This is a genomic window from Wolbachia endosymbiont (group B) of Erebia ligea, from assembly GCF_947179575.1.
Lineage (GTDB): Bacteria > Pseudomonadota > Alphaproteobacteria > Rickettsiales > Anaplasmataceae > Wolbachia > Wolbachia pipientis_C.
Window position 1 is genome coordinate 173,015 of sequence record NZ_CAMXBW010000004.1, and the last position, 57,671, is coordinate 230,685.

Sequence of the window (57,671 nt, forward strand, 5' to 3'; positions counted from 1 at the left end):
TAAAATGTTAGTATATTAATTTTATGTTGATATAGCTCTTTTAATTAGTGAAGGTATTTTAATGGTTGATTCTTCTTATATGTGTGCTTCTAGTGCTTTTGTTCCTAGAGTTTCTTATTCCAGGTCGATTGATTTAAAAGATTCTTTGTTGGATTTGGTTAAAGTCCAAAAGGGGTCATATAATTCCTTTACTCCTAATAATGAGAGTAATGAAAGACTTGAAGCTATCTTTCATACAATTTTTCCAATATCTGATCCTTTGCATAGGGCTACTATCGAATTTTTGAATTGTAGGGTAGATGATCTTAAGTATAGTGAATCTGAATGTATAAAACGTGGTATAACTTTTTCTGCTCAGGTTATTGCTTCTATACGTCTTGTTATTATGCAGGATGGTGTTTCTCTTGAAAAATATCAAGAGATTAAAGAATATGATGATCATTCTAAGCTTGCAACTGTTATAAAATCTGCTGAAGAGCAGGAGGTTCGCTTTTGTGAACTGCCTATGATGACTGATAAAGGTACTTTCATCATCAATGGCGTAGAGAAAGTTATCGTTTCACAAATGCATAGATCTCCTGGAGTGTTTTTTGATAGTGATAAGGGAAAAACTTACAATTCTGGCAAATTGATCTATTCTGCTAGAGTTATTCCTTATAGAGGTTCTTGGCTTGATATTGAGTTTGATGTTAAAGATCATTTGTATTTTCGTATTGATAGAAAGAGAAAGTTGCCAATATCAGTTTTATTAAAGGCTTTAGGCTTATCAAATAATGACATACTTAATAAATTTTATGAAAAAATAGAGTATATAAAACATAAAAGTGGCTGGAAAGTACCTTTTTCCCCTGATAAATTCAAGGGAGTGAGGCTTCCTTTTGATTTAAAGAATGTTGAAGGCAATGTGTTACTTAAAGCTAATGTTCGTATTACTTCAAAATTAGCTAAAAATCTATATGATAACGGGTTGAAAGAGTATCTAATTCCTTATGATTCTATATGTGGTTTATTTCTTGCAGAAGATTTAATAGATAGTGCTAGTTCTACAAAAATCTTATCTGCTGGTGAATCTATAAAATTAGAGGATATAAAAAAGCTTGAATTATTATCTATAGATAAAATATCAGTGTTGAACATAGATAATGTTTCTGTTGGACCTTACATATTAAACACACTTTTCTTAGATGAAAACATGTCTTATGAGAACGCTCTATATGAAATATATAAGGTTTTGCGTCCAGGTGAAGTTCCTGTTTTAAAGATAGTAGAGGAGTTTTTTCGTAATCTTTTCTTCAGTCCGGAATATTATGATTTGTCTAACATTGGTAGATTGAAACTTAACTTTTGCCTTGGGTTAAATTATGAGGAAAATTTAACTACTTTAACACATGAAGACATTATTGAAATTATAAGAAAAATAGTATTGTTACGTGATGGTCAAGGATCTGTAGATGATATTGATCATTTAGCAAATAGAAGAGTCCGTTCAGTTGGAGAGTTTATAGAAAATCAATTTAGAACTGGATTATTAAAATTGGGACGGGCAGTAGTTGATTCTATGTCTACTTCTAGTTTAGATAAAGTCTCTCCATCTGATTTTATAAATCCAAAAGTGTTAACCAATGTCTTAAGAGATTTTTTCAACTCTTCCCAATTATCTCAATTTATGGATCAGACTAATCCATTATCTGAAATAACACATAAAAGAAGGTTGTCAGCGTTAGGTCCTGGTGGTTTAACAAGAGAGAGGGCGGGATTTGAAGTGCGTGATGTTCATCCAACTCATTACGGAAGAATTTGCCCTATTGAAACTCCTGAGGGGCAGAATATAGGCTTAATTAACAGCTTAGCTATATACGCTCGTATTAATAAATATGGGTTCATTGAAAGTCCTTATAGGAAAGTAGTTAATAAGGTTGTTACTGATCAAATTGAGTATCTGTCTGCTATAGATGAAGGTTTATATTATATAGCCGATACCAGCGCAAAGCTTGATGAGAACAACTGCTTTGTTGATGATATGTTATACTGTAGGTATGCTGGTACCTTTGTAATGGTAAATAGTAATCAAGTAAGTTACATTGATTTATCTCCTAAGCAGGTAATATCGGTTGCTGCTTCTTTAATTCCATTTTTAGAAAATGATGATGCTAATAGAGCGTTAATGGGTTCAAATATGCAGCGTCAAGCTGTACCTTTATTGAAGCCTACTGCTCCTTTGGTTGCTACTGGCATGGAGTCTTTCGTAGCTTCTGGCTCTGGTGCTGTAGTTTTAGCAAAACGTGGTGGCATAGTTGACAGCTCAGATAGTAACTCTATAGTTATACGTGCTTTTGACAAAGGAGGAATTAACTACTTGGATGTAGATATTTATCATCTAAGAAAATTTCAGCGTTCTAACCATAATACTTGTATTAACCAGAAACCACTGGTGCATGTAGGTGATTGTGTTAAGGAAGGTGATGTGATAGCTGATGGTCCTGCTATTAATAACGGTGAATTGGCACTTGGCCAAAACTTGCTAGTCGCTTTTATGTCTTGGCAAGGTTATAATTTTGAAGACTCAATCATTATTTCTAGTGAAGTTGTTAAAAAAGATCTATTTACTTCTATTCATATAGAAGAATTTGAATGTGTTGTACATGACACTCCTTTAGGGTCGGAAAAAATAACTCGTGCCATACCCGGTGTTAATGAAGAAAATCTTTATCACTTGGATGATAGTGGTATAGTAAAGGTTGGTACAAGAGTTGGTCCAGGTTATATTTTGGTGGGGAAAGTTACACCTAAGCATTCTCTTTCATTGCCTCCTGAGACAAAATTGTTAATGACAATTTTTGGTGAAAAGTCATTCGATTGTGTGGATTCCTCTTTATATACATCTCCAGATATTGAAGGGATAGTGATTGATGTGCAGGTCTTTACACGCAGAGGGGAAGAAGAAAACGAAAGGGCGTTTCTTATTAAGCAAAAAGAGGCAAACGACTTTGAGAAAGAACGAGACCATATAATCAATGTTATTAATCAATATTTCTATGATGAATTAAGAAAAATTCTTATTAATTCTGGCTCTCAAGATCGAGAAAGTATTAATTTTATTGAACGTGAGGGATGGTGGGATATAGGATTGAAAAACCAATCTATTTCTAAGCAAGTTGAGAGCTTAAAAAAAGATTTTGATGAAAAAGTATCACATGCAATAACAAACTTTAAGCGAAAAGTAGAAAAATTGCATGAAGGTTATGATCTGCCTCAAGGTGTGTCGATGTCAGTAAAAGTTTTTATTGCTGTAAAACATAGTTTGCAGCCAGGGGATAAAATGGCTGGTAGACATGGAAATAAAGGTGTGATTTCTCGAGTTGTTCCAGTAGAAGATATGCCTTATTTAGAAGATGGTACTCCTATTGATATTATTCTTAACCCTCTTGGCGTTCCTTCGCGAATGAATGTAGGTCAAATATTGGAAACGCATGTAGGTTGGGCTTGTAAAAAATTAGGAGAAAAAGTAGGCAATATTCTTGATGAGATCAATAAAATCAAACGTGCTTTTTGTGAGGCAATTAGATCTCTCAGTGATGATGATTTTGAAAAATTTGCAGCATTATATCTTGATAATAAAAAATTTGAGGATATTAATGATGATGAAATAACGGCTTCTATTTTAGATACGCCTAATAAGGATGAATTAAATAATGAATTGACTACATTAGTAGAGAATTATTTCAACTCTTGTAAAGATGCACACAGTAGTTTACGTCACTTCCTGATTGAGGTTTATAGTTGTGGCAGTAATTTATCTATTTGTAATAACATTCGCGATATTAATGATAATCACCTCATTGAATTTGCGTATAAGTTGCGTGATGGCATTCCTGTTACTGCACCTGTATTTGAAGGTCCAAAAGATGAACAAATAGTAAAGCTATTTGAACTTGCTGGATTGGATAACTCTGGGCAAGTTGTATTGTATGATGGTTGTTCGGGTGAGAAGTTTGATCGCAAAGTTACAGTTGGTTACATGTACATGCTTAAGTTGCATCACTTAGTAGATGGTAAAATTCATGCGCGTTCAGTAGGACCTTATAGTTTGGTTACTCAACAACCTCTTGGAGGAAAGTCTCATTTTGGTGGTCAGCGTTTTGGTGAAATGGAATGTTGGGCACTGCAAGCCTACGGTGCTGCTTACACTTTGCAGGAAATGTTAACTGTGAAGTCTGATGACATTAATGGCAGGGTTAAGATTTATGAATCGGTAATAAAAGGTGACAGTAACTTTGAATGTGGAATTCCTGAATCCTTTAATGTCATGATAAAAGAGTTGCGTTCCTTGTGTTTTAATGTGGATTTGAAGCAAAATGACATAGTAATTGAAGATATATCTCACACTAATATCGCACAATCTTTTAATGAGGTTAGCATTTCCATTGCTAGCCCTGAAAGTATTAAACGTATGTCTTATGGAGAGATAACAGATGTTTCAACTGCAAACTACCGTACATTCAAAGTTGAGAAAGGTGGATTATTTTGTCCTAAAATTTTTGGTCCTGTCAATGATGATGAATGTTTATGTGGAAAGTACAAAAAAAGAAGACATAGGGGCCGTATATGCGAAAAATGTGGAGTAGAAGTTACATCTTCTAAAGTAAGAAGAGAAAGAATGGGTCATATAGAGCTTGCATCTCCTGTTGCTCATATATGGTTTTTGAAGTCACTTCCTTCAAGAATTGGAGCATTATTAGATATGTCTCTTAGAGATATCGAAAGTATTTTATATAGTGATAATTATGTTGTAATAGATCCTCTTGTTTCCTCTTTTGAAAAAGGTGAAATTATTAGTGAGAAAGCTTATAATGAAGCTAAAGATAGCTATGGGGTCGATAGCTTTATAGCTATGCAAGGTGTTGAAGTTATAAGAGAATTGCTAATACGCCTTGATTTACATGAAATTAGGAAGAATTTAAGACAGGAGTTAGAGTCTGTTACTTCTGAAATGAGAAGAAAGAAAATTATAAAGAGATTACGTATTGTTGAAAATTTTATCAAGTCTGGAAACAGACCTGAGTGGATGATACTTACAGCTATACCTATTTTACCACCTGACTTGCGTCCCTTGGTATCGCTTGAAAGTGGTCGACCTGCAGTTTCTGATTTAAATCATCATTATAGAACTATTATTAATAGAAATAATAGATTGAGAAAATTGTTAAGTTTAAATCCTCCTGAGATTATGATTCGTAATGAGAAAAGAATGTTACAAGAGGCAGTTGATTCTCTTTTTGATAATAGTCGTCGTAATGCTCTGGTAAATAAAGCTGGCGCTGCTGGATATAAAAAGTCTATTAGCGATATGCTGAAAGGAAAGCAAGGTCGTTTCCGTCAGAATCTTTTAGGAAAAAGGGTAGATTACTCTGGACGTTCTGTAATAGTTGTTGGTCCAACTTTGAAACTAAATCAGTGTGGATTACCGAAAAGAATGGCTCTTGAGTTATTCAAACCTTTTGTTTACTCAAGGCTTAAAATATATGGAATGGCTCCAACTATTAAATTTGCTAGTAAGTTAATAAGAGCAGAAAAGCCAGAAGTCTGGGATATGCTTGAAGAAGTAATAAAAGAGCATCCTGTTTTACTAAATAGAGCGCCTACGCTACACAGGCTTGGTATTCAGGCTTTTGAGCCAGTCCTTATTGAAGGTAAAGCAATACAGCTTCATCCACTTGTTTGTACAGCATTTAACGCTGACTTTGATGGTGATCAAATGGCGGTACATGTGCCAATTTCATTGGAAGCTCAACTTGAAGCTAGAGTGTTGATGATGTCAATTAATAACGTTTTAAGTCCTTCTAATGGAAGACCGATTATAGTTCCTAGTAAAGATATAGTGCTTGGTATATACTACCTAACTTTACAGCAACTTAAGGAAGATGATTTACCACTTTTCTGTGCTTTTTGTGAAGTTGAGCATTCCTTAAACAACGGTACTCTACATATTCATTCTCATATAAAGTACAAAATGGAATACATCAATAGCGATGGAAACATTCAGTATAAAACTATTTTTACAACTCCTGGACGTTTAATATTATGGCAGATTTTTCCTAAACATAAGAATCTAAGCTTCGATTTAATAAATCAGGTATTAACAGTTAAGGAAATAACTAGCATTGTTGATTTAGTATATCGTAGCTGCGGTCAAAGTGCTACAGTGGTATTTTCTGATAAATTGATGACACTTGGCTTTGAGTATGCTACATTTTCTGGTACTTCTTTTAGTCGTTGCGATATGGTCATACCTGAAACTAAAGCTACACACGTTGATTATACAAGGGGTGAAATTAAGAAATTTTCTGCACAGTATCAAGACGGACTAATCACTAAAAGTGAGAGGTATAATAAAGTTATAGATGAGTGGTCTAAGTGCACAGATATAATAGCGAATGATATGTTAAAAGCGATATCTCTGTATGATGAAAATAGTAAGTACAATTCAATATATATGATGGTTAGCTCCGGTGCAAGAGGTTCTACTTCCCAGATGAAGCAGTTAGCAGGAATGCGAGGGTTAATGACCAAACCTTCTGGTGAAATTATAGAAACACCTATAATTTCTAATTTTCGCGAAGGATTAAATGTATTTGAATACTTTAATTCTACTCACGGTGCGCGTAAAGGTTTAGCTGATACTGCACTTAAAACTGCAAACTCTGGATACTTAACTCGTCGCTTGGTTGATGTATCTCAAAATTGCATAGTTACAAAACATGACTGTAAAACGAAAAATGGCCTTATTGTAAGAGCTATAGTTGAAGGTAGTACTATAGTTGCATCTCTAGAGAGTGTTGTACTGGGTAGAACAGCTGCAAATGATATATATAACCCAGTAACCAAAGAGTTATTATTAAAAGCAGGGGAATTAATTGATGAAGATAAAGTAAAGCAAATCAACATTGCAGGTCTTGATGCTATAAAAATTAGATCGCCTTTAACTTGTGAAATAAGTCCTGGTGTGTGTTCTTTGTGTTATGGAAGAGACCTTGCAACTGGTAAAATTGTTTCAATAGGTGAAGCAGTTGGTGTTATCGCTGCTCAATCTGTTGGAGAGCCAGGTACTCAGTTAACGATGCGTACTTTCCATATAGGTGGGGTAATGACTAGAGGTGTTGAATCCTCAAATATTATAGCTTCTATTAATGCTAGAATAAAATTAAACAATAGTAATATAATTATAGATAAAAACGGAAATAAAATTGTGATAAGCCGTTCCTGTGAAGTCGTTTTAATTGATAGCCTTGGTAGTGAAAAATTGAAGCACAGTGTACCTTATGGTGCTAAACTTTATGTAAATGAGGGTGAGTTAGTAAAAATTGGTGATAAAGTTGCGGAATGGGATCCGTATACACTACCTATTATTACGGAAAAGAGTGGTACAATATCTTACCAGGATTTAAAAGATGGAATTTCAATCACTGAAGTGATGGATGAATCTACAGGAATATCAAATAGAGTAGTAAAGGATTGGAAATTGCACTCTGGTGTAGCTAATTTACGTCCTCGTATTGCACTGCTTGATGATAATGAAAAAGTAATAACACTTTCAAGTGGTGTGGAAGCATGTTACTTTATACCAGTTGGTGCAGTGCTTAATGTACAGGATGGCCAAAAGGTTCATGCAGGTGATGTTATCACAAGAACGCCGAGAGAGTCAGTTAGAACTCGTGATATTACTGGTGGCTTGCCTAAGGTTATAGAATTATTTGAAGCACGTCGTCCTAAAGAGCATGCTATCGTTAGTGAAATAGATGGCTATGTAACGTTCTCTGAAAAAGACCGTAGAGGAAAACGCAGTATGGTAATTAAACCTGTAGATGAGCAAGCTTCTCCAGTTGAGTATTTAGTATCAAGAAGTAAGCATGTAATAGTCAATGAAGGTGATTTTGTGCGTAAAGGTGATTTATTGATGGATGGCGATCCTGATCTTCATGATATTCTACGTGTGCTTGGGTTAGAAGCGTTAGCACACTATATGATTTCTGAAATACAGCAAGTTTATAGATTGCAAGGTGTGCGCATAGATAACAAGCATTTAGAAGTGATCTTAAAGCAAATGCTACAAAAAGTAGAAATTACCGATCCTGGTGATACTATGTACTTAATTGGAGAAAATATCGACAGGCTGGAAATTGATAGAGAAAATGATGCTATGAATAACTCTGGAAAACGACCTGCTCATTATCTTCCTATTCTGCAGGGAATTACTAGAGCAAGCCTTGAAACTAATTCCTTTATTTCTGCTGCCTCTTTCCAAGAAACAACAAAAGTACTTACGGAAGCAGCATTTTGTGGAAAGAGTGATCCTTTGAGTGGGTTAAAAGAAAATGTTATAGTAGGAAGATTAATTCCTGCTGGTACGGGTTTAGTTATGAATAAGGTGAAAGCACTTTCGCTTTGTGAAAATATAGATAAATATGAAAAATATTTTGATATTGAGACTTATGACGAAAAATTGCTGAGTGATAATAGTTATCAATTACATTCTGATGAAGAAGAGAGTGTGGTGGCATCGCACTATGATCAGTCAAGTTGAATATAGCTAATGAGGTAGTATGTTTAATCTGTTTTTAACTAAAAAAATCAATTATATTTTCTTTCACCTCTGTGCTGTCTATTATGTTATTTACTCTTACACGAAATTCAGATGAGTTTTGAAGCCCGCTACTGTACCATCCTATATGTTTGCGGGCCATCTTTATTCCTGTATCGCTTCCATAGTACTCAAGAATACTGTCATAATGCTTGAGTATTATGCTTAATCTCTCTGAGGCTGTTGGCTCAGAAACTTTATTTCCACTCAAAAAGTTTATTGCTTGATTAATCAGCCAAGGTTTGCCGTAAGCACCACGACCTATCATTACTCCATCTGCCCCAGATTCTTTAAGTGCACTTTGAACATCATTCAAACTCTTAATATCTCCATTTACTATAACTGGAATTTTTACCTGCTCTTTAACATTTCTAACGAATTTCCAATCTGCTTGACCATTATAAAGCTGTGCCCTTGTCCTTCCATGTACAGTAATCATCTTTGCTCCCAAATCTTCTGCAATTTTTGCCAAGCGCGGAGCATTACGATTTTCGTCATTCCATCCAGTACGCATTTTTACTGTAACTGGCACACTCACTGCCTTGACTACAGCTTCTATTATCTCAGCAGCCTTTTTTTCATCACGCATAAGTGCTGACCCTGCGTAACCGTTTACAACTTTTTTAACTGGACAACCAAAATTTATATCTATGATTTTTGCACCCATGCCCTCATTTAACTTTGCAGCTTCCGCCATAACATCAGGCTCACAACCAGCAAGTTGTACAGCGGTTAGTTCATCGACTTTTGCTTTTTGCATGCTCTGGCGAGTTTGCATGATCATAGCTCTGCTTGCAATCATTTCTGAGACTAGCAAACTTGCACCAAGTTTCTTTACAATACTCCTAAATGGATAGTCAGTCACTCCAGACATTGGCGCTAAAATAACTGGAGAATCAATAGTTAGATTTCCTACTTGGAGAGACACAGGCTTTCTAGTTGCTAAAAAATGTATTTTTGACACTGTTATAAGCCATTATTATAGCATCTTGCAGAGATGAACTTGTGGCAGGTTGTGTTTCCTCTTTCTTACTATCTTCAAGACTAAGCTGCTGTATAGTATCATGTAAAATTCCACCTTCAGCAATGGATTCTTTCCACTCTTCATCTTCCATAAGTGCTTTTGCGAACTCTCTTCTTTTTTCTTGCAATTCTTCTGGCTTAGGCTTGTACTTTGATAACTCTCTGTCAATTTCATCAAATGATTTATCCTCGTTGAGCATTTCCGTAATCCTATGAGCATTTTCTAAAGCAAATACTCCACAATTACAGCCATCTTTTTGCTGATCAACTGCAGAACTCTTTATGCTATCATTTCCTATCTCTAAGGTTTCCTGCAATATGCCCACTATATAACTAGTATCAATTGGCTTACTAACTAACTTATTTCTATCTTCTCTTGCATGACCTAATGTTTTTTCAACATCATCTTTTTTCTCTTTAAGGCTAGCATTATCTGGATTATTTTCTCTTTCCCGTATTAAACTTCCCACCTCATTACTTAAGGGTACTAGACACTTCTCAGCAATCTCATTAGCAAGACTTATATCGTCTTTTACCTTTCCTTCAATCTCATTTGGTAATTTATTACCAAATGAGTCACAATAATAAGCTCTAAATTGTCTGTTACCATTACATGTGACTATCAGTGTTACCCAGTGATTTCCTCCTAAATTAATAATCGAGGCAAAGATTTTTTTTGTGTTCCCTTGTTCTATTTTATACTCTTTCAGTTTTGAGTTTAAAGTACTCACATCACCAGGAATACAAAAAAGTACATTGCCACTTGAATTTTCTGAATAGTTATATACAGCTCTTGCAATATGAGAAATATCATGTTCTTGTAGCCAGTAATAGTAATTTTCTCTATTTGTCTGATGCATAAGAGTTTGTAAATCTTCATGAAACTCCTTGCCACCCAAACCACTATCTCCTGAAGCATTAGAATTTCTACGACTATTGTTACTTGAGGCAGGTTCATTTCCTGGTGCAATACCACTATCTGTAGATGGAGAATAGGAATTTCTACGTACCCTCTTATCCGAATCATTTGTTTGTCTTGATATAGTATCTAGTCCACTATCCAGTGATTTACTTCTTGTGAATTTTTGCTCTTTTGGACTCTTTTCTTCCTTTACAGTTCCTTTTTCATCAACATAATCTTTTACCAAGTAAAATAAAGGTTCAATAACCATCTTGTATGTTGCTGTAAGCACTATTCCCATTAAAATCCAAACTATAGGGTTGGAGATGAGCATAGCAAGTGGTAAGGTTAAGAGGAAAGATCCCATTATCAATCCCAAACAGCCAATGGTAAATGTAGTCGCCAAATATATACAAAAAGCGTAGACAGCAAATCTTCCACTAGCCTTAAGTTTAGTGAAGTGAGTACTCTCTTTAAATGTATTGTACTTTTCTCGGATGCCCAACATGTTATATTTTATGAATACTACGTTAACTAATTCTAGCAAATTATGAAGGTAAAATCAATATTAGCATTTATATGTAAAAATATTGAGCATTAAAAGCTTTTGAAGTACAGTAATGATGTTAGTAATAGCACAACATATGCATGATATAGAACATATACGCAAAAACCCTGAAGGATTTGAAAAAGCAATAAAAAGCAGAGGGGTGAAAGAATTTACTACAGAAGAAATATTAGAGATTGACCATAAAAAAAGATCACTGACTACTAAATTGCAAGCTTTAAATAAGCAACGCAATGAGATCACGGAAGAAATAAAGAGGCTTAAAATGAACAAAAGCTCCTGTGAAAATGAGGTAGAAGTGTCAAGAAACATAACAAATGAGATAGAAGCAATCAGCTTAAAAGAGCAAACGGAGAAAGATAACTTAATGAATATCTTATCTAACTTACCAAATATCTCTGCACAAAACGTGCCAATAGGTGAAGATGAGAGCTCTAACGTAGAAATCAGAAAATATGGAAAGAGAAGAAAATTTGATTTTACACCAAAATTTCATTATGAACTCGGAGAAAGGTTAGGCTTGATGGATTTTGAACAAGCAGCAAAAATTTCTGGATCAAGGTTTACAATATTAAAAGGACAGTTAGCTAAGCTTGGACGAGCATTAATAAATTTTATGCTGGAAACACATGTTAATGAATTTGCCTATACTGAGGTGTATCACCCAGCCCTGGTGAAAAACGAGGCGATGTATAACGTTGGTCAGCTACCAAAATTTTCTGATGACTCATATTTAACTACCGATAAATTAAGATTAATTCCCACAAGTGAAGTAGTTTTAACAAATTTAGTTGCTGACAAAATAATAGAAGAAAAAGAACTGCCTATTCGTTTTACTGCATATTCAGAATGTTTTCGTAAAGAAGCTGGCAGTGCAGGACGAGATACAAGAGGTATGATAAGGCAACACCAATTTGGTAAAGTGGAGTTGGTAAGCATCACAACTGAAGACCAGTCAAAAGACGAGCTTGAACGTATGACTAGTGTTGCTGAAGAGATATTAAAAAAACTAGAATTACCGTACAGAGTAATGCTACTTTGCAGTGGCGATATGGGTTTTGCTGCACAAAAGACTTATGACATAGAGGTATGGTTACCTGAGCAAAATAAATATAGAGAAATATCAAGCTGCTCAAATTGCGGTACGTTCCAGGCAAGAAGAATGAACACTAAATACTTCTTAGAAACTGACAGAAAAACAAAAAAATACGTTCACACTTTAAACGGCTCAGCTTTAGCCATAGGAAGAACAATTGTTGCCATAATGGAGAATTATCAAAATTCCGATGGGTCAGTTACAATACCAAACGTGTTGCAAAGATACATGAGTAATGATACTGTTATAAGCAAACAATAATTTTGACATATATAGAAAAGCGAGGAAATAAAGATGAAGGTTTTGGTTATAGGTTCTGGTGGGCGTGAGCATGCTTTACTTTGGGCTCTAAAGAAGTCTCCTACCTTGACTAAGTTATATGTTACTCCTGGTCGCCCGGCCATGGAGAATTTTGGAGTTCTTGTGAATATAAATATTCAAGATTCAGTGGATGTTACACAATTTTGCAAGAAAGAAAATATAGAGCTAGTAATTATTGGTCCAGAGCAACCGATAATTAATGGACTTGCTGATGATTTAACTGCAGAGGGAATAAATGTTTTTGCTCCAAGTCAAGCAGCTGCAAAACTTGAGGCATCAAAGTCTTTTACGAAGGAACTATGTAAACAATATGGTATACCGACCGCCAAGTATGAACGTTTTATTGATGAAAGGTTAGCTAAAAATTTTGTCCGTAGTAATAAAATAAAATTGCCGCTTGTAATTAAAGCAAATGGAATTGCAGCAGGGAAAGGTGTCATAATATGCCACACAGAAAATGAGGCTTTTTCATCAATAGATTCAATGCTAGTGGAGAAAAATCTTGGTGAGTCAGGTGAAGAAATAATCATAGAAGAGTTTTTAATTGGAGAGGAAGTAAGTTTTTTTGCTCTTATTGATGGGTTGAAGGTAGTAACCCTTGGGTGTGCAAAAGATTACAAGAGAGTTGGTGAAAATAACGAGGGACAAAATACTGGAGGCATGGGGTCATACTCATCACCTTCGATTATAAGTAAGGAGATGGAGCAAAAAATTATCCAAAAAATAATATATCCTACAATTCAAGCACTGACTAACATGGGAACATCCTATAAGGGAGTACTCTTTGCTGGTTTAATGATTTGCAAAGATAGTCCAAAGCTTCTTGAGTATAATGTTAGGTTTGGGGATCCGGAAATACAATCTATGTTACCTAGACTTGATCCAAATTGTGATTTGCTAAAGTTGATGTTGTCAGTTGCAGAAGGCAAGTTAAATACAAAAATGGTGGAGTTTAATCACAAAACTACAGTTTGTGTAGTTGTTGCAAGTAAAGGCTATCCTGGTGATTATCAAAAAGGAGAGGTAATTAAAGGATTGGATAAAATTGAAAACATTCCTGGTGTGCTAGTTTTTCATGCTGGTACTAAGCTAGATGAAAGTGGTAATTGGATTTCCGATGGCGGAAGGGTACTAAATATAGTAGGAGAAGGAAACACTGTGGAAGAAGCTAAAAGTAAAGTGTACTCAGCATTAAATTTTCTAGAATGGTCAGGTGGGTTCTTCAGGTATGATATTGGTAGTTAATTTAGCTCATGCAGAAACGAAAAAAGTCACTTTGCAAGCAGTAAACTAAAGAAAAACATGATATCTGTTCAGATTCATGTGAAACCAGTGCTTCTTTTCTTGTCATGAAAGTAGCTGACACTGGGATCCAGGTTGATGAAAGCACACTAGCATAGAAAGTGGTTACAATGTTTTCGATGAGATTATATGGAAAACTGGATTCCAGTGTCAAGCACTGGAATGACACCCTCTATTATGCAAATTACCTGCTAATTGCAATGTTCGTACAGATGTGGGTCACGCGCTGGAATAACACCCTTGGTGGTAACAACTAAAGAAAAATATCAACTAGGTTTATAGTCTATTACTACTGTTTTTGCAATTTTGTCGTGAAGAAATTGTTTACGCTGGTCAAGGATTGCAAATAATATGATTAAGATTGATACAACTATGAATAGACTAGAAATATTGAATAGTGTGTAGCAGATTATAAAATATAATACTCCAAAAACTGCTGTTCTGCTTATTGCTTGTATTAGAGTGATTTTTTCAAGTGTATTTTCGTCTTTTACACGCATGCGAAGTAACAATTGTCCTGGAGTACCACCAAATTCTATTATCGTAAATACATAAAATATTAATTCCAATATCAACCCTATTACTTGTATAGCTACTGCTTTATCTAAAATCATTTCAGTTACATTGAGTGATAGAGAATATGCTAAAGTAAATCCAACGATAAATCCGATAACAAACCCCATTCCCTGTACTAAAATATAATCGATTGCAAATGCAAAGATACGTCTTGTAATCCCTGCATAACTTATTTTAGTATCCATACACTTTCCATATTTTGCAATGCTATAACCAGTATAAAAGTTCATTATTAAATAACCGTAACTATACTAATTTGGGTAATATTAGCTACTTGTGTCACTCTATCATTTGAATTAACATTAAGTCATGTGTAATTAGGAAAGTTATGTCAACACCAATCACAGTTGCGTATGGTGAAGGTATCGGACCAGAAATTATGGAAGCGGTGCTGTCGATATTGCGTGAAGCGAAAGCAGAGATCTCAATAGATATTATTGAAATAGGAGAGCGTGTTTATAGTAAGGAATGGTCTCATGGAATTTCTCCGAGTGGTTGGGAATCTATCGAAAGGACAAAGATATTACTCAAATCTCCAACAACAACCCCTCAAGGTAAAGGGCACAAAAGCTTAAACGTTGCGCTCAGAAAGAACTTAGGGCTGTATGCAAATATTAGACCATGCATTTCGTATCACCCTGTTATAGAAAATAAATTCGATAAATTTGATGTTGTTGTAATACGTGAAAATGAAGAAGACGTTTATACGGGAATAGAGCATAGGCTCACTGGTGATTCTTACCAATGCACTAAAATTATTACTAGATCTGGCTCAGAGAAGATATGCAGGTATGCTTTTGAATACGCGAAAAAACACAACAGAAAAAAAGTAACTTGCCTGACTAAAGACAACATAATGAAAATGACTGACGGCGCTTTTCATGCAGCGTTTGATCGTATTGCAAAAGAATACCCAAATATAAAGATAGAACATTATATAGTTGATATTGGAATGGCAAAAGTTGCTACAGAGCCCGAGAATTTCGATGTTATAGTAACTGAAAATCTATATGGCGACATATTATCAGATATAGTGGCACAAACCTCAGGTTCTGTAGGGCTTGCAGGAAGTAGCAATATAGGTAATGAATATGCAATGTTTGAAGCAGTGCACGGTTCTGCTCCTGATATTGCAGGAAAAAACATGGCTAATCCTTCTGGTCTTTTAAATGCCGCAGTACATATGTTGGTCTATATTGGTCAAGTGAGTACTGCAAAACTAATCTATGATGCATGGCTGAAGACTTTGGAGGATGGAATACACACTGCCGATTTATATAAGAAGAAAAGGAGTAAGCAGAAAGTTGGTACCAAAGAATTTGCAAAAGCTGTTATAGATAATCTAGGGAAAAAACCCACAACGTTATCTGAGCTTATAATTAGCAGTGATTCGGATAGTAAAATAAATAAAGTACAAGACAATTACGAACAAGATTACAAAGTTAAAAAGCTAGTGGGTAGTGATATAACGCTTGCCTGGGACAAATCCAACAATTTTGATCAAATAGTTAGGTTATTTGAATCGAGTAATCTGAAAATGATAGCAATATACTCAAAAGGACTTGCAATTTGGCCAGGAGGCTCAAAGTCTTCAAGTGACCAAATAACCTGCAGGTTCATTGCAAATAATGAAATTACAAATAGTGATGTGAATAACTTGCTAGTCAAATTTGAGGAACATAATTTTGATGTGGTGAGAATGGATAAGTTGTATTTGTATGATGGGAAAGAGGGTTTCTTCTCTTAGTGGTTGCTTGATATTTTTATGCTTGTGTGAAACATTAAATATATTATACTAATAGTATCGTGTATTTATGTGAGGCGTAGTAATGAGTCAACATTTTAAGTTAACTGGTCAGGAGTTTTATGATAATAATGATCTGTTTAACGTACTAGAGATAAAAGCTGAACAAATTGTAGGTAAGGATTATCAAGCTCTTAGCAAGTTTCTGAAAAACAATATAATAAATTGATACTTGTAAACCATCCTGACAAAGGTGGAGACAAAAATAGATTTGATCAGCTTTATAAAGCTTATCAAGGGCTAAAAAAGTACATTGAACCTTTGGAGTCAGGAAATCCTTGTGTTAAAGTCAGTGTTGGTGCTGAAAGTAATGGACGTTTAACGGCAAGAGAGTTTCACTATAGGAGAAAGTTGTTTAACGAGCTAAAAATCAGTGAGGAAGAAGCTATAGGTAAAGATTTTGATGGGTTGATTGCTATACTAAAAAGAAATGATTGTTCGTTTGGAGAAGACCTAAAAAGCTATAATGAACTTCAGGCTCAAATAGAGAGGATTTTGCTAAATCCAAATTTAGATAATTCTCAGAAGAGTGTACAAAGTGCAAAGTTAATGCAAGAGTTATATCAATATATAGCAAAGCCAAGCATACAATTATATTACTCCTCTAAAAGAAAAGAGAAGCCTAATTGAAGAAGATAAAAAGACATTAGCATTGAAATTTATAGAGCGCAAAAATGCTCTAATGTTAGTACCAAAAATAAGTTTTCTGCCTTTAGCTATATTAACTACAATTACTATAGGTTGCTATTTTTCATGGTGGATCATAGCACTTAATATCATTATTAGTAACGCCTCTCGTTTATTAGTAGGTCATTATATGAAAAAGTATGCCAATTCAGAAATTTCTACTGATGAATTCATAAGTAAAATGAACTATATCGCGCTAGGCAGTAAGCTTCTTATCAACTATCCTTTAGCTGCTTTTTCTGTTTATTTAGTTACAATAAATTTCATTGCTAATGGATTAACTGTTGGTGGAGCTGTACTTGGTCCACTATTGTTATTGGCAGTATTAATTGAAATGTTAGCTCCTGTTTTCTCAAAAGGCTGTGAAATATATGCTGACAAGCACACAAAAGATTTACTAGAAGAGGATCCAAGAGATAGAGTGCAAAAGGAGACTGATCTGTTAGGACGGTATGATCCACGAAGGCTATTAATGCCGATAATTATGCCTCTTGTTAGAAAGTGTTTTGCAGAAGTGGCAAGCGAATTTGCTGAGAGGAATTTTGATGAGGTAAAAACTGATATGTCTGATGTTAATGCCGAAGGACTATCTAAGCCTAAAGGAATTGAATTTGCACAGCAACCAGTGTAGTATAAGCTTTTAGTTCTATGCATGGACTCAAAAAAAGTAGAATTAATATTTGAAAAATTCAAGCAATCAAATCCTGCACCAAAAATAGAGCTGAATTATACCAATGATTTTACGTTATTAGTTGCGATAGTTCTATCAGCGCGAACAACTGATATAAGCGTTAATAAAATTACAAAGGAGCTATTTAGTATCACTGATACTCCAGAAAACATGCTGAATCTTGGGCAAAGTGAGCTGAGAAAATACATAAGCAGTATTGGTTTATATAATTCCAAAGCAAAAAATATAATCGGGCTCAGCAAAATATTGATTGAGAGGTACAATAGCAAAGTGCCTACTAATTTCGATGATTTGGTATCTTTACCAGGGGTTGGGAGAAAGAGCGCTAATGTGTTCTTAAATTCAGGGCTTGGTATTCCAACATTGGCAATTGATACTCATGTTTTTAGAGTAAGCAATAGAGTTGGGCTTGTGAAAGAAAAAGATATATTTAAAACAGAGCAATCTCTTTTAAATGTGGTTCCAAAAAAATACCTGCTTTATGCTCATCATTGGCTAGTTTTACACGGTAGATACATTTGCAAGGCACAAAAACCTTTGTGTGAAGCGTGCACAATTCATGATTTATGTGAGTTTGAATGCAAGAGGTATAAAGTCTAGCACAACACTTCGATATTTCTTGCTTTTATCATCCAAGTAGCTGATCTCTATGATGGTGTCAACCGAGTAGCTGACACTGGGATGGCTTTGTTGCATCGCTTATCGGATAGTGGGTAAAGGATAATAAATTCATGAAACTACCTCAAACTTAGCCATGCCAATATCAGTAAATTTATTGAGTAAGTAACATTTTATTAGCAACTCTTTTTCTCGATTTACTTCAGATCTATTTCTAAAACTAAACCCAAATATTTGCTTTAATCTTGAAAAAAATCCTTCAATATATGACCTTTTTCCATAAACTGCTTCCTTCTTCCACTCTTTCACACCGTCTTTACCACATAATCTAATGGCAGCATTCCTTTCAGCCATATAATCCAATTTTGTATGCTCCGCTGCACGATTTTTCGGTAAAATTTTTGTCTTTATATCATATTTTTTGCACAATTTATAAAGCTTGATAGGCTCTGTCTGCATATAATGCTTTTATAGTATGCTGAAAGCTGAGCAAGTCGCAAGCACCATAATGGTCGGAGTAGGCACCATTGCTATATTGTGCAGCTATAGCTTTTTTACTATTTATACTCAATATTACGTGTAGCTTTCTTACCTGTTTATAACTGCGATACTTCGCTATTTTCCTTACTGTGACCAGGTGTATTATCTGATACTTGTACTGTCTATGGCAATTTCAATATCTTCCATATTGTTTTTATCAACTCTGCAATCATTGATCTTAATATTGAAACCTTCTTGAAGCCTGCGAATAGCTAATGACTGCTAACTATAGTATTTTCTAAAATGGATGATAAAGTTCCATTATGGTATTACCAACCAAAAGCTGTAAGTCTGTATATTTATACATGAGAGGTCTGAGGCGGCTTTTGATGGTATGCCAACAGTATTCTATAGGATTCAAATCTGGTGAATATGTTGGAAGATACAGCAAATGACAGCCAAAAGACTCTATTAATGATTTTGTTTTAGTGGTCTTATGAAATGTAGCATTATCCATAACTATAGTTGTGCCAAGTGGCAATTTAGGTAATAACATCTTCTCCAACCATGTATTGAATACCTCTTTGTCACACCCACCTTTGAAAGTCATTGGTGCAATAAATCTCTTTCCAATCCACCCGGCTACTATACTGATTCTCTCTCGAGTTCTCCCTGGAATATCTGCATAAATTTTCTGTATCCGTTCAGAGGTGTGGTTTAAGAAACAACAGCTAGCAGGTTTTGAAAAGGGTTTAATTCCTTTTGTTTCCAAGTCAGATACAACGAAATTATCCGCTCAAGAAATCTATTCCCTCGCTCTGACTGTGCAAAATATGAATTCTTACGATAGACAACATAATGCCGTATCTGTCGCTCAACATGGTTATTCGTTAATGGAATATTCTCTGGGTCATCCAAAAATGTCCACATCATTGACTCGGATTTTATAATACCCTTTACCGTTCGTGAAGCTCCTTTTGCTTCAAGTATATAAGATATTTTTATCATGCAGTACTGTATGTATCTTCGTAATTCTTTAGCTTGCTTAGTGAACTTTGAAATACTAATTTCATTTTCTGACAAAGCGTTTTTTAATACAAACAATCCATTAGCTGCGTCTTTTAAACAATGGCCAAGTCTCATTACTTCACTATTCCAACTATGAGATAACCTCTCGAAATTTCTCAATAAGTGAGCCCAACAAATTTGTCGTTTTTCATCACTGAAGTGGTTGTAAACTGCATATCTGTCAGTAATTACCAGGTTTTTGTAATCACAAAATGCACTATTCTTTAAAAATTTCATTCCTCTTGTATCTGCTAACTTCATAAGACTTGCTTTATTGTTGGCAAACATCCAGCACCATCCCAATTTGCCTTTGTTGTAGTGACTGGTTTCATCAATATGCAAAATTTCGCTTGCTTTTATTTCTTCCTCTATTTGTTCATAGGCTTCTTTACATTTTGACGAAACCCTTGCTTCACTATTGGACACACTACCAACACTTATACTCATGTTAAAGATGTCTTTCATAATATTCGCTATTTCTCGCTTTGAATTCTTATAAAACCCACTTAGTGATGCAACTACTGACTTAACTCTAGGACCAAAGGTATCCGGTGTAACTCCTTCTGGTAATTTGCTACTCCTTCTTTTTCCGCATTTACGACAGCGACCATGTTCTAATTGATACTCAACTACGTAAGGCTTAATTTCTGGTAAATCAACTTTTTGATAGACATATGGTTTTTCCGATATTGCGATTTCTTCACCACACTCGCATCTATTTGGTAACTCTACCTTCACCACCTCATCTGCTTCCATTTTAGCTCGGCAATTCCCCTTATGTCCAACTTGACCACCTATCTTCCTGCCGCCCTCTGACTTATCTTCTGGTGTGTCTTTTTTTATTTTGTACAGCTCTTTTGAACTTGGTAAAGATGAATTCCTTGAGTTTAAGCCGAGTCTCTCTCTTAGTTCAGCATTCTCTATTTCTAAGATTTTATTTTTTTCTTCAATCTTTGCTACTTTCTGCTCTAAGTTTTTACATAACTCTACAATACTGATCAACAATTGAAGCATCTAGCCTTACTTTACTATCAACATTTTGTGTTATTACTACTTTAATATATTATGTCAATTGTTTTTTATCCTTGCCACACCTCTGAACGGATACTTCTTGATTGCGCTCTTGATATAGTGTGACTTTTTTTTAAAGTAATTTTTAGCTGTTTTAGTCTATACCAAATTGAGTTTATTCCAAATCCAAGATTTTGTTTCATCTCTGCCAGAGTATGATCTGGATTCTTTGTAACATATTCTTCGAGTATTTTGGGGTCTATTTTTCGAATAAAGCTACCGTTTTTAGATGGCTTGAGGCTTTCACCAGCAGCTTTCTTTTTTAACCAACGGTACAGAGTTGCTATTCCTATCTCCATAAGCTCTGCTACCTCAACCTTTGTCTTACCTTTTTCTATCATCAATACTGCCTTTTCCCTTAAATCCACACTATATGCCATTATAACTCAAATACTTTATTATACCTTTATCATTTACTTTAGGAAATACTATACTTGCTGCAAATATCCTTTTATAAACCCTACCGTTTGTCTTAAGCCAATTCTAAAGAGACTAGCGACTATATGCACTAAAATCACAACTTTATTACTATAAATATAATTTCCACCTCGCATTTTGGGGCTATTTTCGTACCAATTTTCTATTGCCTCATTAATAAAATGAAAAATATTTCCTCTTTCTTGCAGAAATCTGTTATATCCATGGCAGTTACTGACCTTCATTTTAGTTGGCATATTTTTCTTTCGTAGGTTAAATGCCTGTTTTATAGTGAATTTCGTCAGTAACTTCCAGTTCTTTTTATCTGAGCTATGCAACAAAGCCCACTGGAATCCAGTCTTTCTTACCAACAAAAACTTAGAATAACTTTTGTTCTTAAAAAATTTCTAGATTCCAGACTCATGTTTCAATGTTAAACAAGGTACAATAGAATTGAGTAGGGTAATTTCTAGGGAATTATTATATTCTAGAAAAAGTAAAATGTCATCCAGATAGACTAATATACAAGGTAAGCTGAATGTCTATAAGGAAAAACAGCAAGGCTTTTAGGATTTGCTATAAATCGCATCAGGAGCTCAAGAGTACAGCTTACAATTACAGATAGGTATAGTTGAGTTTAAAGTAACTACATCAATTTACTACAATTTTCAAACCTATAAGCTGCTATGCAACAAAGCCCTGTGTGGGTATAATTTTGACAGGATACAAAGCTTAATGGAGAAAGTTACGAACATCAGTGAAAAACATGGCAATTTTATTCTCATTTGCAGCTGCTATCACGTCTTGATCTTTCAATGAGCCACCTGGCTGAATTATAGCTGTAATTCCATGCTTTGCACTCTCTACTATACTATCTGGAAATGGAAAAAATGCATCTGAAGCAAGCGCTGCGCCTTTACATTTTTCACCTGCTTTTTTTACTGCAATATTCACACTATCTATTCTGCTTGTTTGTCCTGCACCGATGCCAATAGCACAACCGTCTTTTGCTATCACTATTGCGTTGGATTTCACATGTTTACATATTTTCCAAGCAAAAATAAGATCTTCCTTCTCTTTTTTTGTTGTAGTGCATTCTGTCACTCGGTTTATTTCTTCTACTTTTACTGTATGGTTATTATTTTCTTGCACTAAGAACCCGCCAACAACATTTTTGATTTGATATTTTGCATTTTGCTGAAGAGATTGATGAATAATCACTCTTAAATTTTTCTTTTTTTGTAAAATTTTTAGCGCCTCATTGTTTACCGATGGTGCTATCACCACTTCCAAAAATATCTCGTTTAATTTCTCTGCTAGCTTTAAATCTATCTCCCGATTGAAAGCAACTATTCCACCAAAACTGCTTATTTCATCACATGATAGAGCTTTTTCATATGCTTTTAAAGCACTATCACTAACAGCAGCGCCACATGGATTATTGTGCTTTATTATCACCGCTGCAGGTTCTTGAAACTCAGAAATTATGTTAAGTGCAGACTCTATGTCGACTATATTATTATAGCTCAACTCTTTTCCATGTATTTTCTCCAGTGGATACTTGCTAAATTGATTGCTATAAAATGCAGCTTTTTGATGAGGATTTTCACCATACCTGAGTCCTTGTGCTTTACATCCATATAAAGTAAAAAACTCTGGTAACTCATTGCTTTTACCCTGTGATAAAAACCAATTGTAAATATTAGAATCATACTGTGCAGTCAGAGCAAATGCTTTAGTTGCTAGATGTTTTCTATATTCTAATGTTGTCTGATTGTTATTTTTGATCATCTCAGCTTTCAGTGTTTCGTAATCTTGAATGCTAGAAATCACTGAAGTGAAATGAAAGTTTTTTGCTGTAGCTCTAATTAATGCTACTCCACCTATATCTATTTGTTCTATGATTTGCTTCTCACTTGAGTTGCTATTAACCGTTTTCCAAAATGGATATAAGTTAGTTATAAGCAGATCTATCGGCTTAATTTCTAGATTCTGCATTTCCTTTTCGTGCCTTTTTCGATCACAGAGTATTCCTCCATGAATTTTAGGATGTAAAGTTTTCACTCTGCCATCTAGTATTTCTGGAAATTGTGTGTAATCTGAAACTTCTTGCGTTTTTATTCCCGCACCTGATAGCACTTTATAAGTATTCCCTGTTGAGAGAATTTCTATTTGTTGCTGCATCAAAAACGATGCAAGTTCAATTATATTTGTCTTATCGTATACTGATATTAAAGCTCTTTTAATTTTCATATGGAAGGTTTCTTAAGATTATATCTAAGAAAAGAAAATTTGTCTATATATAGCTACTACGTCATACCGCCACGTTATCCACAACTGTACGAACATTGTGATACAAGAGACCAAGAAAGATGTCATCCCAGTGCCCAGACACTGGGATCCAGAAAACTTCACTTTAAATGAACACACCAGGTGGCTGTACAATAGAAACTGGATTCCAGTGTCAAGCAACTGGAATGACACCATCTACTACTCAAATTACCTGCAAATTGCAATGTTCGTACACCAAAACGCGTTATCTTGTTGTAGATTCCGCTAACAAGCAGCGGAATACCAAATTGTAGAAGTTGCTTTAGCTCTTCTCACCCTCCCTTCAAAGTAGTCTATTCTATAAATTTTTTTGTTAAACTTGATTTTAAGCCACGAACAAAATCTTTAATATCGCAAGGATTTCTTCCTTCCATTTGTACAACTTTAGGAATTAAAGTACCACCTTTTAAACTTATATGCATATTATCATTAATGATTTCACCTTGTCCTGAAGTGAAGGCTTCAAATTCAGCATCAAGTATCTTGATACGTTTATTCTCTACCTTAATGAATGCTTTTGGATAAAATGCTTTAACCTTTCTATAAGCAATTTCACAGGCGTCACTTGCGTAAATTTTATAGTCTTTTACTTTGTCAGCATAGCACGCATCGTTATCGCTCTGTTTTAAGGGAACTTGCTTTTCAATTTCGTTTAGTACTTTCAGCAGTAAATCACTACCTAATTCAGACAATTTATCATACAACGTCTTATAATTATCGCTTTTTTCAATAAGAAATTTTTTCTGTTTTAAAATAGGGCCAGAATCTAATCCTTCATCTAGCTGCATAATGCTAACTCCGGTTTCTTGATCTCCGGCTAAAATTGTGTGCTGTATCGGAGCTGCACCGCGCCACCTAGGCAGCAATGATGGATGAATATTAATACAACCATATTTGGGAATATTTAAAATTTCTTTTGGAAGTATCAATCCATACGCAGCAACAACTGCAACGTCTGGCTTAAAATTTCCAAACTTTTCTTGCTCTATCGAAGATTTTAAAGAGGTAGGAGTACATACCTCTATGTCACTTTTTTCAGCAACGATGTGTACTGGCGATTTTGTTAACCTCTGCCCACGTCCAGAAGGTTTTGGAGCTTTGGTATATACTGCTACTATTTCACTCTGTAATTTCAATAGTAAGTTTAACGCACCAACAGCAAACCCCGGTGACCCCATGAAAATAATTCTCATGTTTTCAGGTGTGTTTGCTTTAGGAATTTTCTGCTAACTTACTATTTACAGTTTCTATTAATTTAGCAAAATCATCCTTATGATTAACAGCCATCTCAGCAAGAATTTTTCTATTCAAATCAACTCCAACAAGTTTAAGACCATGCATAAACCTACCATAAGTAAGTCCATGTTCTCTTGCCGCTGCATTAATACGTATTATCCACAAACCACGAAAATCACGCTTGCGATTTCTTCTGTCTCTATAAGCATACTGTAGTGCTTTTTCAACCCTTTGTAATGCAATTCTATAACAATTCTTTGCCCGTCCTCTATAACCCTTTGCTAATTTTAATACCTTTTTATGACGAGCATGAGTAGCGACTCCACGCTTTATCCGAGCCATTTTTATCTTACCTCCATTTTATTAAATACCATAAGGCATATAAAGTTTAACTATACGCGAGTCAGATTTATTGAGAATCGTTGTACCGCGTTGATTACGAATATTAGATTTACTTCTCTTTACCATGCCATGTCTCTTACCTGACTGAGTAGAGATGACTTTACCCTTAGCTGTAAGGTGAAAGCGCTTTTTGACAGAAGATTTGGTTTTTAATTTTATTTTCGTCATATTCTAAACAAATTTACAAACACCACTATTTAGTTCTTTATTAGTAATTAAGTATGAGTATAGATAATTTTATTAAAGAATCAAATTAAAATTGTATTTTAAAGCAGCTTGAATGTAATCACACCCAGTATATGTGTTATACCTTCTTCATTCCCAATTGGTAGCAATACTTGCCTTATTTTAACACTTTCACTTTCTTCCTCTTCGTTAATTGAGCATTTACTCTCTATTACAGTCTCAAGTTTATCAATAACTGCATCTATTTTATATAACCGCAAAAATGGTGCATCAATTGCATACTTATCATCGATGTACATCTTTTTTTCAAAACCATAGAATTCAATAGCTTTTTCTCCTGCATTTTCACAAATATAACCTCGATCTTTAACTTCAATGATAAAACAATGCTGCCATGACTCCATGATTTCTGCAGTGTCTATTTCATGTCTTTCTGGCCATTCTCTATCTGATCCTTTTATATCACTCCAATGTTGAGTAACTATATTCACTATTCTTCTTTCTTTGCCTGCATAATTTTCCATTCGAAATTCCACATATAAAACACAGATATGAGGTAAATTTATCGTGAATGTATTGATTTTTTCTTACTAAAGGATGTAGATTATTGAAAATTCTCATCCTGTTTACACAACAGGTAATGATAAATTAAGTATAATAATTAGAGCATAAAAATTATTAAATGAGGAAACTGTAAAAAAATAATAAAAAAATTCTATTTTTGCAATATTTTGACTAAATAATACTATTACCTCTACTTTCTAAGGTTATTGCACTTAATAAATTACTAGATGAAGTTTCTTCCTTAGAACTACTATGGCTTTTATTTTTTCTATTATAAAACCAACATTTAAATGGTACAGCTGCTGCGATAGCTGCTAACAAGACTACTCCCATTGCTAACATATCTACTGTTAACACTCCCATATTTTCCTTATTTGATCGAGATGTTTCCAATAATTTAAATCTTCTCAAGTTCCTATCATGAATCATAGGATTACCCAAAATATTTGTCGTATTTTTAACATTTCCTATATTTTGAATTGTAATTCCATTACTAGCGTTTGATTTTTTCATTTCTTCCATTACTTGTTTTAAGTTTGGTAGTTCTGTTGTTGTACTTTCAATATCAACAGCTTCCAGCTTTTGCAAATTCTCATTACTCAAAAACTCTTTGAGATACTTTTCATAAAACTCTTTGGCATTATATCTTTTATAACTTCGTATTTTTCCACTCTTGAGGTCAGAAACAATATCATCAATCATCACTTTTGGATTTTCTGCATGCACTATTTCTCCTTCAGCAACAAGAATACGATAAGATGTATCGTCAAGCATACATACATACTTAAGTTTTAAATCACCTCCTCCCAATAGAAAATATATTGTTCTGTTTTGTTCTACATCTCGCAATTCTGATTCAATACTAATCCATCTATTCCTTTTTTCCTTATTGATTGATCTTTTTTTTCCTACAGTATTTTTAAATCTTCTTGACATATATGACCCCCAAGCTGACCAATATTTCCTTATGTATAAAAGATAAATTATTTAAGTCCACATCTTTTCACTAAGATTTTTATATTTTTATTATACTAAATAATACATATATTAATATCTGAATTTCTCATTGCAATTTATTATACCTTAGTAAAAATGATATAAAATTAGAGAAAGAATTATAAATTTTGTGTAAGACAGGAAAATTTCTTCTCCTTTGGTCCCAGAGCATATAAGTGCTGTAAGCGCTAAGTTGATGGCACTGTTGTGCCATCAAACTCTGGAATTTTACTCAACACTAATCTGAGAAGATAGATGTGCTACCGATGTAGCATTGCTGAGCAAAGATTCTATTTCTGATGTAGATCCGGAATGCTCAAGTTGAGTTTGTTCAGGAAGGTTTTTCATAGCTTTTTCAACATCGTAGCTACCTTCCCTATTTTTTCTATGCCATACAAAGTATCCTAATCCTGCAAAAGCTACTGCTAGCACTCCACCCAATATACCACCAGCAATCCCTGCTATTCCTATATACTGTCCTCCATTTATTTCGGATAATTTAGGCCCTTCCACATCTGTGCTATTAAATATAGAATGATCTAATACTTCTTGTGAATTACTATCAAAACGGGAAACACTACTTATACCTTCAGGTGTAATTCCATAACTAGCGTTTGATTCTTCTATTTCATTTATTACGTCATTAATCTCTTTAGTAGTTACTTTGCTTGATGCAAAATCGAATTCTTGTTTTGTTAAAGAAGCTGATTCGATAGTTACACCTTCCTTCATCTGATAATCAATTTCTTCAGTAGTATAGTATTTTCTAAAATGGATGATAAAGTTCCATTATGGTATTACCAACCAAAAGCTGTAAGTCTGTATATTTATACATGAGAGGTCTGAGGCGGCTTTTGATGGTATGCCAACAGTATTCTATAGGATTCAAATCTGGTGAATATGTTGGAAGATACAGCAAATGACAGCCAAAAGACTCTATTAATGATTTTGTTTTAGTGGTCTTATGAAATGTAGCATTATCCATAACTATAGTTGTGCCAAGTGGCAATTTAGGTAATAACATCTTCTCCAACCATGTATTGAATACCTCTTTGTCACACCCACCTTTGAAAGTCATTGGTGCAATAAATCTCTTTCCAATCCACCCGGCTACTATACTGATTCTCTCTCGAGTTCTCCCTGGAATATCTGCATAAATTTTCTTTCCTCTTGGAGCGCGTCCATATTCTCGGTATAACTTATTATCAACTCCTGCTTCATCTATATATAAGATGCTGGAATGGTCTATTTTTGAGATTTTATCAATAAATTGCTCCCTATCTTCTTGATTGCGCTCTTGATATAGTGTGACTTTTTTTTAAAGTAATTTTTAGCTGTTTTAGTCTATACCAAATTGAGTTTATTCCAAATCCAAGATTTTGTTTCATCTCTGCCAGAGTATGATCTGGATTCTTTGTAACATATTCTTCGAGTATTTTGGGGTCTATTTTTCGAATAAAGCTACCGTTTTAGATGGCTTGAGGCTTTCACCAGCAGCTTTCTTTTTTAACCAACGGTACAGAGTTGCTATTCCTATCTCCATAAGCTCTGCTACCTCAACCTTTGTCTTACCTTTTTCTATCATCAATACTGCCTTTTCCCTTAAATCCACACTATATGCCATTATAACTCAAATACTTTATTATACCTTTATCATTTACTTTAGGAAATACTATAGATCCTCTCAATTGGCTATTTTCATCAGTTCTTTCTTTTAGCTTTTTTGAACTATCCTTACCCAATTCATCTACAAGGTTTTGTAGATATATTTTCTTAAATTCTCTATAATTATATTCTTTACCTTTTTCTATTTCTCCACTCTTAAGACCTAAAATAATTCTATCTATTGTCGATTCACGAATTGCTTGAGGAATGTCTATTGAATTTACTATTCCTGTAACCAAGCCTATCTCAGCTGCTCTAGAAGATATAGAGAGGTCTTTTACTGTTAAATTCTCTCCTTTAATTAAAAATTCTACCCTTCTGTTTTGTTTTATACTTTCCAAGTCAGATACAATTCTAATTGTTGGACCATCCATCTCCTGCTTATTTGTTGTTTCTCTCTTTCGCATGCTATTCTTAGTGTTTTGGAATTTTTTTGGCATTTCACACTCCTTAAATTAATTAATAAAAGTATTATTTGAATTAACAAATACTTCTCTATGTTAGTGGATAAAATATTTAAACCTATATCTTTTTATTAAAATTTTTATGTAAAAGTTACTTTTATTATACTAAGTAATATATATATTAATATTTAGATTGATAAATTGATTTTACTTCTGTTACAACTTATTATGCATAGATAACCTCAGTAAAAACGATGAAGCTAAACGAAATTAGAGAAAGATTTATAAAATTTTTTGTAAATAATAATCATGAGCAAGTTCCTTCTTCTCCTTTGATTCCAGAGAACGATCCAACACTCATGTTTACAAATGCTGGTATGGTACAGTTCAAAAACATCTTTACCGGCACGCAAAAAACTGAAATGAAACGTGCCGTCTCAAGTCAAAAGTGTCTCAGAGCAGGTGGTAAACACAATGATCTTGAAAATGTTGGCTATACATCTCGGCATCACACATTTTTTGAAATGCTCGGAAATTTTAGCTTTGGTGATTACTTTAAAGAAACTGCGATAGAATTTGCGTGGAAATTTATTACTGAAGAATTGTCTCTTGATAAAAACAGACTATCCATAACTGTTTACCACACTGATGATGAAGCATATGAAATTTGGCGTAAGATAAGTGGCTTTTCAGATGATAAAATCATAAGAATTACAACAGATGATAACTTTTGGAGCATGGGCAATACTGGTCCATGTGGCCCATGTTCTGAAATCTTTTACGATCATGCAAATCAGGATTTGCATGAAGACGACAGAATTGTTGAAATTTGGAACCTGGTGTTCATGGAATTTAATAAAGATGAAGAAGGTAATTTACAAAAATTACCAAAAAAATGCATCGATACCGGAATGGGCCTTGAAAGAATAGCAGCTGTTATGCAGAACGTTCATGATAACTATGATATTGACCTATTTTCTGCTCTGGTAAGTAAATCGCAAGAGTACTGTGGAAATACGGAAAATAAAGTAGCTCATAAGATTATTGCAGATCACCTTCGTGCAGCTGCATTTCTCATCGCAGAAGGAGTACTTCCTGGAAATGAAGGAAGAAATTATGTACTACGCAGATTGATCAGGAGAGCAGTACGTTATATCCATCTACTTGGATATAATGATTCTCTATTGAACCTTGTTTTTCCTGCACTCATAGATGGCACAAGTTTGGCTTATATGGGAGATGCTTATCCAGAGCTAATCAGAGCTAAAAGCTTAATAGAAACAACGTTAAAATCAGAGGAAGAAAACTTTAAAGACACTTTAATGAAAGGCATTAATCTCTTGGACAAATTCACTACAGATTTAAAATCAGGTGACACTCTATCTGGAGAATCAGCATTCAAACTATATGACACTTATGGATTTCCTTTGGATATCACACTTGATATTTTGAAAGAAAGGAAAATAAATTTTGACCAAAAAGGTTTTGATAATGCAATGAAAGAGCAAAAAGAAAGAGCACGTGCTAATTGGACTGGATCTGGTGAAAAGTCTGTTGAACAAGTATGGTTTAATTTAATCGATCAGTTTGGCAAAACGGAATTTGTTGGTTATGAACGTGATGAAGTAAAGGATGCAACAGTACTCGCAATAATTTCCTCTAAAAATGAAGTAATTGATTCTGCAAAAGAAGGAGAAAAGATAACTATTATACTTGATAAAACACCTTTTTATGGAGAGTCAGGTGGACAAGTGGGAGATATTGGAAATCTTATACAGTCTGATGGAAGTATGGTAACAGTCGAAAATACCAACAAGATTAATGACTTGTATTTGCACAGGTGCGTCGGCTCAATTTGTAAAGGTAACACAGTTACAGCTAGTATTAACAAAAAAAGAAGACAAGACTTAAGAAGAAATCATTCAGCTACACATCTTCTACACTTTGCACTCAGAAAAATCTTAGGTGATCACGTTACTCAAAAAGGTTCTCTAGTCGCACCAAATAGACTAAGATTTGACTTTAGTCACAATAAGCCAGTCACTCAGGATCAGCTGTCTTCAGTAGAAGATATAGTAAACTCTCTAATCAGAGAAAATCTTTCTACGTCCACAAAAGTTCAAGGTATGGATGAGGCAATAGACGAAGGAGCGATGGCCTTATTTGGTGAAAAATATGGTGATAATGTTAGGGTTGTAAAAATTGGAGATTCAAAAGAATTATGTGGTGGTACACACGTGGAGCGTACCGGAGAAATTGGTTTGTTTAAGATAGCAGCAGAATGTTCCATTGCATCTCGAGTAAGAAGAATTGAAGCTTTAACCGGTCAAGAAGCAATTAATTATGTACGCAATAACGAAATTAGCTTAAAAAAAGTTGCAGAATGCGTAAAAGCACCAGTAAATGAAATAATAAGTCGACTCAGTATTTTAAGCCAGGAGCGCAAAGAATTTGAAGTCAAAATAAAAAATCTTTATAAAAAGCTTATCAGTGTAGAAGCTGTAAAAAGTACCGAAATAAATGGAATAAATTTCGTAAGCCACACTTTCAATAACGTTCCAGGAAGTATAATAAGGGAATTTGCTCTACAGCAACAAAAACCGAAAACTGTAATAGCCTTCATGGTAACAGAAAAGGATAAAACAGTTTTGATTGTCAAAGTAAGTAAAGATTTAACTAATAAGATCAATGCAAAAGAGCTAGTATCTACTGTAACCAGAAGGGATTGCGGTGGAAATGCCGAACTTGCCCAAACAAGCTGTGATAACAATAAAATAGATGATGCCATTACAGCAATCCATAGCAAAATAACATTTTGCAAAAACTAATACACCCTACTACCTCGGTATCTTTTAACCGTGAACGGAATCGTCAAGGTATTATGCAAATAGGGGTAGAGAAGACTTAACTGTCAAATGAGCATATCAGGTAATAAGAACTGGATTACAGCTCCATGCTCTGGAATGATATCTAGGTTTAAAGTCTACATAAAAATCATTTACAATCTACGTTCAATATGATAAGTTAAAAACAGTTTATTCCTCGGTAGCTCAGTGGTAGAGCAGTTGGCTGTTAACCAATTGGTCGCTGGTTCGAATCCGGCCCGGGGAGCATTGTTTTATACAATCTGCACATTTCATTTTTAGCCCAGAATTCACTAACTTTTCTCTGTCTCTTAAACAGACAAAACTGTGGAGTTATATAGCTTTAAAACCTTTACTTTCAAAATGCAAAGATGCCTGTACCTCACTTAGCTTACTACCTGATTCTTCCCCTATTTTTCTTTTATTACACTTACTTTGCAGTGAAGGCAGGACATTTTTAGGGAACGTGCTATCAATATAACAATAATTAAAAATAATTGAAGTAAGACGCACCAAATTTCCACTCGCCAAAGTCTGTGAACCTCTGTAATTAATGCTGTTATCATATACTTTAAGTGTAATAAGATTTATAAGATTCCCACTCGCTAAAGCCTCTGCACCTTTGTCACTGATTTCATTCCATCCTAAACTAAGCAACGTAAGATTTGTAAGATTTCCACTCGCTAAAGCTTTTGCCCCCCTATCGCCAATTTTATTATCATATAATTTAAGCTCAGTAAGACTTGTAAGATTTCCACTTGCTAAAGCCTCTACACCTTCATCACCAATTTCGTTTCCTCCTAAATCAAGCGAAGTAAGATTTATAAGATTCCCGCTTGCTAAAATCTTTGCACCTTCTGTACCAACATAACTGCAACTTAGATCAAGTGAAGTAAGATGAGAAAGCTGAGCTAATTCTTTTATAACCTCATAATTAATTTTTGAACATCGTAAAATAAGTCTTGTAATGTTTGTATTGCTTTTTAAAAAGTTTACTAATCTATCAACATTAATCATAGCACCTGATGTTGCTAAAGTATTATCCTTTACATATTGGCTATAACTCATTTGACCTCACTATTAAAGCTATGCAAGTGTTTTAGTAAACACTTCAGCAACTGTCAATCACTTTAATAAAATATTTTATGAAAAAACTCATATACTATTGCCTCTACGCAGCTTTTTCTATCTCCTACTTTAACACAAAAGTTGTGAGAAGAGTTTATTTTTGGTATCATCGGGGGTTTTCGATGTTAATTTTTATATGAACTTTAAATCAGTCGTTTTATGTATACTAGATGGCTGGGGCAATGGAATAGAAAATAGTAAATACAACGCTATTAGCAATGCAAATCTCCCTTGTTGGCAACATATTAACTCTAATTATCCAAAGTGCAGTTTATCTGCCTGTGGAACTGATGTTGGATTACCAGAAGGCCAAATAGGCAATTCAGAAGTTGGCCATATGAATATTGGCAGTGGTAGAGTGGTAATGCAAAGCCTTCAGCGTATTAATCAAGAAATCGAAACGATAGAAAATAATGCAAATCTACAGAATTTTATTAATGATCTAAAAAGTAAGAATGGCATATGCCATATAATGGGATTGATATCAGATGGCGGTGTTCATTCGCATCAAAAGCACATTTCAGCTTTAGCAAACAAGATATCACAGCGCGGAATTAAAGTTGTAATACACGCATTTTTAGATGGCAGAGACACACTGCCAAATTCAGGGAAAAGATGCATTCAAGAATTTACAGAAAGCATAAAGGAAAATGATATAAGAATCTCCACTATCTCTGGGCGTTATTATGCTATGGACCGTGATAATAGGTGGGAAAGAACAATTGAAGCTTATGAAGCCATCGCATTTGCAAAGGCGCCTCGTTATGATGATGCAGTATCGCTCATTGATGAAAATTATCAAAATAATATAACCGATGAATTTATCAGGCCCGCAGTAATAGGTGATTATCAAGGTATAAAACCAGAAGATGGACTACTACTGGCTAACTTTCGTGCTGATCGAATGATACAATTGGCAAGTATTTTGCTAGGCAAAACAGATTACGCTAAGGTAGCAAAATTTTCTTCAATTCTAAGTATGATGCAATACAAAGCGGATTTAAAAATCCCTTATCTCTTTCCTCCTGAATCTTTTGCCAACACTTTGGGACAGATAATAGAAGACAATAAATTACGGCAACTGCGCATTGCTGAAACTGAGAAATACGCGCATGTGACTTTCTTTTTTAATTGCGGAAGAGAAGAACCTTTTTCCGGTGAAGAAAGAATACTAATTCCTTCACCAAAAGTTAAAACTTATGATTTGCAGCCTGAAATGTCAGCCTTTGAGCTCACAGAAGAGCTTGTAAAAAAAATTCATTCTCAAGAATTTGCGCTGATAGTTGTAAACTATGCTAACCCTGATATGGTAGGACACACAGGTAATATAAAAGCGGCTGAGCAAGCAGTACTCGCTGTAGATGATTGCCTTGCAAGAGTGCTGAGTACTGCTGAACAAGTTGGTAACACCGCACTCATTATTACAGCAGACCATGGCAATGTAGAATGTATGTTCGATGAAGAAAATAACACGCCTCACACAGCACACACTCTAAATAAAGTTCCATTCATTGTATCTTGTAATAATCTAAAACTAAGAGATGGAAAATTATCTGATATTGCCCCCACTATTTTACAGCTACTTGGACTCAAAAAGCCAAATGAAATGACAGGTAGTTCGTTGATTGTATAATTTTTCGTATTACTCTCTATTCACAACTGTTGTAGTTTGAGACACCGGAAGGGTGCTATTCAAACAGCCCCTTGTCGTTTAGGTAGCCCATTCGGTGTCATCTCAGTGCTTGACACTGGCTTCTTGATTCCTGGACTCCAGCGTCACGCGCTGATCATCTTTGTTCATCTAAAAAGTAGCAGATTTATGACGGCAGTGCCCAGAGGTGTAATTCAGTAGCACCTTGTCGTTCCAGTAGCTCTTTCGGTATTATCCAAGTAGCCTATTCGGTGTCATCCCAGTGCTTGACACTGGGATCCAGGAATTTTATTAAATTTACGAGTATAAAAGTAGCTGCTTTATGTTAAATACAACGTTTTGATGATTATGAAAAACCAGTGTCAAGCACTGGAATGACATCTTCCTACAGATAATGTTCGTACAGTTGTGCGTCAGCTATTTGAATGACATCAAATAGACGTGCTTGAATTTAACCCAACTTTTAAATTTTTCGCTGTTAGTACTAATGATTCATCAAAGAAGCTATTAATATCACTAATACTAACTATGCTTTTTGTACTGATGGATTTATCAATTCTTTTAACTAAATTGGATAGAACTTTATTAGGCCCAATTTCAACGAATTTATTAGTGCCACGGCTTGTCATATGTAAAATCATTTCTCTCCACCTCACTCTGCTTATGACTTGCTTAGCGAGCAAAGCTCTTATGATCTCTGGATCACTTTCTTCCTTAGCTGTAACGTTTGATACAAAAGGAATCGAAGGGCGAGTTATGTTGATGCTTTTTAAAAATTCCAGAAGTTTTTCATCAGCAGGTTTCATAAAAGATGAATGAAAAGGCCCACTAACTTGTAATTTTATCATTTTCTTGACACTTGAGTTTTTGAATAAATCAGGTAAGACCTCAAGAGCCTCTGCAGTACCACTCACCACTACCTGTCCACCACCATTATCGTTTGCAATTTCACAATCAATTTGAGCTGATTTTAATATACCTTCTACTTCACTTATTTCTGCTCCAAGTAGAGCAAACATTCCACCTTTGTATTTTAGTGAAGCTTCATGCATTGCTTCGCTACGAACTTTTAGCAACTTGACTGCAGACTCAAGCGTCAATGCTCCTGCAGCACATAGCGCTGTATACTCGCCAACTGAATGCCCACAAACATACTGAACGCTGTAAAGAGATTCACCAAATACGTGCTTCATAACACGTAGCGTTGCAATTGACACTGCCATTATAGCTGGCTGAGCGTTTTCCGTGATGGTTAATTTCTCAATAGGGCCATTGAAAATCAAATGAGACAGCTTTCTACCCAATATGTCATCTACTTCATCAAATACGTTCCTTGCAACTGAAAATTCATCATATAAGCTCTTTCCCATTCCTACAAATTGGGAGCCCTGACCAGGAAAAGCAAAAATCATAAAAAATTTTTCATTCTTCATTGAGAATACTACTTTATTTATTTTTTGTCAATATTTCACAATAATGATTGACCAAATGAACCAGATTCACTAAAATCTTAGCTGGTAAGAAATTTGTAAGAACAATGGCAGAAATCGATTATCACAAAGTTACTATAGTTATGACAGATGGTCAAGAGTTTGAAACTTATTCCACTTATGGAAAAGAAGGTCAAAGAATAAAGCTTGATAGAGATCCTCTTACTCATCCTGCATGGACTGGAAGTTTGACAAGCGGTTCAGGGGAGAAGGATAGTAAAATAGCTAAGTTTAATGATAAATACGGGAGTCTTTTTTAGTTCCCTCCCTCTTTAATTTAACATGTATAAATATAAAAATGTAGGCTATATTGCTTCTTTGCTACCCAAGTCTCAGGAAGTATCTAAACTACTACAGAAACTCAATTTTATCAATATAACAGAAGAAAGTAAGTCTGAAGTTGATTTGCTGATAGTTGTTGGTGGTGATGGTTTTATGCTACGCACCCTGCACGACTACGTCATAGGAAATAAAGATACACATGTGTATGGAATAAATACCGGTAATGTCGGGTTTTTAATGAATAAATGCTTTGAAGATCTAATTGATCATATAGAACATGCAGTTCCTACTCAGCTAACTTTACTAAAAATGGAAGCCACAGACATAAGTGGCAAAAAACACCGTTACATCGCAGTAAATGAAGTGTATGTCTTTAGAAATGCAAATCAAATAGTGGAGATGAATATTACCATTAATGATAAGCTAAAAGTAGAAAAATTCAGAGGAGATGGAATTATATTGTCTACTCCCACAGGCAGCACTGCATATAACTTCTCTGCCGGTGGGCCAATATTACCACTTAATTCAAATTTATTTGCACTTACTTCCATAAATAGTTACTACCCAAGGCGTTGGAATGGAGCTCTAATCTCAAATGATACAATAGTGCAAATTGATATCAACGACGTGGAAAATCGTCCAGCACTTGTAGTATCAGATTACAAGGAATTTCCTGATATATCGCAGATAAAAATGCAGAAAGATCACGAAAACACAGTCACTCTGCTTTTTGATAAAGATTGCTCATTAGACGAGAGGATTTTTGATAAGCAATTTTTATACTAAATTCTTCATATTTATCTTTAAATTAGTATTTACCATATCTTAGTAAATACAGAGTAATTAATGTAACATTGTAATTAATTTTGGAGCAAATATGCCTGGGAATGAACAAAACGTCACACTGCTTTCTCATACAGCAGTGAATGAAAATGGTGCAGCAACTTCACCAATACCAACTCCCAGAACAAGTACTCCAAAACAAAATGGCAAAAATACATTACCACCTGAAAAAGTAGAGAAAATTATCTCAAATATACCTGCAAGCAATAGCGCACTATTAATATTTGATTTTAATCAAACAATTGTCGAGAGTCCCATTTGCAATCAATTTGCATCCAAAAATTATAGTGATTATGGTTCTGGCAAAGAAAATGCAGTAACTGACGAAAAAATAAAAGAATTTTTACAAAACTCAGGAATTAAAAATAAAGAAAAGTTAAAGTCTGTATTACAATCTGCACTTTCAAGCGGAGTAGAAGTTGCCGTTGTATCAACTATATACCCCAAAGCAGTAGAGTATGTAGTAAAAAATCATTTAGGCTTAGCAGAAGATCAGGCACAAAGTATCAAAATATTTGAAGGAGTAACTAAGCGTCAAACCTCACGAATTGCAGATCCAGCAAAAACAACTGAGCCTCAAGATCCACAAATTGGAAAACATCTATGTGTTTTATATCTTTTAAAAGCATATAAGAAAGATAAAGGTATGTTACCACAAAAAGCAATGTTAGTTGATGGTAATATGTGGAACACTAATCCTGTTGATGACTTTTGTAGAAACATAAAGGAATTACTAGAAAAAGATATGAATAGTCTCTTAGAAAATATAGATCAAGAAATAGCAGAAGTTGATATCAGTGAAGCAGAATTAGAAAATATCACATTTAAAGGGATTAACGTATCTGGTGAACAAACAACAGACAAAGCAGCGGATGGTGATTATTTAGATGAAGTAGGAGTTTGGATGACAGATGATTCAACTGATGTTATCATGTCAACAACACCATCTTTAGAAAGATCGTCTAGTAGCGGATCAGCTGACAGTAAACCAGAAAAACCTGCTTATGCAGTTATAGATAAAAGTAAAAAAACTCCTGATAATCAAACAGATAGTCAACATCCAACTCTAAGCAGATCAGTTTCACAAGAAACGGAATTTAATGAACCTTGTAATAGGAATGAAAGTGAAAAAAAACCTTTTGAAAATCTCAGTCAGCATAGCGATACACCTTCAACTTCTCCGCCATCATACACGAGCAGAAGTAGTTCTCAAGAGTCTTTGCCTACAGATAGGGAGTTTAAACTGCAAAAAAACAGATTCTGGCCCAAAGCGCAGTATGCTATGGAGCAGAAAGGCGTTGTAATTTTTGGTGCGGCCACTATCGTGCTTGGCACATCTACAGCTTTAGCGTATTTACAAGATAAAGCAAAATTTATTACGTTCTTTACAAACAGTCCGCTCTATACCGTCGTACCGATCATTGCAGTTGCTTCATTGCTCGCAATTAGCCCAATGCTGCTTGGAATAAAACAGTTTGTAAATACCAAAGAATATCAAACTCAAGTAAAAAATGCAGATGAAGTTTTAGATAATGTTTTGATGAACCAGCCAGAAGGTAAAGTTATAAAGTCTGTAAGGCTGGAATATAGCAATGGCACTCATTCAAATTTTGTACTCAATGCTTGGGAATCTAAAAAAGGCTTCGTCAATATTGATGAGAAAGTAATCAGTAAAACTAATAAAATAGAGTCTGTAATTAATAATAGGCCACTATTTACTGCATTATTAACTGGTGTAGTTGCTGCAAATATAGCGCTCCCTTTATTGCTGTATATGGAAGGTGGTGTTAATAATATACAAAAATTTTACCAGAATCCTTTGACCAATCACATAAAATTATTACCACTTACAGGCTTAGGTATAGTTGCATTATTAGCTGTGTATCTTGGCGTGCATTACTATAGAAAAACAAATTGCACTAATCTTGTATATTCTGAAGAAACGATTGATCCTAAAAATGTTAATGGGAAATTCATTGAGGAAATAAAACGAGAAAGAACAAACGTTCTTGGAGAAAATCATAGCAAAGACGCTAAACGCAGCAGTTTAACGCTTGAGCAGGTTGTAGTTCAATCTCACAATTATAAGGATGCTATCTATAGTATAGGTGGATGAAATAAATCTCCTACAATGTCCATTGATTGGAATTTTTATACTTGCTCAGGCCTCGCTATTTGAGTACCTTAAGCTAAAGGGGTTTGTTTATGAAAAAAGGTTTAATATTTATATCTTTAGTAGCGGCTGTATTGATAGTCGTTAATTTTTTATATAAAAATAGCGGAATTGATGATTCACAAGTAGTAAACGTTTATTCATCACGTAAAGAAGAATTAGTACATAGTTTATTTGATGATTTTACAAAAACCACTGGCATCAAGGTACGTTATATCATTGACGATTATTCTCAATTGCTTTCACGCATGGAAAATGGTGGTGAAGCTGATTTGTTTTTAACTGCAGATGCGGTGAATTTGATTTTAGCCAAAAAAAGAGGGCTCTTATCTCGAGTGGATTCAGAGACTCTAAAAAATGCCATACCTGCAAAATTTAGAGATAATGAAGATTATTGGTTTGGTCTCACAAAAAGAGCTAGAATATTGGTTTATAATAAAGAATCAGTAGATCCTAAGGAATTAAGTACCTATGAAGATTTAGCGGATGAAAAATGGAAAGGGAAAATATTAGTACGCTCTTCCACAAGTCCATATAACCGATCATTGATCGCTTTTATGATTGCAAAAAATGGTTTTGAAAAAACAAAAGAATGGGTTAGTGGAATTGTAAGCAACATGGCAAGAAAACCAAGCAGTGGTGACACAGATCAAATTTATGCTGTAGCCGCTGGTGAAGGCAATGTTGCAATAGTAAACAGCTACTACTTTGCAAGAATCCTTTCATCAGAAAATAAAAAGAATATCACAGAAAAGTTAGGAGCTTTCTTCCCGAGTGATGGTGTAATGGTGAATCTTAGTGGTGCAGCAGTAACAAAAAACGCAAAACACAGAGAAAATGCTATAGCTTTATTGGAGTTTTTTGTAAGCAGGCAGGCTCAAGAATTATATGCTAAAAAAAATCAAGAATATCCCATTGTTGAAGGTATTGAAACTTCTGATACATTAAAATCTTGGGGAAATTATCCACAAAGTGATCTACCTATAAGTGAGCTTGAGAAGCACCTTTTTGAGGCTGTGATGATAGCAGATGAATGTAAGTGGAAATAAAATTTTATAGCTTCCTTCTACTTTACTTTACAGTTGTGTAATTGAAATTAAGAAAGTAGAATAAGCTCAAAAAAGGAGCTATGGACAAGAGAAGGAATTTATTAAATATCTCAGACCTCACAATCGGTGATGTAGAAAATATAACTAAATTAGCCAACCAATACCTTGAAGAAAAAGTTGAAAATAGTCATGTTCTGAAAAATAAAATAGTCATAAACCTATTCTTTGAAGATTCAACACGTACGCTCGCATCTTTTGAAATAGCAGCAAAAAGCCTTGGAGCAAATGTTATAACTTTACCAATAAAATCTTCTTCTATTAACAAAGGGGAAGATCTAAAAGATATGATAAAAACACTAAATGCAATGAATCCTGACTATATGATAATCAGGCATAAAAGTAGTGGTATTATTAATACATTGGCAAAGCATGTCAACTGCTCGCTAATCAACGCAGGCGATGGAAGCAGTGAACATCCAACTCAAGCTCTTGCAGATTATCTTGTAATTATCAATCATAAAAAGCAAATAAAAAACCTCAAAATTGTTATATGTGGAGATATTTTGCACAGTAGAGTTGCAAGATCAAATATAAGATTGCTAAAAATGTTTGGAGCAAAAATAAGCTTAGTTGCACCACCAGCTTTGATGTGTAAGCATTTTTCTGAAGTAGATTCACTTCATTATTCATTAATCGAAGGTATAAAGGATGCTGATGTAATTATGCTCTTGAGGTTGCAGAAAGAGCGTATGAATAATAATTCTTCAGAAAAAGAATATTTTCATTTGTATGGACTTGATGCACAAAAACTATCGCATGCAAAACCCGATGCAATTGTTATGCACCCAGGACCAATAAATAGAGGTATCGAAACTAGCAATGATATAGCAGATTGTGTTATTTTACAGCAAGTAAAGTTTGGATTAGCAACGCGTAAGGCAGTACTGCACTATTTAATTAATGTTTAACTTTAATTAATTTTAAGGAATTTTAGACATAATGATCCTCCTATAAAAAACGATTTAGAAAAATATAACACACCTCATGACAGAAATTAGTATCCGTTCAGAGGTGTGGTTTAAGAAACAACAGCTAGCAGGTTTTGAAAAGGGTTTAATTCCTTTTGTTTCCAAGTCAGATACAACGAAATTATCCGCTCAAGAAATCTATTCCCTCGCTCTGACTGTGCAAAATATGAATTCTTACGATAGACAACATAATGCCGTATCTGTCGCTCAACATGGTTATTCGTTAATGGAATATTCTCTGGGTCATCCAAAAATGTCCACATCATTGACTCGGATTTTATAATACCCTTTACCGTTCGTGAAGCTCCTTTTGCTTCAAGTATATAAGATATTTTTATCATGCAGTACTGTATGTATCTTCGTAATTCTTTAGCTTGCTTAGTGAACTTTGAAATACTAATTTCATTTTCTGACAAAGCGTTTTTTAATACAAACAATCCATTAGCTGCGTCTTTTAAACAATGGCCAAGTCTCATTACTTCACTATTCCAACTATGAGATAACCTCTCGAAATTTCTCAATAAGTGAGCCCAACAAATTTGTCGTTTTTCATCACTGAAGTGGTTGTAAACTGCATATCTGTCAGTAATTACCAGGTTTTTGTAATCACAAAATGCACTATTCTTTAAAAATTTCATTCCTCTTGTATCTGCTAACTTCATAAGACTTGCTTTATTGTTGGCAAACATCCAGCACCATCCCAATTTGCCTTTGTTGTAGTGACTGGTTTCATCAATATGCAAAATTTCGCTTGCTTTTATTTCTTCCTCTATTTGTTCATAGGCTTCTTTACATTTTGACGAAACCCTTGCTTCACTATTGGACACACTACCAACACTTATACTCATGTTAAAGATGTCTTTCATAATATTCGCTATTTCTCGCTTTGAATTCTTATAAAACCCACTTAGTGATGCAACTACTGACTTAACTCTAGGACCAAAGGTATCCGGTGTAACTCCTTCTGGTAATTTGCTACTCCTTCTTTTTCCGCATTTACGACAGCGACCATGTTCTAATTGATACTCAACTACGTAAGGCTTAATTTCTGGTAAATCAACTTTTTGATAGACATATGGTTTTTCCGATATTGCGATTTCTTCACCACACTCGCATCTATTTGGTAACTCTACCTTCACCACCTCATCTGCTTCCATTTTAGCTCGGCAATTCCCCTTATGTCCAACTTGACCACCTATCTTCCTGCCGCCCTCTGACTTATCTTCTGGTGTGTCTTTTTTTATTTTGTACAGCTCTTTTGAACTTGGTAAAGATGAATTCCTTGAGTTTAAGCCGAGTCTCTCTCTTAGTTCAGCATTCTCTATTTCTAAGATTTTATTTTTTTCTTCAATCTTTGCTACTTTCTGCTCTAAGTTTTTACATAACTCTACAATACTGATCAACAATTGAAGCATCTAGCCTTACTTTACTATCAACATTTTGTGTTATTACTACTTTAATATATTATGTCAATTGTTTTTTATCCTTGCCACACCTCTGAACGGATACAGAAATTAAGTATGCACTGAAGTAGACTGTGCTATATTTTTTTATTGAGAGATTAATTGAAAAGTCTGCAGACTTGAATAAGGTGAATTTCGAGCTCTAAAATACCCTCATTTTCACTAATAATAATTAAACTACCAAATGTGTCAAGTATTTTTTTGCATTTAATTTACAACTACGAACGTTTATTTGCAAAAAATACTATAAACATAAAATGATAGATGTCATAAAAGTAGCCAGCACTGGCATCCAGTTAAATTTGCGAGCATAAAAGTTATGCTAAAATATAACGTTTCTAATGATGATGGAAAATGGATCCCAGTATCAAGTACTGGGATGACAAGAGAAATGGAATAACATTATGAAGGTGTCATTCCAGCGCGTGACGCTGGAATCCAGAAAAAAAACAGTGTCAGCTACTCCAATGACAATTTAAGGTAAAACCTAAATAAATGGGAAAAACTTTGATATTCAGTCTTTGCAAAATTCTACTCGTATAGAAAAGGTAATACAAATGTTTTTTATAAATAAAACCCTAAGGCATTTTTTACTGTAGATTAATCATTTGATTATAGTATCATTTTAATTAATCATAATATTTATGAAGAATACTTTATATTTCATACTATTAGTTGCTATATTTTTATCATCTAACCTGTTTGCTATAGAGCAACCTGAAGAAAATATAAATCAAGAAGACGTATCGAAAAGCAACACTGATGCTGAAAAAACTTCTCCGCTTCTGGGCGAACTCAAAGAAAGCACAGACCCAACAAATGTAATCAATGAAGAAGTACCTTCAAGTAATCAAACAAACCTACAGTCTGAAGAGGAGACTAATATAAAAGATACCGAATTTTCAATAAGTCCTTTATTGGAAGAAAAAAAAGAAGAACCTGAAGAGAAGAAAATCAGTCACAATAATCAAACAAACCTACAGCCTGAAGAGGAGATTAGCAAAAAAGACACCGAACTACTTTCAACAAGCCAATTTACAGAGAAAAAGAAAGAAGAACAGCCTGACAATATAACACCTGTGAACAAAGAAAATGAAGAAAGCGAAAAATGGACAAAGCTAAACAAAGAAATAAAAAAAGAATGGAACCATAAAAGCAAGTCTATATATAAAAGACAATATGATAGCCTAAACGAGCACCTTCCTAAAACTATATTTACTGATGATTACAGTAAGCAATTTTTTTACTGCATCAAGAAGGGCAACTTAATTTGTCTAAGAGGAGTAATAAATAAGCTAGAAAAAATTGGATTAACAATTCAAGAAATACTAAGATTTAGAAATAAATTGGGTGATACTCCTCTAATTTATGCAGTGAAACAAGGTCAAATAGACACAGTTCGCTTTCTCTTATTACAAGGTGCTGATCCTAGAGTAGTTGATAATAATTTTAAGTCCCCTATTGACATAGCAATTGAGAAAAAGCAGATCGATATAATAAATGCAATTGCTGAAATGATGCCATACCTTTTAGAGGATAAAGAAATAAACAATGAAGAAGACTCAGAGATGTATAATTTTGCTATAAAAACAAAAGAAAGTACCTGCGATGCAAAAGATAATTAGACTTTTGATATTAATTTTAGTTGGTCATTTATGCTATGGAGATGATGCAATCAATGATTTTTTAAGTGCTCTGCACGATGTAAAATACGTATCTTACAATACAAAAGATTTTGCTAAATTTTTAGTACAGTGCAACAAAGCAGGCATACCACAAGATTTTAAGAAAGGTTTTGGTCCTAATTTAAATGGTGCTAATTTTAGTCAATTGTATTTAAGCAAATCTATTTTTGATGGAGTAAGTTTAATTGGTGCCGATTTTTCTAACACCGATTTATCAGATGTGTCTTTTATCGATGTTGATTTGCGTGGTGCTAATTTTTCCAATGCTAATTTACATGGTGTTAAAATACAAGGCACAAATTTAAGTTTTTCAAAATTTGCTTCTACAAATCTAACAGATATCATATTTGATCAATCTAATATCAGTTATGCTGATTTTGTCAATTCTAATCTCAACAAAGTAAGTATGCGTAATATAATTGGTTTGCATACCAAATTCTTGAATGTAAAAATGAATTTCTCCAATTTATCAAACTCAAGTGCCAGCTACATCAATTTTAGTGATAGTGAAATAAACGACACTGTTATGCAGAAGAGTAATTTCGACAATGCAAGTTTCTTTGGAGTGGATGCACACAAGCTCAAGATACAATTCTCTTCACTAAAAAACGCTAATATATACGGTGCTAAAATAAAAAAATTGGATTTTACAGGTAGCAATCTTTCGAACGCCTATTTTAATGCTTCTATTATAGTTGATAGTAACTTTGAAAAAGCCAATTTAAGCAATTCACAAATTTCCTATATGAAAGGGGATAATTCAAACTTCATTAAATCTATACTAAATGGTTCCAAGATAAAACATGCATATGTTTTCGAATCAGACCTTCAGGATGCTGATTTATCTAATATTGATTTTAGTTTTAGTGAATTGCATAAAGTTAATACCTATAACGCTAACATTTGTCATGGAAAGTTTCATAATACTAAAGTTGTGAATTCTGACATGAATGGTTCGTTCTTTGACCATTCATTGTTTACCTCTGCAAAAATAGAAGATTCAGATCTTTCCACAACTTCAATGTATAAGACAAAAATTCAAGACTCTCAAATTTATAATAGTACTCTTTCCCACCATAGTATTGACTTCAGTGAGATAGAAAATTCAATATTCTTCAAATTATTAGCTGATAATTCGAGCTGGTCTAACTTAAAAGTCACTAATTCAAATTTTATTGAAAGTGATTTCAAATTCTCCGTGTTTTATGATAATACCTTTAGAAAGACTAGTTTTTTTCTTAGCAATTTGAGTGATTCGACAATAAGTGATATGTCTTTTCTCTCTTCAAGCATATATAAAAGTTCAATTGCTGATATTCATTTAACAGATTGCAAATTTGATAATTCAATTTTGATTGACAATCAGGGACAGAGCAAAATTACAGGTCTAGAGAGTGCTATAACTTCAATTAAAGATCTGCAAGAGAAAATATCGCAGGGTGAAAAATTTGATGTAAATTATTCTTACTTTGAGTTTAAAGACATGAATTTAGAAAATGCTAATTTTTCTAATTCAATATTAAGTAGAGCAAAGTTTGTAAACGTTAATTTGAATAAGGCAAATCTTGAAAAAGCCGATTTACGTTATACTGTCTTTGATAATTCCTCTCTTATTGATGCCAATTTATCAAATTCTAATTTAGAGGGCTCTAGTCTTTTAAACTTTGATTCAAAAAATACAAAGTCTTAAAAAAGCTCTATAATGTACTTGTTAAATAAAGAAAAATGACCGTAAAAAATGAGGGCATACTACTGATTCTATCCTCTCCTTCTGGAGCTGGAAAAACTACTATATCAGAAAAATTACTTGAGCAATCAACCGATTTAGTTATGTCTATTTCTGTAACTACACGCAAACCTCGTCCCGGTGAAGTAAATGGAAAAGACTATTTTTTCGTTACTGAAGAAAAGTTTCATGAACTATGTAAGGCTGGTCAAATGCTTGAATATGCTAAAGTTTTTGAAAATTTTTACGGTATACCAAAAGATTTTATAGAACAAAACCTGAGTAGTGGCATAAGTGTTTTACTGAATATAGATTGGCAAGGAGCATTTCATTTATTTGAAATCTTAAGAGAAAAAGTTGTAAGTGTTTTTATACTACCTCCCTCAATGGAAGAGCTTAGACTGCGTCTACAAAGGCGTAATAGTGATGATGAAATTGAAATAGAGCGAAGATTATCCGAAGCCCAAAAAGAGATAAGTAAAAGTAATAAATATGATTACGTCATAGTTAATGATGATCTTGATAAAAGCGTAGAAGAGATAAAATCAATACTAAATAAAGAAAGGATTAAAAAATTAGAAGAAAAACAAAGCCCAAAAGATCTATAAAAATATTTGTTTATCTCTTTTAGCAGCATTCACGCTTCACAGTTTAGCCACATTTATTATTTTTTAAGATAAAATAGTTAAAATAGTAGACAAGTGCTAAAGTGGGGATTTAATTATGACAACAGATTTTCTAATAGAAACTAGCTTTCCACCTATATTTCGATAACATCTAGCTCAATTTAAAAGTCCAATTCAATAGGCTGTTAGTTGAAGCGCTAACGCCAAATAGCTTTAATATTGAGGTTTTTATATGGTTATAGATTCAAGTGTATTAGTTAGTAATGCAAATAAACTAGACAAATGTATAAACAAAAATGAAAAACCAGAGCAAGATAAAAAAGGCAAGCAATTGTCTAATATTATAGAGAGAAAGGTAAAAAAAGAAAAACATAAGCATGAAAAACCAAGAAGTCGAGATGGAACACTCAAGGAATGTAAAAGGTTATTTAAGGAAGGCGCTAGTCCTGAAGTATTAACTAAATTAGAAGAATCGCTTAGAGAACAGGAAAAATATCACAGATATTATGTCCAATGTTTCCTTCCAGTGCTAGGTGAAGTAATAGAACGATCAAAAAGAATATCAAATGAAACAAAAAACCAAGTAATTTCTGAAATCACTAAAAGTTGTTTGAGTAGATACAATGAACAAGACAGTGGCTACGGTAGCGATTTTGAAGATGAAATGAACGGAATATCAGATTCTGATAGCGATTTTGAAGATAGAATAAATGGAATATCGGATTCTGATAATGACCAGTTACTAAATGCAATCCAAAATGGAAACAACAGGAAATTTAGAAAATACCTAAAAGATTGCACAAATGTCAGTGGCATAACAGATAAAAAAGTAAATAATATTTTACACCTTATTGCATCGCTCAAAAAGAAACAAAAGCTTAAGTTTCTAGATACCTTGATAAAAATAGCTAACGAGAAAAATTTAGTACAACTTGTTGATAGTGAAAATCAAGAAGGAAAGACTCCTTTTCAGGTAGCACTAATTAACAAGATAAAAAAAGGGAAACATGATTCTCACACAATCCAAGATAACGATAACACACTTAAGTTTCTTGTAAAATTGTTAAAGTATAGAGCCAAGCTAAGCTTACCTACAGAGGATTTAGAAAAATTATCTAAAAAGCAAAATGAATACTATCTTAAATTTTTAGAAAAATTGGCTGAGCGAAAACCAGAAATAAAAACAAAAGTTGAAGAAGTTATAGCCCATACCATAAATACTCCAGATAGTAATGATAATTATCAACTACATTTAGCAATTAAAGATAATGATAAAGAACGTTTTGAAGAGTTATTGCAAAAAGGGGCAGATATTAGCCTGAAAGATACAGATGGTAATAATGCTTTACATCTAATAGTTTTAGAATTAAAGCAAAAACGAAAGTTTGAATTTTCAAATATAATATTAAATGTAAGTAAGGAGGAAGAAAAAGAGTATCTTAAAGCACAGTTTAAAAAAGCTATAAATGCTGAAAATACAGCAAAACAAACACCTCTACATCAGTTATTCCAGCATATAAAAGAAAAAAATGAGAATCGATCATGTACAGATAAAAAATTTGAAAAAACAAATAGATATAAAGCCTTAGAGTTATTTCTCCAAAATGGCGCTGATATCACTGCTCAAGATAAAGAGGGTAATAATATTCTGCATCACATTGCTTCGCTAAAAGGAGAACAAAAGGTTGCATGTTTGGAGTTGATTTCCAGTTTAGTAAAAGAAAAAGAAATATCTGAAGATCAGTTGGGTAAGGCCATAAAGGCCATTAACGAAGAAGGACAAACACCGCTACAAGTATCACTAACAAAAAAAGCAGAAAAAGGCAACCACCTTTCGCAAATGAAAACAATTTTTGATCTAGGGAAAAAGTACGACAATACAACAAAGTTTTGTGCAAAGCTGCTAGAAATAGGTGCTGATTCCCGTTCTCTGAAACTAAAAGATCGAGAATTTCATACTGAAAAATATTATTGCACTTTACGTAATTTAGAAAATTACTCAAAAACTCCACAAGAAGGAAAGGTAAAAGCTAAAGAACTAAGGAAAAAACTTGAAAAAAAATATAACGTTAGAACTTTTTCAAAAAAATGTCAGCATATTCTACACAAAACAGGAGATGGCCTCAAAGCTGCATGGAAATGCATTGATCCTGGCAGAAGAGCTAGTGTATTGTTAGCAATCACAGTAGCAACTACTATTATTACAATGGTAACACTTTCTTGCTTTCAAGGACAAATTGCAATGGGAGCAGCGTTACCCATCATAGCTATAACAGGAGTGGTCTGTCTGATATTCACTTTGGGACTTAGCGGCATTAGGAAGTCTGTTAAGGAATTAACCAACGATAAGCAAAGCCGTAAAGATGATCACCTAGCTGCAAAACAACCTGAAAATATTACTGAACAACAAAATTTAGCTAACAACTCAGCAGAGCAAGAAGTACAAAGATCGTCAAATCAATCGGAGCATACAGAAAGCCCAGCTACTCAAATGAGCTATGTATCAATACTACGTCAATTTATAAATAAACCAGATGGGTTAACTAATAAATTCTCTTTTCCGGGGCGATGAAATCAATCTCATCGCTCAGAGTTTTTTCAGCAACTTTTTTATAGTCAATCTCTACACTGACTTGGTTTTTCTTTTCTTTAAGCCATGCCATAGTATGTTTCATCCAGTTTTTATCATCACGTTCAGGGAAATCTTCACGAGCATGAGCACCTCTGCTTTCCTCGCGATTAGATGCGCATTCCATGGTAATAACTGCTTGTGGAATCATATTGGCAAGCTCCAGAGCTTCAACCAAATCACTATTCCATATCATACTACGATCTTCAACTGCAATGTTAGGCATCATTTTTGCTACTTCTTTTATAGCTTTTTTACCTTCCTCTAAAACTTCAGCAACACGGAATACCGATGCATATTTCTGCATAGTGTTCTGCATTTCACTTCGTATTTTTGCTACTTTGAACTCTCCGGAAGCAAATCTCATTTTATTAAATCTATCTACTATCAAGTCTGTGCAGTCTGAATGCAATTTTTTATGTGGTGTATCAGGTTTCAATTTTTCTTTTGCCCTAAGCGCGGCAGCTCTACCAAAAACCACAAGATCAAGAAGCGAGTTGGAACCTAGTCGATTTGCACCATGTACAGAAACACATGCTGCCTCTCCTATTGCAAATAATCCTTCTACCACTTCTTCTTTACCTTTTTGCAACGTGATCACTTCCCCATGATAGTTGGTTGGAATACCTCCCATGTTATAGTGAACAGTTGGAATAACAGGTATCGGATCTTTAGTAACATCAACTCCTGCAAAGGTCTTTGCTGTTTCACTAATACCTGGCAATCTGAGCTTTATTACTTCCGGATCAAGATGAGCTATATTCAAGTACATGTGATCTTTCTTTGGCCCAACTCCCCTTCCCTCTCTAATTTCAATTGTCATTGCTCGACTTACTACATCACGAGAAGCCAAATCTTTTGCCTTTGGCGCATAACGTTCCATAAACTTCTCACCCTGAGAATTAACGAGGTACCCACCTTCACCGCGGCATCCTTCCGTCATCAAGCACCCTGAGCCATATATTCCTGTTGGATGAAATTGCACAAATTCCATATCTTCAAGTGGCAACCCAGCTCTTACCACCATGCCATTACCATCACCTGTGCAGGTGTGTGCACTTGTTGCAGAGAAATAAACACGTCCATAACCACCTGTTGCTATTACCACAGAGTGTGCGCGAAATCTATGCAACGTACCATCACACAGCGACCAAGCTATCACCCCACAGCATGTCCCTTTGTCCATAATCAAATCGATTACAAAATATTCGACAAAAAATTCAGCGTTAAATTTAAGACATTGCTGATATAGAGTATGAAGAATTGCATGCCCAGTTTTATCTGCTGCTGCACAAGTACGCTGAGCCGATTTTCCTTTACCAAAGTGAGTTGTCATTCCACCAAAGGCACGCTGGTATATTTTACCATCTTCCGTACGAGAAAAAGGTACGCCAAAATTTTCAAGTTCGATAACAGCTTTGGCAGCATTTTTACACATATACTCTATTGCATCTTGATCGCCAAGCCAGTCTGAACCTTTTATTGTGTCATACGCATGCCAGCGCCAATCATCTTCAGCAATATTGCTCAAAGCTGCACTAATTCCGCCTTGCGCTGCAACTGTATGACTTCGTGTAGGGAAAATTTTAGAAATGCAGGCAACTGAAAAATTAGTTGCAGCCATTCCAAGTGTTGCTCTAAGTCCCGCTCCTCCTGCACCTACTATTACCACATCATATTCATGTTCTATGATTTCGTATGCTAACTTATCCATATCCACTTATTTTATCATTACAGGCTTATAGTAGCACATAAGTAGGAAAAATCTATACAAGTTTTCTGGATGTAAGCTTCTAAAACAAACCTATAGTAAACGATTCATAACAACCATAGGGTGTTATGAAAGTAGCTGACACTACCATAAAGGAGTAAGTGTAGTTACTTGCATAACATTGATGACTCATGCCTATTTAACTAGATCTAAAATTAGATAGAAAAAGGTAATCTTGATAAAACTCATTTACAACAAGTTCTCTCGCATTTGAATTTTCCGTTTGCACTTTTTTGTATCCTAATTTATGGCTTATTGAATCTTTATATGAACTAACTGCTTTATATATCTTACTTACCTCTCCTGGAAAGATACCACCAACAATTATAACGCATAACCCTGCAACTGTTGCAAAAGCTAGAGTTAAACTTTGCCTCCAGCTAGCTTTTTTTTCTTGTATAACAGCAGGGCACAATTCACTTGACATTTCTTTTAGATACTCATGCCACATGTGATTGCAGTTTGTACATTTCACTTTTCTTCCAGATTCACCTATTTGCCCACGAGATACTAAGTAAGTTTTAGTACAATTATGACATTGTATTTTCATAGTGCTTACGTATAAAATAATATAAATTTGATATCAATATGTATATAATAAATGAAAAATTTGCAACTAAAAAATTACAAGATGAGATAGAAAATATTTGGAAAGATAAAGAAAAACTTAACGACTATAATCTAAAACACGAAGCAAGATTAATAATCAAAGAGGTAATTGAGTTACTTGACAGTGGTAAAATTAGAGTAGCAGAAAAGCTATCAAGTGGAGAATGGATAGTACATAAGTGGATAAAGCAGTCAATATTATTACATTTCCTCACTGAGGAAAGCAAAATAATAGACAACACCAATTGCTGGTTTGACAAAATCGGTAGTAAGTTTAGTGAATGGAATGAAGAAAAATTTTACCATTCAAAAATTAGAGCAGTTCCTGGGTGTTTTGTCCGCCAATCTGCTTACATAGGTAAAAATGTTGTTCTAATGCCAAGCTTTATCAACGTTGGTGCATATATTGATTCTGGTACAATGATAGACACCTGGTCAACAATTGGTAGTTGTGCACAGATAGGAAAAAATTGCCATATTTCCGGGGGAGTGGGAATAGGCGGAGTTCTTGAACCTATTCAAGCTTCTCCGGTCATTATAGAGAATAACTGCTTCATTGGAGCACGAAGTGAGGTAACCGAAGGCGTCATAATAAGGGAAGGATCAGTCCTTAGTATGGGGGTGTTTATTGGAGCATCAACAAAAATTATTGATAGAGAAACGAGTAAACTATCTTACGGTGAAGTGCCACCTTATTCTGTAGTAGTGCCAGGATCCATTCCATCTAAAAATAACATTTCAACCTATTGCGCAATTATAGTAAAAAAAGTAGACGAGAAGACAAGATCAAAAACCTCCATAAATGAAATATTGAGAACCTAACTATTTGCCATTATTTTTTTGTATCCGTTCAGAGGTGTGGTTTAAGAAACAACAGCTAGCAGGTTTTGAAAAGGGTTTAATTCCTTTTGTTTCCAAGTCAGATACAACGAAATTATCCGCTCAAGAAATCTATTCCCTCGCTCTGACTGTGCAAAATATGAATTCTTACGATAGACAACATAATGCCGTATCTGTCGCTCAACATGGTTATTCGTTAATGGAATATTCTCTGGGTCATCCAAAAATGTCCACATCATTGACTCGGATTTTATAATACCCTTTACCGTTCGTGAAGCTCCTTTTGCTTCAAGTATATAAGATATTTTTATCATGCAGTACTGTATGTATCTTCGTAATTCTTTAGCTTGCTTAGTGAACTTTGAAATACTAATTTCATTTTCTGACAAAGCGTTTTTTAATACAAACAATCCATTAGCTGCGTCTTTTAAACAATGGCCAAGTCTCATTACTTCACTATTCCAACTATGAGATAACCTCTCGAAATTTCTCAATAAGTGAGCCCAACAAATTTGTCGTTTTTCATCACTGAAGTGGTTGTAAACTGCATATCTGTCAGTAATTACCAGGTTTTTGTAATCACAAAATGCACTATTCTTTAAAAATTTCATTCCTCTTGTATCTGCTAACTTCATAAGACTTGCTTTATTGTTGGCAAACATCCAGCACCATCCCAATTTGCCTTTGTTGTAGTGACTGGTTTCATCAATATGCAAAATTTCGCTTGCTTTTATTTCTTCCTCTATTTGTTCATAGGCTTCTTTACATTTTGACGAAACCCTTGCTTCACTATTGGACACACTACCAACACTTATACTCATGTTAAAGATGTCTTTCATAATATTCGCTATTTCTCGCTTTGAATTCTTATAAAACCCACTTAGTGATGCAACTACTGACTTAACTCTAGGACCAAAGGTATCCGGTGTAACTCCTTCTGGTAATTTGCTACTCCTTCTTTTTCCGCATTTACGACAGCGACCATGTTCTAATTGATACTCAACTACGTAAGGCTTAATTTCTGGTAAATCAACTTTTTGATAGACATATGGTTTTTCCGATATTGCGATTTCTTCACCACACTCGCATCTATTTGGTAACTCTACCTTCACCACCTCATCTGCTTCCATTTTAGCTCGGCAATTCCCCTTATGTCCAACTTGACCACCTATCTTCCTGCCGCCCTCTGACTTATCTTCTGGTGTGTCTTTTTTTATTTTGTACAGCTCTTTTGAACTTGGTAAAGATGAATTCCTTGAGTTTAAGCCGAGTCTCTCTCTTAGTTCAGCATTCTCTATTTCTAAGATTTTATTTTTTTCTTCAATCTTTGCTACTTTCTGCTCTAAGTTTTTACATAACTCTACAATACTGATCAACAATTGAAGCATCTAGCCTTACTTTACTATCAACATTTTGTGTTATTACTACTTTAATATATTATGTCAATTGTTTTTTATCCTTGCCACACCTCTGAACGGATACCTCAAAACTTGTCTTTGATCTGTGCGAGCTTAATAACAAAAATTCAGTAGAAAGCTTATTGGCGAAAATTATCTGTTCAGCAGAGTGACAAAATAAGATAGACAAAAAGGGTGTAAGAACAAATAGTGTCATGCAACACTGGCTTTTGTACACAAAACGTTGTAAAGCGCTTTTGTCAACCTGGATCCCAGCTCGGATAACAAGAAAAGAAGCACTGGTTTCACATAGATCTGAACAGATATAATTTCTTAAACATTTATAGCTCACATAAAACCCGGTCTGACTGTCATAAAGGCTACTCATTGCAGCAGACAACTTTCGCACTACTTCAAATTCTAATTTTCAACTTAAAGAGGTACGTAATGTCAAATAACTTCAATTTCAAAGAATTTTTTCACCATCACGAAGCAAATAGCACTTTAGATGATATACAAAGGTACTGCATACTGTGGCAATCAGTGATATCACAGGCAATGATTGATGCAGCAAGTAACTGTAAAAAAACAGAAAGCTTGGTAGAGAAACGTAAAGCAATTTCCTGGCTATCAGACTTCAGTCAAGATTTTGTTGAAACATGTATACTGGCTGATTGCGATCCATTATACGTAAAAAACAAAATACAGCCAATTCTAAAAAAGATAAAGCCCTTTTAATGAGGTTTACCCCTCTCACCAAGAAAAATATCATTTAATCTTTTTTCTATAGCTTCATCTATATCTTGGATTAATAGCTGCTTTATCATATTCACTTTCCGTTCTGCCTCTTGAAGATTATTGTTACCGTAACTGTTCTTATTACTATAACCATAACTACTGCCATTTGGTTTATTACTCATTTTTCTTCTTGTGCTGAGTATCTGAACTATCTTCTCCTTGAAAAAAGACTTCCAGCCTGTGCCAGAAAATAATTTGTAGAGAAAATGCGGAGTAAGAAACGCTACTAATATTCTAATAGAAACTCCATAACCCAAATCATCTCTATTTTCATAATACCATTTTAAATATTGATACAAATGGTAAAATGCATTTTTGAAAGAGCTAAACTCTACAGCATACCAAAAGCCACTGGTGAGAAACATGAGCATAATGCTCGATGTATAAAGATACAAAGTGAAAAGAAATAGCTTGACAACTATATCTTTCAAACTGCCGAGTATGTAATTAAATAACCTTAATTTATAAAAAAGTGATATCATTTCACGCACACTTCAATAAAGCTGGGGTGGAAGGATTCGAACCTTCGCGTGGCGGTATCAAAAACCGCTGCCTTACCACTTGGCTACACCCCAATATTGTTTATATCAATAACATTATTAACCCAATTAGTAAAAGATTTATTCGCTTTTCCTATGGGTATTATCACAACGGCTGGTTGATCATAAGAATGCATTGACTCGATTTTTTCTACAATCTTATCAGCCTGATCATTCCTACTTTTCATAATTGCCACTACTTCACAATTACTATTAGTTTTACCTTCCCATAAATACAGAGAGTTTACTTCAGGAAATATATTTACACACACAATTAACTTCTCGTTTAACAATTCTTCAGAAATAGCCTGAGCCTCTTTCAAGTTTGAAAAAGTTATATAGACTAAAACTAAGTTGCTCATTAATCGCTACATAAATGCATTTTTACTATACTCTACTTAGATTTATTCATCAAGAGAAAATAGGAGAGACCTCTTCAGTGCTTGACACATAGAAATTGAAGATGTCATTTAGTAGCTCTCCCCTTGTCATCCCAGTAGTTCTCCTCTTGTCATTCAAGTAGCTATCCAGCCTTTCTTAACAACAAAAACTTAGCATGACTTTTGTGCTCAAAAAACTTCTGGATTCCAGCATCAAGTGCTGGAATGACATGGTGAAATATTATTCAAGTAGCCTCTGTCCCAGTGCCTATTCGGTGTCATTCAAGTCAACTCTTTTCTTGTCATCCCAGTGCCTAGACACTGGGATCCAGAAAACTTCACTTTAAATGAGTGCATTAGATTGTCTTTATATAGATGTCAGTGTCAGCTACTCGGATGAAATTCATTTAGTCTTCTTTTCTCTTTTTCTTATTTTACTACTCTGATGAACGGATACAAAAAAAACTAATGCAACTTGATGTAAGTAGATCTTGCAAGCATTTTAAGATTGCCGGTTCACTAGTTAATATATAAAAAGCTTAGCAAAATTATAAGAATAGTATATAATTGAAAGTATTTTATAGTGAGAATAATGCCTAACGAAATACATCTTATATTCTTTCATGGACTAGGGGATAATTATAAAAATGCAACTACATTCTGTAAAGATATGCAATCTGAGCTCATGCACCACCATGATATACCTAATTTTCACACTCATGCACACAAATATCCGGCTGCATTTCAAAATTATATAACTTATGCCTTAACCAGCTTCGTATGCTTACTAGCATCAATATTGCCACCTACTGTCATACTGCTCACTAATCCAATAACAGCTAGAACAGCTGGATTGGCAGTCTTATCAGCTTCAGCTTGTGTTTTTTTATCTATATTGCTACTCATGATTCCGTTTCTAAATAAGAATCAAAACTTATTCAAGTCTTCAATAGAGAAAATTAATCAACTAATAAATCAAGGTGTAAAACCCGAAAATATTATACTTTTCGGTCATTCTTTTGGAGGAGCAGTTGCATCAGAAGTATCAAGGCATTTTGCGAATAGAGATGTTAAACTTGGAGGAATTGTCTTCACTAGCACTTTTAGTTCTTTTCATACAGCAATAGAGCATTTTCCAATGCCTCAGACGAAAATTTTGAGTATACTGCCCTCATTCCTACTAAAAAGAATACTAAAAGCCTTCGATTTAGACTTTGATATAGTAGATAATTTACAAAAGTCACAAAATGAAAAAACGCTAATAGTAATTATTAATCACGCAAGAGACAAATTAATACCACTTCCTGCACAGTTGGCAAATACAATGAGAGATGATCGATTATTAAATGGTAATCCGATCAAGATTCGTGATGATCTGTGTATATATGGAGATGATCCTCATAACAGTGTTTTGGATAGTGGCACACTGACTGAAGAATTAAGAGAAATGGTACTTAGTAAAGTTACGTCTAGAACGCGTTAACTTTTTTGCTGCTTTTTTTTGGCTAAGGTCACACTTCATTATGCATTAAATTGTATGCATCTATTCAGGGAATTTGCTAATGTGAAAGCCAGTGCTTCCTTTCTTGCGATGTAGCTGTACAGAAATTGAAGATGTCATTTAGTAGCTCTCCCCTGTTATTTAAGTAGCTAAC

At 34.3% G+C, this 57,671-nt stretch carries 45 protein-coding genes, 2 tRNA genes and 6 pseudogenes (1 of these 53 cut by a window edge); 24 read left to right on the top strand and 29 right to left on the bottom strand.

What is annotated here, in order from left to right; translation table 11 throughout:
- Positions 1-3, top strand: the final stretch of a protein-coding gene (gene rplL, locus OM962_RS07120; RefSeq protein WP_264719581.1) for a 50S ribosomal protein L7/L12. Its footprint begins 399 nt before the window's first position; 3 of the gene's 402 nt are visible here — the last part of the coding sequence; the start codon falls outside the window, past its left edge; its stop codon occupies positions 1-3.
- A gap of 58 nt (positions 4-61) precedes the next feature.
- Positions 62-8,581: a DNA-directed RNA polymerase subunit beta/beta' gene (locus OM962_RS07125; RefSeq protein ID WP_264331281.1), complete on the top strand. Its 8,520-nt coding sequence runs from the start codon at positions 62-64 to the stop codon at positions 8,579-8,581.
- A gap of 34 nt (positions 8,582-8,615) precedes the next feature.
- Here OM962_RS07125 and dusB read toward each other — a convergent pair whose 3' ends face one another.
- Positions 8,616-9,566, bottom strand: coding sequence for a tRNA dihydrouridine synthase DusB (gene dusB / locus OM962_RS07130; protein WP_264331334.1), 951 nt, complete (start codon positions 9,564-9,566; stop codon positions 8,616-8,618).
- Positions 9,567-9,573: 7 nt separating this feature from the next.
- Positions 9,574-11,070 (bottom strand): hypothetical protein, encoded by a 1,497-nt coding sequence (locus OM962_RS07135; RefSeq protein ID WP_405196981.1) that lies wholly within the window; start codon positions 11,068-11,070, stop codon positions 9,574-9,576.
- A 136-nt stretch (positions 11,071-11,206) separates the two neighbouring features.
- On the opposite strand from OM962_RS07135, the gene serS reads away from it, so the two are divergent.
- The 3 genes and pseudogenes from serS to OM962_RS07850 form a co-directional block, all read left to right on the top strand.
- Positions 11,207-12,487 (top strand): serine--tRNA ligase, encoded by a 1,281-nt coding sequence (gene serS / locus OM962_RS07140; RefSeq protein ID WP_264331335.1) that lies wholly within the window; start codon positions 11,207-11,209, stop codon positions 12,485-12,487.
- A 33-nt stretch (positions 12,488-12,520) separates the two neighbouring features.
- Positions 12,521-13,792 carry a phosphoribosylamine--glycine ligase gene (gene purD, locus OM962_RS07145; RefSeq protein ID WP_264331283.1) on the top strand — a complete coding sequence of 424 codons (1,272 nt, stop codon included), beginning with the start codon at positions 12,521-12,523 and terminating at the stop codon, positions 13,790-13,792.
- A 183-nt stretch (positions 13,793-13,975) separates the two neighbouring features.
- Positions 13,976-14,041: pseudogene (locus OM962_RS07850) on the top strand (WPE palindromic element domain-containing protein); the annotation flags it as partial.
- Positions 14,042-14,115: 74 nt separating this feature from the next.
- Here the strand turns inward: OM962_RS07850 and OM962_RS07150 are convergent.
- Complete coding sequence (locus tag OM962_RS07150) at positions 14,116-14,610, bottom strand: RDD family protein (RefSeq protein ID WP_264331284.1); 495 nt, start codon at positions 14,608-14,610, stop codon at positions 14,116-14,118.
- A 143-nt stretch (positions 14,611-14,753) separates the two neighbouring features.
- On the opposite strand from OM962_RS07150, the gene icd reads away from it, so the two are divergent.
- The 3 genes and pseudogenes from icd (at position 14,754) to nth (ending at position 18,207) form a co-directional block, all read left to right on the top strand.
- Positions 14,754-16,172, top strand: a complete 1,419-nt coding sequence (icd, locus tag OM962_RS07155; protein WP_264331285.1) for an isocitrate dehydrogenase — start codon at positions 14,754-14,756, stop codon at positions 16,170-16,172.
- Between the two features lie 82 nt (positions 16,173-16,254).
- Positions 16,255-17,547: pseudogene (locus OM962_RS07855) on the top strand (molecular chaperone DnaJ).
- 21 nt (positions 17,548-17,568) lie between these two features.
- Positions 17,569-18,207 (top strand): endonuclease III, encoded by a 639-nt coding sequence (gene nth, locus OM962_RS07175; RefSeq protein WP_264331289.1) that lies wholly within the window; start codon positions 17,569-17,571, stop codon positions 18,205-18,207.
- A 129-nt stretch (positions 18,208-18,336) separates the two neighbouring features.
- Here nth and OM962_RS07860 read toward each other — a convergent pair.
- The 6 genes and pseudogenes from OM962_RS07860 to purH form a co-directional block, all read right to left on the bottom strand.
- Positions 18,337-18,991 (bottom strand): annotated as a pseudogene (locus OM962_RS07860) (transposase); the annotation flags it as partial.
- A 12-nt stretch (positions 18,992-19,003) separates the two neighbouring features.
- A complete protein-coding gene (locus OM962_RS07185; protein WP_264331267.1) occupies positions 19,004-19,477 on the bottom strand; it encodes a transposase in 474 nt (157 codons plus the stop codon).
- Positions 19,423-20,775 carry an IS66 family transposase gene (gene tnpC / locus OM962_RS07190; protein ID WP_264330459.1) on the bottom strand — a complete coding sequence of 451 codons (1,353 nt, stop codon included), beginning with the start codon at positions 20,773-20,775 and terminating at the stop codon, positions 19,423-19,425. Before tnpC (OM962_RS07190) ends, OM962_RS07185 begins: the two co-directional genes overlap by 55 nt.
- A 77-nt stretch (positions 20,776-20,852) precedes the next feature.
- The gene (locus tag OM962_RS07195) at positions 20,853-21,224 is read right to left on the bottom strand and encodes a transposase (RefSeq protein ID WP_264331291.1); all 372 of its coding nucleotides are present in this window, start codon (positions 21,222-21,224) and stop codon (positions 20,853-20,855) included.
- Between the two features lie 51 nt (positions 21,225-21,275).
- A pseudogene (locus OM962_RS07200) lies at positions 21,276-21,518 on the bottom strand (transposase); the annotation flags it as partial.
- A gap of 475 nt (positions 21,519-21,993) precedes the next feature.
- Positions 21,994-23,514, bottom strand: a complete 1,521-nt coding sequence (gene purH / locus OM962_RS07205) for a bifunctional phosphoribosylaminoimidazolecarboxamide formyltransferase/IMP cyclohydrolase (protein WP_006013536.1) — start codon at positions 23,512-23,514, stop codon at positions 21,994-21,996.
- Positions 23,515-23,641: 127 nt separating this feature from the next.
- Between purH and OM962_RS07865 the strand changes: the two are divergent.
- Positions 23,642-23,798, top strand: a pseudogene (locus OM962_RS07865) (WPE palindromic element domain-containing protein); the annotation flags it as partial.
- 87 nt (positions 23,799-23,885) lie between these two features.
- On the opposite strand, the gene fmt reads toward OM962_RS07865, so the two are convergent.
- The 10 genes from fmt to OM962_RS07260 form a co-directional block, all read right to left on the bottom strand.
- Positions 23,886-24,785, bottom strand: coding sequence for a methionyl-tRNA formyltransferase (fmt, locus tag OM962_RS07215; RefSeq protein WP_211908448.1), 900 nt, complete (start codon positions 24,783-24,785; stop codon positions 23,886-23,888).
- 19 nt (positions 24,786-24,804) lie between these two features.
- Positions 24,805-25,170 carry a 50S ribosomal protein L20 gene (rplT, locus tag OM962_RS07220; protein WP_264331293.1) on the bottom strand — a complete coding sequence of 122 codons (366 nt, stop codon included), beginning with the start codon at positions 25,168-25,170 and terminating at the stop codon, positions 24,805-24,807.
- Positions 25,171-25,191: 21 nt separating this feature from the next.
- On the bottom strand, positions 25,192-25,398 hold the full coding sequence (gene rpmI / locus OM962_RS07225; protein WP_006013548.1) for a 50S ribosomal protein L35: 207 nt from the start codon (positions 25,396-25,398) through the stop codon (positions 25,192-25,194).
- 98 nt (positions 25,399-25,496) lie between these two features.
- Positions 25,497-25,940, bottom strand: coding sequence for a PAS domain-containing protein (locus tag OM962_RS07230; RefSeq protein ID WP_019236701.1), 444 nt, complete (start codon positions 25,938-25,940; stop codon positions 25,497-25,499).
- Between the two features lie 211 nt (positions 25,941-26,151).
- On the bottom strand, positions 26,152-26,916 hold the full coding sequence (locus OM962_RS07235) for a hypothetical protein (RefSeq protein ID WP_264331294.1): 765 nt from the start codon (positions 26,914-26,916) through the stop codon (positions 26,152-26,154).
- A 288-nt stretch (positions 26,917-27,204) separates the two neighbouring features.
- Positions 27,205-27,708 (bottom strand): hypothetical protein, encoded by a 504-nt coding sequence (locus OM962_RS07240; protein ID WP_264331295.1) that lies wholly within the window; start codon positions 27,706-27,708, stop codon positions 27,205-27,207.
- A gap of 34 nt (positions 27,709-27,742) precedes the next feature.
- Positions 27,743-28,243: an IS630 family transposase gene (locus tag OM962_RS07245; RefSeq protein WP_319606738.1), complete on the bottom strand. Its 501-nt coding sequence runs from the start codon at positions 28,241-28,243 to the stop codon at positions 27,743-27,745.
- Positions 28,244-28,253: 10 nt separating this feature from the next.
- Positions 28,254-28,433, bottom strand: a complete 180-nt coding sequence (locus OM962_RS07250) for an IS630 transposase-related protein (protein ID WP_319606739.1) — start codon at positions 28,431-28,433, stop codon at positions 28,254-28,256.
- On the bottom strand, positions 28,421-28,600 hold the full coding sequence (locus OM962_RS07255) for a transposase (protein ID WP_264330453.1): 180 nt from the start codon (positions 28,598-28,600) through the stop codon (positions 28,421-28,423). The genes OM962_RS07250 and OM962_RS07255 overlap by 13 nt, the downstream gene beginning before the upstream one ends.
- Positions 28,590-29,081: a hypothetical protein gene (locus OM962_RS07260; RefSeq protein ID WP_264331296.1), complete on the bottom strand. Its 492-nt coding sequence runs from the start codon at positions 29,079-29,081 to the stop codon at positions 28,590-28,592. The genes OM962_RS07255 and OM962_RS07260 overlap by 11 nt, the downstream gene beginning before the upstream one ends.
- Positions 29,082-29,299: 218 nt before the next feature.
- Between OM962_RS07260 and alaS the strand changes: the two genes are divergently transcribed.
- Entirely contained in the window at positions 29,300-31,873 is a 2,574-nt protein-coding gene (gene alaS, locus OM962_RS07265; RefSeq protein ID WP_264331297.1) for an alanine--tRNA ligase, read from the top strand.
- A 211-nt stretch (positions 31,874-32,084) separates the two neighbouring features.
- A tRNA-Asn gene (locus tag OM962_RS07270) sits at positions 32,085-32,156 on the top strand.
- Positions 32,157-32,242: 86 nt separating this feature from the next.
- On the opposite strand, the gene OM962_RS07275 is transcribed toward OM962_RS07270, so the two are convergent.
- Positions 32,243-32,977: a leucine-rich repeat domain-containing protein gene (locus OM962_RS07275; protein WP_264331298.1), complete on the bottom strand. Its 735-nt coding sequence runs from the start codon at positions 32,975-32,977 to the stop codon at positions 32,243-32,245.
- 196 nt (positions 32,978-33,173) lie between these two features.
- Between OM962_RS07275 and gpmI the strand changes: the two genes are divergently transcribed.
- The gene (gpmI, locus tag OM962_RS07280) at positions 33,174-34,670 is read left to right on the top strand and encodes a 2,3-bisphosphoglycerate-independent phosphoglycerate mutase (protein ID WP_264331299.1); all 1,497 of its coding nucleotides are present in this window, start codon (positions 33,174-33,176) and stop codon (positions 34,668-34,670) included.
- A gap of 449 nt (positions 34,671-35,119) precedes the next feature.
- Here the strand turns inward: gpmI and fabD are convergent, their stop codons facing one another.
- Positions 35,120-36,100, bottom strand: a complete 981-nt coding sequence (fabD, locus tag OM962_RS07285) for an ACP S-malonyltransferase (protein ID WP_264331336.1) — start codon at positions 36,098-36,100, stop codon at positions 35,120-35,122.
- Between the two features lie 125 nt (positions 36,101-36,225).
- Here fabD and rpmE point away from each other — a divergent pair, with 125 nt between their 5' ends.
- The 5 genes from rpmE (at position 36,226) to OM962_RS07310 (ending at position 41,493) form a co-directional block, all read left to right on the top strand.
- Complete coding sequence (gene rpmE / locus OM962_RS07290) at positions 36,226-36,438, top strand: 50S ribosomal protein L31 (RefSeq protein WP_006013575.1); 213 nt, start codon at positions 36,226-36,228, stop codon at positions 36,436-36,438.
- A 22-nt stretch (positions 36,439-36,460) separates the two neighbouring features.
- On the top strand, positions 36,461-37,246 hold the full coding sequence (locus OM962_RS07295; protein WP_264331300.1) for an NAD kinase: 786 nt from the start codon (positions 36,461-36,463) through the stop codon (positions 37,244-37,246).
- A gap of 91 nt (positions 37,247-37,337) precedes the next feature.
- Positions 37,338-39,419: a hypothetical protein gene (locus tag OM962_RS07300; RefSeq protein WP_264331301.1), complete on the top strand. Its 2,082-nt coding sequence runs from the start codon at positions 37,338-37,340 to the stop codon at positions 39,417-39,419.
- 89 nt (positions 39,420-39,508) lie between these two features.
- Positions 39,509-40,525, top strand: coding sequence for an extracellular solute-binding protein (locus OM962_RS07305; protein ID WP_264331302.1), 1,017 nt, complete (start codon positions 39,509-39,511; stop codon positions 40,523-40,525).
- Between the two features lie 80 nt (positions 40,526-40,605).
- Positions 40,606-41,493: an aspartate carbamoyltransferase catalytic subunit gene (locus OM962_RS07310; protein WP_264331303.1), complete on the top strand. Its 888-nt coding sequence runs from the start codon at positions 40,606-40,608 to the stop codon at positions 41,491-41,493.
- Between the two features lie 110 nt (positions 41,494-41,603).
- Here the strand turns inward: OM962_RS07310 and tnpC (OM962_RS07315) are convergent, their stop codons facing one another.
- The gene (gene tnpC, locus OM962_RS07315; protein ID WP_264330459.1) at positions 41,604-42,956 is read right to left on the bottom strand and encodes an IS66 family transposase; all 1,353 of its coding nucleotides are present in this window, start codon (positions 42,954-42,956) and stop codon (positions 41,604-41,606) included.
- Between the two features lie 704 nt (positions 42,957-43,660).
- On the opposite strand from tnpC (OM962_RS07315), the gene OM962_RS07320 reads away from it, so the two are divergent.
- From OM962_RS07320 to OM962_RS07335, 4 genes are all read left to right on the top strand, one after another.
- The gene (locus OM962_RS07320; RefSeq protein ID WP_264331304.1) at positions 43,661-44,641 is read left to right on the top strand and encodes an ankyrin repeat domain-containing protein; all 981 of its coding nucleotides are present in this window, start codon (positions 43,661-43,663) and stop codon (positions 44,639-44,641) included.
- The gene (locus OM962_RS07325; RefSeq protein WP_264331305.1) at positions 44,625-46,391 is read left to right on the top strand and encodes a pentapeptide repeat-containing protein; all 1,767 of its coding nucleotides are present in this window, start codon (positions 44,625-44,627) and stop codon (positions 46,389-46,391) included. The genes OM962_RS07320 and OM962_RS07325 overlap by 17 nt, the downstream gene beginning before the upstream one ends.
- Before the next feature lie 35 nt (positions 46,392-46,426).
- Positions 46,427-47,035 (top strand): guanylate kinase, encoded by a 609-nt coding sequence (gene gmk, locus OM962_RS07330; protein ID WP_264331306.1) that lies wholly within the window; start codon positions 46,427-46,429, stop codon positions 47,033-47,035.
- Positions 47,036-47,285: 250 nt separating this feature from the next.
- Complete coding sequence (locus OM962_RS07335) at positions 47,286-49,625, top strand: ankyrin repeat domain-containing protein (protein WP_264331307.1); 2,340 nt, start codon at positions 47,286-47,288, stop codon at positions 49,623-49,625.
- Here the strand turns inward: OM962_RS07335 and sdhA are convergent.
- From sdhA to OM962_RS07350, 3 genes and pseudogenes are all read right to left on the bottom strand, one after another.
- Positions 49,597-51,396 (bottom strand): succinate dehydrogenase flavoprotein subunit, encoded by a 1,800-nt coding sequence (gene sdhA / locus OM962_RS07340; protein ID WP_264331308.1) that lies wholly within the window; start codon positions 51,394-51,396, stop codon positions 49,597-49,599. The genes OM962_RS07335 and sdhA overlap by 29 nt on opposite strands.
- Positions 51,397-51,592: 196 nt before the next feature.
- Positions 51,593-51,880 (bottom strand): hypothetical protein, encoded by a 288-nt coding sequence (locus tag OM962_RS07345; RefSeq protein ID WP_261368589.1) that lies wholly within the window; start codon positions 51,878-51,880, stop codon positions 51,593-51,595.
- A 27-nt stretch (positions 51,881-51,907) separates the two neighbouring features.
- A pseudogene (locus OM962_RS07350) lies at positions 51,908-52,003 on the bottom strand (zinc-ribbon domain-containing protein); the annotation flags it as partial.
- 38 nt (positions 52,004-52,041) lie between these two features.
- Here OM962_RS07350 and dapD point away from each other — a divergent pair.
- Positions 52,042-52,884 (top strand): 2,3,4,5-tetrahydropyridine-2,6-dicarboxylate N-succinyltransferase, encoded by an 843-nt coding sequence (dapD, locus tag OM962_RS07355; RefSeq protein ID WP_264331309.1) that lies wholly within the window; start codon positions 52,042-52,044, stop codon positions 52,882-52,884.
- A 41-nt stretch (positions 52,885-52,925) separates the two neighbouring features.
- On the opposite strand, the gene tnpC (OM962_RS07360) is transcribed toward dapD, so the two are convergent.
- Positions 52,926-54,278: an IS66 family transposase gene (gene tnpC / locus OM962_RS07360; RefSeq protein WP_264330459.1), complete on the bottom strand. Its 1,353-nt coding sequence runs from the start codon at positions 54,276-54,278 to the stop codon at positions 52,926-52,928.
- A gap of 468 nt (positions 54,279-54,746) precedes the next feature.
- Here tnpC (OM962_RS07360) and OM962_RS07365 point away from each other — a divergent pair, with 468 nt between their 5' ends.
- Positions 54,747-55,037 carry a hypothetical protein gene (locus OM962_RS07365; protein ID WP_007301973.1) on the top strand — a complete coding sequence of 97 codons (291 nt, stop codon included), beginning with the start codon at positions 54,747-54,749 and terminating at the stop codon, positions 55,035-55,037.
- Here the strand turns inward: OM962_RS07365 and OM962_RS07370 are convergent.
- From OM962_RS07370 to cutA, 3 genes are all read right to left on the bottom strand, one after another.
- On the bottom strand, positions 55,034-55,579 hold the full coding sequence (locus OM962_RS07370) for a hypothetical protein (protein WP_015587954.1): 546 nt from the start codon (positions 55,577-55,579) through the stop codon (positions 55,034-55,036). The genes OM962_RS07365 and OM962_RS07370 overlap by 4 nt on opposite strands.
- A 21-nt stretch (positions 55,580-55,600) precedes the next feature.
- Positions 55,601-55,672 (bottom strand) — tRNA-Gln (locus OM962_RS07375).
- Positions 55,663-55,998 (bottom strand): divalent-cation tolerance protein CutA, encoded by a 336-nt coding sequence (cutA, locus tag OM962_RS07380; RefSeq protein WP_006015205.1) that lies wholly within the window; start codon positions 55,996-55,998, stop codon positions 55,663-55,665. Before cutA ends, OM962_RS07375 begins: the two co-directional genes overlap by 10 nt.
- A 610-nt stretch (positions 55,999-56,608) precedes the next feature.
- Here cutA and OM962_RS07385 point away from each other — a divergent pair.
- Positions 56,609-57,499, top strand: coding sequence for an alpha/beta hydrolase (locus OM962_RS07385; RefSeq protein ID WP_264331310.1), 891 nt, complete (start codon positions 56,609-56,611; stop codon positions 57,497-57,499).
- The last annotated feature ends 172 nt before the right edge of the window (positions 57,500-57,671 follow it).

What these genes read in the sequence shown, in the direction of transcription:
- OM962_RS07325 (WP_264331305.1), top strand. Translation starts at nt 44,625, where the DNA reads ATGCAAAAGATAATTAGACTTTTGATATTAATTTTAGTTGGTCATTTA.
- OM962_RS07135 (WP_405196981.1), bottom strand. Translation starts at nt 11,070, where the DNA reads ATGTTGGGCATCCGAGAAAAGTACAATACATTTAAAGAGAGTACTCAC.
- purH (WP_006013536.1), bottom strand. Translation starts at nt 23,514, where the DNA reads ATGAAAATTAAAAGAGCTTTAATATCAGTATACGATAAGACAAATATA.
- rpmI (WP_006013548.1), bottom strand. Translation starts at nt 25,398, where the DNA reads ATGACGAAAATAAAATTAAAAACCAAATCTTCTGTCAAAAAGCGCTTT.
- icd (WP_264331285.1), top strand. Translation starts at nt 14,754, where the DNA reads ATGTCAACACCAATCACAGTTGCGTATGGTGAAGGTATCGGACCAGAA.
- sdhA (WP_264331308.1), bottom strand. Translation starts at nt 51,396, where the DNA reads ATGGATAAGTTAGCATACGAAATCATAGAACATGAATATGATGTGGTA.
- OM962_RS07150 (WP_264331284.1), bottom strand. Translation starts at nt 14,610, where the DNA reads ATGGATACTAAAATAAGTTATGCAGGGATTACAAGACGTATCTTTGCA.
- OM962_RS07260 (WP_264331296.1), bottom strand. Translation starts at nt 29,081, where the DNA reads ATGCCAAAAAAATTCCAAAACACTAAGAATAGCATGCGAAAGAGAGAA.
- OM962_RS07125 (WP_264331281.1), top strand. Translation starts at nt 62, where the DNA reads ATGGTTGATTCTTCTTATATGTGTGCTTCTAGTGCTTTTGTTCCTAGA.
- OM962_RS07235 (WP_264331294.1), bottom strand. Translation starts at nt 26,916, where the DNA reads ATGTCAAGAAGATTTAAAAATACTGTAGGAAAAAAAAGATCAATCAAT.
- OM962_RS07255 (WP_264330453.1), bottom strand. Translation starts at nt 28,600, where the DNA reads ATGGCATATAGTGTGGATTTAAGGGAAAAGGCAGTATTGATGATAGAA.
- OM962_RS07320 (WP_264331304.1), top strand. Translation starts at nt 43,661, where the DNA reads ATGAAGAATACTTTATATTTCATACTATTAGTTGCTATATTTTTATCA.
- OM962_RS07385 (WP_264331310.1), top strand. Translation starts at nt 56,609, where the DNA reads ATGCCTAACGAAATACATCTTATATTCTTTCATGGACTAGGGGATAAT.
- OM962_RS07345 (WP_261368589.1), bottom strand. Translation starts at nt 51,880, where the DNA reads ATGTCAAGTGAATTGTGCCCTGCTGTTATACAAGAAAAAAAAGCTAGC.
- fmt (WP_211908448.1), bottom strand. Translation starts at nt 24,785, where the DNA reads ATGAGAATTATTTTCATGGGGTCACCGGGGTTTGCTGTTGGTGCGTTA.
- nth (WP_264331289.1), top strand. Translation starts at nt 17,569, where the DNA reads ATGGACTCAAAAAAAGTAGAATTAATATTTGAAAAATTCAAGCAATCA.
- fabD (WP_264331336.1), bottom strand. Translation starts at nt 36,100, where the DNA reads ATGATTTTTGCTTTTCCTGGTCAGGGCTCCCAATTTGTAGGAATGGGA.
- dapD (WP_264331309.1), top strand. Translation starts at nt 52,042, where the DNA reads ATGTATATAATAAATGAAAAATTTGCAACTAAAAAATTACAAGATGAG.
- OM962_RS07310 (WP_264331303.1), top strand. Translation starts at nt 40,606, where the DNA reads ATGGACAAGAGAAGGAATTTATTAAATATCTCAGACCTCACAATCGGT.
- OM962_RS07195 (WP_264331291.1), bottom strand. Translation starts at nt 21,224, where the DNA reads ATGGCATATAGTGTGGATTTAAGGGAAAAGGCAGTATTGATGATAGAA.
- OM962_RS07335 (WP_264331307.1), top strand. Translation starts at nt 47,286, where the DNA reads ATGGTTATAGATTCAAGTGTATTAGTTAGTAATGCAAATAAACTAGAC.
- gmk (WP_264331306.1), top strand. Translation starts at nt 46,427, where the DNA reads ATGACCGTAAAAAATGAGGGCATACTACTGATTCTATCCTCTCCTTCT.
- serS (WP_264331335.1), top strand. Translation starts at nt 11,207, where the DNA reads ATGCATGATATAGAACATATACGCAAAAACCCTGAAGGATTTGAAAAA.
- OM962_RS07240 (WP_264331295.1), bottom strand. Translation starts at nt 27,708, where the DNA reads ATGAAGGAAGGTGTAACTATCGAATCAGCTTCTTTAACAAAACAAGAA.
- OM962_RS07275 (WP_264331298.1), bottom strand. Translation starts at nt 32,977, where the DNA reads ATGAGTTATAGCCAATATGTAAAGGATAATACTTTAGCAACATCAGGT.
- OM962_RS07365 (WP_007301973.1), top strand. Translation starts at nt 54,747, where the DNA reads ATGTCAAATAACTTCAATTTCAAAGAATTTTTTCACCATCACGAAGCA.
- OM962_RS07295 (WP_264331300.1), top strand. Translation starts at nt 36,461, where the DNA reads ATGTATAAATATAAAAATGTAGGCTATATTGCTTCTTTGCTACCCAAG.
- alaS (WP_264331297.1), top strand. Translation starts at nt 29,300, where the DNA reads ATGAAGCTAAACGAAATTAGAGAAAGATTTATAAAATTTTTTGTAAAT.
- rpmE (WP_006013575.1), top strand. Translation starts at nt 36,226, where the DNA reads ATGGCAGAAATCGATTATCACAAAGTTACTATAGTTATGACAGATGGT.
- OM962_RS07300 (WP_264331301.1), top strand. Translation starts at nt 37,338, where the DNA reads ATGCCTGGGAATGAACAAAACGTCACACTGCTTTCTCATACAGCAGTG.
- OM962_RS07370 (WP_015587954.1), bottom strand. Translation starts at nt 55,579, where the DNA reads ATGATATCACTTTTTTATAAATTAAGGTTATTTAATTACATACTCGGC.
- OM962_RS07305 (WP_264331302.1), top strand. Translation starts at nt 39,509, where the DNA reads ATGAAAAAAGGTTTAATATTTATATCTTTAGTAGCGGCTGTATTGATA.
- purD (WP_264331283.1), top strand. Translation starts at nt 12,521, where the DNA reads ATGAAGGTTTTGGTTATAGGTTCTGGTGGGCGTGAGCATGCTTTACTT.
- gpmI (WP_264331299.1), top strand. Translation starts at nt 33,174, where the DNA reads ATGAACTTTAAATCAGTCGTTTTATGTATACTAGATGGCTGGGGCAAT.
- OM962_RS07230 (WP_019236701.1), bottom strand. Translation starts at nt 25,940, where the DNA reads ATGGAAAATTATGCAGGCAAAGAAAGAAGAATAGTGAATATAGTTACT.
- cutA (WP_006015205.1), bottom strand. Translation starts at nt 55,998, where the DNA reads ATGAGCAACTTAGTTTTAGTCTATATAACTTTTTCAAACTTGAAAGAG.
- rplT (WP_264331293.1), bottom strand. Translation starts at nt 25,170, where the DNA reads ATGGCTCGGATAAAGCGTGGAGTCGCTACTCATGCTCGTCATAAAAAG.